Here is a 57,671-nt window from a genome sequence, read left to right on the forward strand (position 1 = left end):
GATGAGATTATGAACTATGTGGAGGAGAATCTGGAGAAGAAGATCACGCTGAAGGAAGTAGCGGCCCATTTCGACTTCACACCGAATTATCTGGGCTTCCTGTTCAAGGAGGAATACGGGCTCCCCTTCAGTGAATACGTCAATGAACGCAAGACGGGCAGAGTCTTCGAGCTGCTCAGCGATCCGACGCTCAAGATCTATGAGATTGCAGAACGCATGGGCTATAAGAACATTATCTATTTCAACCGGCAGTTCAAGCAGATTACCGGCATGACGCCGGGGGAGTACCGGAAGAAGCAGAAAATATAAGTTTTGAAATACCAAACGTTGCCAATCCTGATTTTCATATCAGAGGCAACGTTTTTTGTTTTTTTGGACAGTATATGTTTTAAACGGATCGTTGAATAAGTATTACTTTTAGTTGATAGCCTTAATCCCCACCGGGAGGACGCTTATTTATAATAAAGCTATAGAGAAATGGGATATTGGAAAGGGGATTCAAGATGAAACAGAAACAACATGGATTCTGGGACGATGTCAAGAAGTACAGATCCTTGCTTCTTATGCTGACACCGGCTGTATTGTTCTTCCTGCTCTTTGCTTATATACCAATGTCAGGCATTATTCTGGCGTTTAAGCAATACGACTACACCGGCGGGGTGTTCGGCAGTCCCTGGAACGGATGGGACAACTTCAAATTCTTCTTCGACTCCGGTGACGCCTGGCGCGTAACGCGTAATACGGCACTGTATAACATTGCATTTATCGTTGTGAACAACGTGCTTCAGATCTTTGCAGCGATCCTCCTGTTCGAGGTAGCAGGCAAATGGTTCCGCAAGCTTACGCAAACTGTGTTGTTCCTGCCTTATTTCATCTCCTGGGTTGTGGTTGGAGCGATTGCGTACAACCTGTTCAACTTCGATGTAGGAACCATCAACGTATTGCTCAAAGGCCTCGGCATGCAGCCGGTGGATATCTATAATACAGCAGCCTACTGGCCGTTCATCCTGGTTATTGTCTCCGCCTGGAAGACACTGGGTTACGGAACGATCATGTATCTGGCCGCGATCACCAGCATTGATACCGAGATGTACGAAGCCGCCGAGATTGACGGGGCGAATATTTTCCAGCGGATTATGAAAATTACGGTTCCGAACCTGATGCCGACCGTCATCATTCTGGTCCTGCTGGCTATCGGTAATATCTTCCGCGGGGACTTCGGGATGTTCTACAACATGGTCGGCAACAACGGCCTGCTGTTCTCATCCACAGACGTAATCGACACCTTCGTCTTCCGTTCGCTGACCACATCCAATGAAATCGGAATGTCCGCAGCAGCAGGCTTCTATCAATCACTGCTTGGCTTCGCAACGATTATGCTCGCCAACTATGCGGTACGCAGATATGACAAAGATCGTGCTCTATTCTAGGAAAAGGAGGTAATGCCCAATGAGTTCAACCACTGCTAATCTTAAAACACCGGAAGTACGCAGAAAGTCCGGCAACAGAGACAAGATGATCCTGTCCTTAATCGGATATGTAACCCTTACTGTGCTGGCTATCTTCTGTATCTTCCCGTTCATTCTGGTGATATCCTCCTCTCTGAGTGAGGAGAGCGCGATTATCGAGAAAGGGTTCCAGATCTTCCCGACCGCCTTCTCGACAGAAGCCTACAGCCTGCTGTTCAAATATCCGGCTGAGATGCTCAGAGCTTACGGCGTGACCATCTCCGTGACTGCCATCGGCACACTGGTTGGATTGTTCCTCACCTCGATGACGGCCTATGTGCTGTCCCGGAGAGACTTCAAGTGGCGCAGCCGCTTCTCGTTCTTCTTCTTCTTCACTACATTGTTCAGCGGCGGTCTGGTGCCGTGGTATCTGATGATCGTCAATTATCTGCATCTGAAGGATACCCTGCTGGTGCTGATCCTGCCGATGATGCTGAACGTGTTCTATATTATCGTCATGAAGTCTTTCATGAGCAGCATTCCTGACGCCATTACCGAATCCGCCAAAATCGACGGAGCCGGCGATTTCCGGATCTTCATGCAGCTGATTGTGCCGTTGTCCAAGCCTGCCCTGGCGACCATTGGTCTGTTCATTGCCCTGGCTTACTGGAATGACTGGTACAACGCGCTGCTCTTCATCTCCAAGTCAGAGCTTATGCCGCTTCAGTATTATCTATACAAAATGCTGGGTAACATGGACGGCATGCGTAAGGCAATGATGGCCTCCGGCGCGGTGGTCAACACCGATCTGCCAACCGAAAGTCTGAAGATGGCCATGACGATTGTGGCTACAGGGCCAATCCTGCTGGCGTATCCGTTCATTCAGAAATATTTCGTAACAGGTCTTACGATTGGTGCAGTCAAAGGATGATCACAGGGTAACCTGGTTATCAATATAAAGCCTAAGCAACTATTTTCTTAAGGGGGAAATACAGGTCATGATGAACAAGAAAAAGAAACTTACAGTTACGCTTGCAACGATGCTGACACTGGGGACGGTCCTCAGTGCCTGCGGTGGCGGCAATAATAACGGGAATACAGGTGCGGAAGCTACGAAGGCTCCGGCAGCATCGGAGGGAACTACGGATTCCGGCGCTCCTGACACCTCCAAGGAAGTTAAGCTCAAAATGATTCTGGTCGGCGGACAGCCTGGCGATTACGACAAGGTATTCGGTGAACTGAACACTAAATTGAAAGAAAAAATCAATGCTACAGTGGAAACGGAATTCCTGGACTGGTCTGACTGGACACAGAAATATCCGCTGAAGTTCGCGGCTAATGAAGATTTCGACCTTGTGTACACTGCGAACTGGGCCTTCTATAATGATCAGGCACTCAAAGGCGGATTCCTGGAATTAACCGAGGATATGCTGACCAAGTATATGCCGCAAACCTGGGAAGCCATGCCGAAAGTGAACTGGGATCAAGCGAAAGTGGACGGCAAGCTATATATGGTTCCGAACAACAATGTTGAAGTAACCGACAAGGTAGTCCTGTACCGTGAGGATCTGCGCAAGAAGCACAATCTGCCTGAAATCAACAGTGCGGAATCGTACGCCACCTATCTGAAGGCTATTGCCAAAGATGAAAAAGGCATCACTGCCTTCGGTGCCAAGCCTGCAGACGGCTGGAAGTTCCATGAGCTGGATCAGACGCTGCTGGAGCAGAACAACAACTTTAACCTGGTAGATGCAAGCCTGCTGCCGCTGGCGTACAAGCTGGACGATGCTTCCGGCAAAATCTTCAATATCTACGACACACCGGAATTCACTTCCCTGCTGCAATACTACAAAGATCTGGCCGATAATGGAGCATGGTCCAAAAACGTAGTCAGCAACAAAAATGATGTATGGCAGGATGTCAAAGCAGGCAAGGTGTCCTCTTATGCCCACAACCTGGGAACGGTAGCGGCTAACCTGGCCGAAATGCGCCGTGACAAACCGGATGTGGAGCTGGGGATTGCCGACCTTACACCGGACAAAAAGAAAATTGCCGCGATCTCAACCCAGAACGGAATGTCCATCCATGCAAGCTCGAAGAATCCTGAGCGTGCGCTGATGCTGATTGACCTGCTGCAAAATGACAAGGAAATTCATGACTTGACGATGTATGGTATCGCCGGAAGCAACTATAATCCGGAAGGCGACAAGAAGTTCACAGCAGGTCCTGCTGCCGCGAACTACACAGGCTTCTCCAACTGGGGCTGGAACTCCCCGCTGAACCGTCAGGATGCAGCTTATCCTAAGGAAGCGGATGACATGTTCAATAGCTGGCAGTCCAGCATCTATCACTTCCCGCTGGAGACCTTCGTCTTCGACTCCACACCCGTGAAGAACGAAGTAGCGAATATCGGTAACGTGATGCTGCGTTATGCCATTCCGCTGGAATACGGATTGATTGATGATCTGGCCAAAGGTCAGGCAGACCTGATCAAGCAGCTGAAATCGGCCGGTCTTGATAAGGTGCAGACTGAAATGCAGAAACAAATTGACGCCTTCCTGGCTGCTCAGAAATAATAGCTGAATAAGAGAGAAGCTTATGTAACGGCTTCCGGGCTGCCCCAAAGCATAGCTTTGGGGCAGTTTGTATGAAATTAACTGCGAAGGAGCAACTTCCATGAAATACACGATTCAGGCTAAGGCAGCCCCCAAGAATATCTATCCGTCAACGCTGCGTCTGGGCGGAACCAGTCCCCAGGGGGATGAGATCAGCTTCACCAATTATTATATGGAGCTGAACGGCAAGCCTTATTTCGCCATCTGCGGCGAATTCCATTATTCCCGTTATCCTGAAGCGGATTGGCAGAGCGAGATCCGCAAGATGAAGCTGTCCGGGATTAATGTGATTGCTACTTATATTTTCTGGAACCATCATGAAGAGCTGGAAGGGGAATTTGAATGGGCGGGCAACCGGAATCTGCGGCGGTTTGTGGAGCTATGCCGGGATAACGGCCTCTATGTCATTCTGCGTGTCGGCCCGTTCTGCCACGGCGAGGTCCGCAACGGCGGGCTGCCGGATTGGCTGTTCGGACGGGAATTCGATGTCCGCTCGAATGATGAGGGTTATCTGAGCTATGTGAACCGGCTGTTCCGGGAGATCGGGAAGGAGGCTCGCGGCCTGATGTTCAAGGATGGCGGCCCGGTCATCGGCATTCAGCTGGAGAATGAACTCAATGCTGCAGCCGCATTGTGGGAAGAGACAGCCAAGCAGGGCGACGAGTATCTCAGCGGAGGAGCGAGCGGCGAGGCAGGCTCGGAGCATATGCGCCTGCTTAAGCAGTATGCGGTGGATTCAGGCCTGATTGCCCCGATCTATACCAGCACCGGTTGGGGCGAAGCGCCGTTCCTGGAGGATGAGGTGCTTCCGCTGTATGGCGGGTATGCTTATACTCCATGGAGCATCAGTGATCCGAACCAGGTCCAGAAGCCGACTCCGGAATATGTATTCGTGAACTTCCATGATGATGAGGCGCCGGGCGGCGAATTCAACCCGCCGTATGTGCGGACGAAATATCCGTTCGCCTGCTGTGAGATGGGCGGGGGGATGCAGACCTGGTATCTGTCCCGGTTCCAGGTGGAGCCGGAAAGTGTAATCGCTATGACCTTAATGAAGCTTGCCGGAGGCTGCAACTTCATCGGGTACTATATGTTCCATGGCGGAACGAATCCCGTAGGCAGAACCGGATACCTGAACGAGAGCACCACACCGAAGCTGACGTATGACTTCCAGGCGCCAATCGGAGAGTTCGGCCAGATCCGCGAATCCAATCATCTGCTTCGTCCGCTGCATTATTTCCTCCGCCGGTTCGCAGACCGGCTTGCGCCTATGGTGACTGTACTTCCCGAAGGGGCAGAAGCGATCACACCGGAAGATGCACATACGCTGCGTTATGCGGTCCGTACAGATGGCAAGTCCGGATTCCTGTTCGTCAATAATTATCAGGATCATGTCGATATGGATACCCATGAAGAGGTTGTATTTGCCGTAGAGCTTGGAGAGGAGCGTCTCAGCTTCCCGCAGCGGAGTTCACTGACGATCCAGGCCAAGGCTTCCTTCCTGCTTCCGTTCAACTTCGCGCTGGATGGCTTGAATCTTAAGTATGCTACAGCCCAGCCGGTAACGGCTGTGGAAACGGATGAAGCGGCTACCTATTTCTTCTCCATGCCCGAAGGCGTAGACGGTGAGTTCCATATTGATGCGGAAGCCGGCATTCTGGAGGTGGCTGCCGATGGAGGAGACGTTGCAGAGGTTGGCGGCTACAATGTGCTGATTCCGCACGACAAGTCGTCCATGATTGTCATCCGGCGGGACGGCGCCAGAGAAGTCCGTATCTATGCGATGAGCGCCAAGGAAGCGTCAACCTTATGGGAGCTTGAAGAGGGCGGACAGAACCGGGTGATGTTCTCGCCGGTGCCTCCGGCTCAGACCCCGGACGGGATTGAATTCATCGGCTCAGGGCAGAATGAATTCACGTTCCGTGAATATCCGGGCGGAGCTGATGCAGCGCAGTGGAATACTGTACAGGCGGACGCTACGGTCAGCGGACGGAGCGAAGGCTGGTTCCAGGCTTATGATGTGGAGGTTCCGCTGAAGAGCATCGAGTTTACAACACGGCGGGTCCATGACCATAAGGTGATACTCCAGCTGCCCGAGGATGTATTGGAAGGCGCGGAAGAAGTACTGCTGAGTATTGATTATACAGGGAATGTGGGGTATGCCTTTGCCGCGGGCCAACTGTTCCACGACCATTTCTACAATGGGCTGCCTTGGGAAATCGGGCTGTCCCGGTTCCGTGATGTGCTGCGCCGGGGCGAGATTGTGCTGGAGACCACGCCGCGCCGCACAGGTGCGGTATCTGTCGCCGCTGATGCAGCGATGGCGGTGGAGAAGGTATTCGAGGGGGAAGCTATTGCTGTGTTCCACAGCGTTACTGCTGCGCCAGTCTACCGGATCGGGCTTAGACGGCAGAAATGAAAAAGTGAAGGAATGCTACTGACATACCGTTGTCAGTAGCGGGGTTGTACAATTAAGACATAACCAGCCACATATTCTAAGGAGGACATTATGTCAGTAATTGGACCCGACTTTATTTCACTTCAAGTGAGCAATCTTGAAGGCTCTGCTGAATTCTATCAGAACTATCTTGGGCTTGTCCGCTCACAGGCGGGCCCCCCTCATGCTGTGGTCTTTGAGACCAAGCCTATTGCCTTTGCTCTTCGTGACCTGATTCCGGGAACAGAACTCGGTTCAGGTACTCAGCCTGGACTGGGTGTCGCGCTGTGGCTTCATGCCCCGGATACGCAAGCAATCCATGACAAGCTTGTTGCAGCAGGCGTACAGATTACATCCGCACCCATAGATGGACCCTTCGGGCGAACCTTCACCTTTGCCGACCCGGACGGTTACCAGATTACCCTTCATAGTAAAGGTTGATATCCCAAAAGCCATGAAATGGCTGAGCAGGATCAGCGTGAGCACTTGGATGGACGCTGCGTGAACGGACCGTTGTTCCAATCGCTGTTGTCCCCCGATTTTATTGATTCCCCTTAGCGGTGAAAATCCGGGGACAAAGGCGACCGCTGACGCTTTTACACAATCGTTCCGTCCTCTCCGCTGTTTGAGCGGGAAAAGGTTCTTCAAATCTTTCTAAAATCACAAAAAGAAACCATCCTTTGGTAAATGGAGTTACCACACCACCATTTCAAAGGAGAGGTTTCTTTTGTGCATTCAATAGTCCATGGACCCACTTTGCTTGCCAATGGACCTGGAAGAAGTCATTCCGGAAAATCACCTCGATCGCGCTCGTGAATGCCGCTGTCAATCGGCTAGCCGACGCCATTTTTGACGCTGCTTATCACGGCGGCGGCCGCGATAGCTACCACCCTAAAATGCTCACCAAAGTCATGATCTACGTTTACACTCAGCGAAACTATTCGTCTCGGCAAATCGATAAGGCCGTACGAGAGATCATCCCTTTCATGTGGCTGGCCGGACGACAGCGACCCGACTTCCGCACGCTGAACGCTTCTGTTCCAGCGGATTGGAGAAGGTGACGCATGATGATAACCTTTTATTGTGGATTAGGATTAGCAATCTAAAGGCCTGAATTCAGGGAACGGAGGCTAAATGAACCAATGAGGAGCATTAGTGCACCTGAATTCAGTGGACAGAGGCTAAATGAGCCAATGAAGAGCATTAGTGCACCTGAATTCAGGGGACTGTGGCTAAGTGAGCCAATGAAGAGCATTAATACACCTGAATTTAGTGGACGGGAGCAAAATGAGCGAATGAAGAGCATTAATGCACCTGAATTGAGCGGACGCTACCTAAATGAGCTACTTTTTCCATTTAAACAGCGGAGCGCCCCCCAAGTGCATACATTGATCCTGCTCCAAAAGAAAGGGGCTGTCCCAAGCAGCCATTTCATGGCTTTTGGGACAGCCTCATTCTTGTTTCAACAAGCTCAGAATCAGCCCTTAACCGCCCCGGCGACTACGCCCTTGACGATGTATTTCTGCAGGAAGATGAAGACAACGATGGATGGAAGCACGGCCATTACCATGGCGGTCATGGCATACTGCCAGTCCGAGGTATACTGGCCGACGAAGGTGTAAGCAGCCAGCGTCAGTGTCTTCGTATCCGGCGAGCCGTTCACCATCAGCAGCGGGAGCAGGAAGTCATTCCAGATCCACATTACATCAATGATAACAATGGTGGTGGTGACCGATTTCAGCAGCGGGAAGATGACGCTGAAGAACAAGCGGAAGCCGGAAGCGCCGTCGATTGTCGCGCTTTCATCAATTTCCGTCGGAATTCCCTTCACGAAGCCGTGGTAGATGAATACGGCCAGCGGAGCGCCGAAGCCCCAGTACAAGAGGCCTAGTCCCCAAGTGCTCTCGGACAGATTCAGGTTCTTGGCTGTCTGCAGCACGGTAAGCATGATCGACTGGAACGGGATCAGCATCGGCATAATACACAGGAAGTACAGGACGCCGCTCCATCTGGTTTTGGTCCGTGCCAGCTTATAGGCGGCAATGGAGGAGATGAACACGATACCGAGCAGGCCGACGCCGGTGATAATGAAGTTATTCAGGAACAGCCGCGGATAGTTGATGAACTCCCAGACATAGGAGTAGTTGCTGAAGGTGAGCTGCTTCGGCAGGGCGATGACGTCGGTCATGACCTCGCCGAAGCTTTTTAACGAGTTAATGATCGTCAGGAACAGCGGATACAGGAACAGCAGAGACAAGAGGACCAGGACAACTTCCAGGATGATCTTGCCCGCCTTGTTATGGTTTGTTTTCATTAGGCCTCTACCTCTCTCCGTTTGAAGACTGTCAGCTGGATGATCGTTACGACTAGCACTGCCAGGAACAGGATCAGCGCTTTGGCTGTACCATAGCCGTACAGGTTGTTCTGGAAGGTATCCCGGTAGATATCATAAGCGATACTGTAAGTGGTTCCACCGGGACCGCCGCCGGTCAGCGACAGAATGACATCGAACACCTTGATCGAGTTAGTCAGCGCCATGAAGACGGAGATCGTGATCGACGGAGCAAGCAGCGGCAGCGTAATGCTGAAGAATTTTCTCATCGGTCCGGCCCCGTCTACCGTAGCGGCTTCCTTGAGATCTTCAGGCACCGACTGCAGACCGGCAATGTATATGACCAGATAGAACCCGATGGACTGCCAGATGGATACGCCCAGGATGGAGATGAAGGCCAGTCCCGGTGTCCCAAGCCAACTTAAGTCGAAGATGGCCCAGCCGGTGCTCTCGCCCAGCGAGTTGAAGCCCTGCATGAAGATGAATTTCCAGATGAAGCCGACAATGACAAGACTGAGGATATAAGGGATGAAGAAGGCCGCTCTCAGCCAGGAGGTACTCTTCAGCTTCATGTCCAGCAGGACCGCCAGCAGAATCGCCAGCACGTTGACAATGACAATATAGAGCACCGCATATTTAATCGTGAACCAGGCGGCATCAGAGAAGTTGGTATCGCCTGAGAAGATCTGCTTGAAGTTGTCCAGGCCGACGAATTTGGGATGCTTGGAAATCCCGTTCCACTTGGTCATCGAATAGCGGATGGTCATGGCAAAGGGAATATAGAAGGCTACAGCGATACAGATTAGAACCGGGAGTGTGAAGATTCCGAATTCGAATTTCTCGCGCCATTCTTTTCCGAGTCTTTTTAACATGGATGCACCTCTTCTTGAGTTATAGGGTGGGAGTATTGTGCCTGGCTTGCCACACTTAACCATTCCGGTTAGTCTATATTGTGTATTATAGAGCAGACCCCTATACTCAAAAATGGATTTAAGAGTACAGTTAAGGGTAAAAAGGTGAACGGACTGCGGAGGCAAAAAAGACGCCTGAAACGGGCGCCAGGGAGGACGGAGGACATCATGAAAAAAGGTTGGTATACGCTGATAGAGCCTTTGCTGGAGCGGATTTCCCGTCGTCTGGTCAACAAGCTGATTCTGTTGTTTACGGCTATCATCATCCTGGTGGTCAGTTCACTTACATACATTTCTTATAGAATGCTCCAGCGGGAATCGGTGAATAACAGCATTGCAAGTACGGGGAATAACCTGCTGCTGGTTGGCCGTAATCTGGAGAGTTACCTGAATGGGATCGAGCAGTTGTCCCTGCCCCAGATCTCCTACGATGAGTTCAATTATGCCCTTCTGCATGAATCGGAGGACTACAGCTCCCGGATGTATGTGGAGGATTACCTGAGGAATCTCTACTTCTCCCGCAATGATCTGGAGGCGGTATACCTGTATGTGATCAAGGAGCAGAAGTATTATTATGTCACCAAGGAGAATTATAATATTACCGTCCGGGTGTCCGAACATCCACCGATCGGGAACCTGCCCTGGTACAAGCGGGCGCTGGAGAGTCCGTATAACCGTTCTTATCAGTCTTTTGCAGAGGCAAGTCCCGTTCTGGAGAATAGTGCAGATTATCCCGTTAACAAAGACAAGGTCTTCATGGGCTATCACCGGCTGATACGCTCCATCGTCTCCCGGGAGCCGCAGGCGGTGTTATCGCTGTACCTGAATTCCTCGGTGACGGATGAGATAATGCGGGACATCCCGTTCAGCACCGGAGAGCATCTGATGTATATCAGCCCGGATAATGAACCGTTCATGGTGGATGACAAGGAATTCTACCGGGAGAGCCGGGAAGCGGGGCTGAGTGATCTGTTGACCCCGGCACAGAAGGGGCGTGTAACATGGTCCGACAAGGAGCAGAAGTACCTGGTGATCTACGACATCAGCCAAAAGGAAGGCTGGAAGCTGGTCAAGCCGATTCCCTACTCCAAAATCTATGAAGCAGCGACAACGACGCGTACGTTAAGCGTAGCGATTGGCCTGCTGTTCCTGATCGTATCTGTGGTGCTGGTCAGCTTCACTTCCAACCGGATTACTCATCCGCTGAAGAACCTGTCGCTGCAGATGAAACGGTTCAGTACCGGGAGCTTCGACGCCCAGGCCACCGTTGAGGGCAAGGATGAGATCGCTTACCTGTCGCGCCATTTCAACAAGATGGTCGAGAATACGAATGAACTGATCAATGAACGCTACAAAATGAAAATCACTGAAAAAAATGCCGTCCTCAAAGCACTGGAGGCTGAAATTAATCCCCATTTCCTGTACAATGCGCTGCAGGCGATCTCTACCAAGGCGCTGAAGAACAACAATGATGATATTGTCGAGATGGTGGACAACCTGGCCCTAACCTTACGGTATTGTATTAGCGGCAGGGATGTCGTCCAGGCCAGGGAGGAGCTGCGGCATATCGAGCGGTATCTGGCGCTGCAGAAGGCGCGGTTCGGTAGCCGGATGCAGGTGGTGTATGCCTGGGAGGACAGTCTGATGGAGCTGAGGATACCCAAGCTGTCGATCCAGACGCTGGTCGAGAACTGCATCAAGCACGCGCTGGAGAAGGTATCGAGCACGGTTACGATCCGCATTGAGGCGCATGTCACCGAGACACACAGCATTATTTCGGTGCTGGATGACGGGCCGGGCATCAGCGCAGAGCGGCTGGAGCAGGTCATGAGCTCTCTTCAGATCCAGTGGGAGGACCGCGGTTCGGATACAGAGGAAGAGAGCGGTCATGAGAGTATCGGCCTGAAGAATCTGAATACCCGGCTGAAGCTTTTATATGGAGAAGAGGCGGGCCTGGTGATTCATAGCACGGAACAGGGAACACAAATGGATATGCGGCTGCCGCGGGGAGGAGTGGGACAACATGTATAGAGTGCTGATTATTGACGATGAGGAGCCGCTGCGCGAAGCGATCCATATCCTGGGGGACTGGGAGGGAATAGGTGTCAGCGAGGTTCTGGAGGCGACAGACGGGAAGGCGGGCCTTGCCATGCTGCGCCGGGAGAGATTCGATCTGGTGCTGGTGGATATGAAAATGCCCGAGCTAAGCGGGGCCGAGCTGCTGCAGATAGCCGAGCAGGAATTCCCGGATCTGCTGCTGATTGTGATCAGCGGCTACAATGACTTCGAGTATACGCGCCAGGCGATCCGCTCCAAGGTGGTGGATTACCTGCTCAAGCCGGTGAACCGTACAGACCTCAACCAGGCCTTGCGTAAGGCCGTCGGGGTGCTGGATGCCAAGCGGAAGCGGGAGAGTGAGTTCATCAACCGTAATATAACGCTTAACATGTCGGTGCCCAAGCTGAAGGAGAAAATGTATGTGTCGATTATTGAGCGGAGCTTCAAAACCCAGTCCAATGAGGCCTTTCTGCCGCTGATTGGTGCTGACGGAGCGGCCAGCCACTTCGCTTGCGGCATTCTGCGAATGCTTAATCTGGAGAAGGTACGTAAGGAAAGATTCCATGGAGACCGGGATTTGCTGCATTTTGCCGTGACCAATGTAATGAATGAGAACAGCGACGGGCAGTTCGAGTCGTTCAGCTTCGCCAGTCCCAAAGGAGAGCGGGAGTTCATTGCGATCTTCACGATGAAAGGCGGATACGAAGAGGATGCAGCCTTCCTGTCGCTGCACCATATGAAGAGAGCGGCGTCTACCCTGAAGGAGTTGTTCGGCATCATCTGTGCAGGCGGCATAGGGGAGCCTTGCAGCGATTCGCTTAGCCTTGCCGGGTCTTATGAGCAGGCCAAGGAGGCCCTGGACAGTATGGATCTGCTCAGCTTAAAGGGCAGTCTGATCCGGCAGGGCGGGTCTGCTAAGCCGGTATCCCGGGATAATCCCTCGCTGACCGGACGGATGCCGCAGATCCGCAGCGCACTGGAGAGCGGGAACGTTAACCATGCACGGAGTATTCTGAGCGAATTCATCCGGAAATGCCAGGAGACAGAGGTGTTCACGCTCGGGGAGGCGGACAGAACCCTGCAGGGGTTCGTGCTTGTATTGAATGAGATTGCTACCTCGCTGGATGCGGTGCCGCCGCAGATCCGCAGCGGGAAGGATGGCGGTCTACATTCCTCTGGAATCAGCAGTGACTTTGCCTCCTTTGAGCAGTTCGGGGGCGTGCTTAACGGAATCTTTGACCTTTATTCAGGCCAGATCAGCCGGACGATGTCAGCAGACCGCGGCAGTGTGCTGGAAAATATTAAAGCATACATTGATAACCATTATTTTGAGGATATTAAGATATCGAAGTTCACGGAACAATATTTCCTGAGCAGAGAATACTTGATGAAGCTGTTCAAGGGACAATATGGATACGGCATTCACGAGTATGTGCAGAAGGTAAGAATGGACAAAGCCAAAGCGCTGCTGTCCGATCCGGCCCTCAAAATTCAGGATATCTCCGAAATGCTGGGGTATAAGGACAAGAACTATTTCAGCAAGGCGTTCCGCAATTACTATGATTGCTCACCTTCTGAATTCCGGCTGCAGCGGCCAGGGGTAGAAAAGTGAAACGGTTACATGAACACACTTTTTTACCCTCATCAGTTCACTTATGTACATTCTTATCCTTTTTCTTTTTATTTAGAATGATGAGCAAGACCACAAGATGCATAAGGAAAAAGGGGGCAACATCATGTTAAAACGATTCATGGCACTATCTGCGAGTCTGCTGCTCGTAGGCGGATTGCTGGCCGGTTGCGGCGGAAATAACACCAATAATGCCGCTAACAACACGGGTGGAACAAATGGAGCAGGCAATACGCCTACTGATTCTTCCAAGCCGGTCACCATTAATATGTTCACCGCATCTCCTGAATACACTGAGGCCTTCAATGCTTATATTGCCGAATACAAGAAAGTAAAACCTAATGTAACGATCAATCTGGAAATTATGCAGGCTGACTACAATACGGTGCTGAAATCCAAAATTGCTGCAGGCAGCACACCGGATGTGTTCCAGACCACTGCGGGCGGCGATATCGACACGTTTGCCGAATACAGTGCAGACTTGACCAATGAACCGCTGGCTGCAGCGATGACAGATGCGGTCCGTTCCAACATGAGCTCTACGGATGGCAAGGTACTCGGACTGCCGGTCAAAGGCAATCTGTTCGTCCTGATGTACAACAAGAAGCTGCTGGCAGACGCCGGAATTACTGAGGTTCCCAAGACTACTGCTGAAATGGATGACGTCATCACCAAGCTCGAAGCGAAAGGCATCACGCCCTTCGCCAACGCTTATAAAGAGTGGTGGGTATGGAAGCATATCTTCCAGCACTTCGTTGACGCTGCGGCAACAGATGCAGGCACCGATGCCAAGACGCTTGTAGCTGACTTCATCGCCGGCAAGACGACCTTCAAGGATCATCCGGTATTAAGCGACAACTTCTTCAACTTCATTGATACGACGGTTAAGCACGGTACGGACAAGCCGCTGGAACGCGACAGCAATGCTGAAGTCAGTGACTTTGCCCTTGGCAAAACAGCCTTCATGACCGGTAAGGGCGCATGGGATGAAGAAGCGATCAAGAAAATCACCCCTGACTTCGATCTCGGCATCGCCGGCTATCCGGTCAGCGACAAAGCAGAGCAGTCCCAGATTATCACCGGTGCTGACCAGGCGCTGCGCATTAACAAGGATTCTGCTGTAGCCGCTGAGACGATTGAATTCTTCAACTGGCTGTACACGTCCGAGTATGGCAAGAGCTGGTTCTCCACAGTAGCCAAGGTTATTCCTCCAATCAAGGATGCACCGATGCCTGACCTGCAAATGCCTAAGGAAATGGAAGAAATCCTCAAAACCGAGAAATCCGGCGACCTGTCGGTGAACTACTCGCTGGATACGTTCCACCAGAAATTCGGTGAATTGATGCAGGCTTATATCGGCGGCAGCAAGACCAAAGATCAAGCGATTGACGAAATTCAGAAGGCCTGGATTCAATTCGGGTCCGCACAATAAGAGTTATTAGTCCCGGGACGGCCTCCTTTATTACTGAGGGGGCCTTCTTTTTATGTAACATCGAATTTTGGAGCGAGCGATGTTCAAGTGGCTGGACGTAACTCCGGGAGCTTTGGATTTCCGGCCGCTGTTGTCTCCAGATTTCCTGAATTATACCGCTTACAGCGGTTGAAATCCGGAGACAAAGGCGGGCGCTATCGCTCCTCCAATTCCAAACCTCCCTCCGTTACTTCGCCACTTATGCGGCTGCACAAAAATTCAGGGATTACGAATATAAGAGAAGACCTTATATTCAGGATGGGCAGGAAAACAAGATAACCAAAGAGATCAGAGAGATAAGAGATAAGAGATAAGAGATAAGAGATTAAAGATTAAAGATAACTACCTTTGTAAGGAGGCAAACTAGACATGGACAGCAAGCTTATAGAAATAAGCGAGAACGGGCTTTATCTTACCATAGAAATTACAGAGGGGCAGGATGTACGGCTGCTGCATTTCGGCGCAGCACCGCTGGAACCGGGGAGTATTGATGAGGAACGTAAGGCGGGCTTCCGGCTGCTGGAATTGCAATTATCGGGCGAAGACCGGGCGGAATATCACGGACGTACGCACCGTGCCTCGTATCCGGGATTGCGCATGGTGTATGACGGACATAGGGATACCGTTAATCCGCTGGGACGGAAGCTTGAGGTCACGCTGACTGATCCGCTCACGGGCGTGAAGGCGGTCCAGCACTATCAGTTCTATACAGGTGTGCAGATTGTACGTTCCTGGACCGTACTGCGCAATGACGGGGCTAACGAAGCTGCGGTAGAGTACCTGTCTTCCTTCGCCCTTACCGGAGTAGATAAAGAGGGCAGCAGAGACCGAAATGACAAAATCAAAGTGAGTATTGCTCACAGCGGGTGGCAGAGTGAGCTGCAATGGAAGAGCTACAGCCTGCCTGAGCTGGGCATGTCTCATCTGGCTGACCGCGGCTCTAAGCGCATTGCCGCAAGCAATACCGGCTCCTGGTCGGCGGCTGAGCTGCTGCCGATGGCAGTGCTGGAGAACACGGAGAGCGGGACGAGCCTGTTCTGGCAGATTGAGCATAACGGCTCCTGGCACTGGGAGCTGACGGATCAGGTTGATCAGCTCACGCTGCTGGTCAGCGGACCTACAGAGCATGACAACCATTGGTGGCTGAAGCTGGCCCCGGGCGAAGAATTCACCTCTGTGCCGGTAGCCGCAGGTGCTGTGCAGGGCGGCCTCCAGGGAGCGGCAGAGCAGCTAACAGCGTACCGGCGGATCATCCGCAGACCGAATGAGGATAATGAGCTGCTGCGGATTATTTTTAACGACTACATGAACTGCCTGTGGGGGAGCCCGACGACAGAGAAGCTGCTGCCGCTGATTGATGCCGCTGCCGATGTCGGCTGTGAATACTTCTGCATCGACGCCGGCTGGTATGCTCCCGGTGAGTGGTGGGATGGTGTCGGCGAGTGGGAGCCGTCCATCGAGCGCTTCCCGGAAGGTATCAAGTTCGTGCTGAATTATATCCGCGGCAAAGGGATGATACCGGGTCTGTGGCTGGAGCTGGAGGTTATGGGGATCAACAGTCCGAAGCTTGCGGAAACGGATGACAGCTGGTTCTTCATGCGTCACGGCAAGCGGGTGAAGGACCGCAGCCGCTATCAACTCGATTACCGCAGCCCGGCAGTGATCAGACATGCAGACAGCGTAATTGCCCGGCTGGTAGAGGAATATGGGGTCGGGTATATCAAGATGGACTATAACATCAATGCGGGAATTGGCACAGAGACGGATGCTGACAGCTTCGGGGACGGCCTCTTGCAGCATAACCGCGCCTATCTGGCCTGGCTGGACAGCATCTTCGCCCGTTATCCGCAGCTCGTCATCGAGAACTGCTCCAGCGGCGGAATGCGGATGGACTACGCCATGCTCAGCCGCTACAGTATCCAATCCACCAGTGATCAGGAGGATTATGTGAAGTATGCAGCCATTGCCGCAGGCTCACCGGCGGCGCTGACTCCGGAGCAATCGGCGGTCTGGTCGTATCCGCTGCGCGAAGGGGATGATGAAGAGGTCATCTTCAATATGGTCAATGCGCTGCTGCTCCGCGTCCACCAGAGCGGCCATCTGGCCGAGCTTGCGCCGGGGCGCAGGCTGCTTGTGAAGGAGGCGCTGGATTATTACAAATCCATCCGCGCCCATATCCCGCAGGCCTTTGCCTTCTGGCCGCTGGGCCTGCCGGACAGCGGGGCAGAGTGGGTCAGCTTGGGTCTGCATCATGGCGATATCCGCTATATTGCGGTATGGCGGATTGCCGGAGAGACAGCTGGCATCAAGCTGCCTATTCCTGAGCTGCGGGGACGCAACGCGGAAGCCCGTTGTGCTTATCCTAAGGAACACGGGGCGGAGTGGAGCTGGGACGCTGCGGAGGGCAGCCTGAGCGTCTCTCTGCCGCCGGGCAAGACCGCGAGACTCTTCGAGCTTCGTTCTTAGAACAACAACGATAATCCGGGTACACCAAGATGAGAACACGAGGCAAACTTAGATTGTCCTGAATCACTACAGGGGTATTCCAGAGCGGGTCAAGGCTGCTGGAATACCCCTATTAGATTGAGCTTGAAAATATACAGCCAGGGAAAAGTGGCGGAGGCAGTTCAAGCCTTAAGAAAGCTTATACATTTCCACAGCAAACGCCGGGTGTAATAGAAGGACAAGGCCAGGAGAAGCGCCAGGCATAAGCTGAAGGGCAGACTAAGATAGGTCGGTACGGAATAATAAGGGGTCAGCTGCATTCCTATAGCCGTAACGCCGAAAGTCCGCAGCAACCCTCCTATTGGAGCAATCGCCGCACATACGGCGCTGCCAGCGAGCCAGGCGCTCAGGATGGGCAGCACAAACAGGAGGATCGCCCCTTTTGCCAGAACATTCAGCAGAGAAGACATCACCTTAGAGAATGGCTTCATATCTAATCCCTCCCTTCCGGGTCGTTGATCCGAGTAATTTTGCCTACCTGTGATTTGGGGTGAAGGGTCAGTGTTCCGCTATAACGGATTTCCTGAATGACGCATCCGGAGCCTATGGTAACGTTCACTCCGCTTACGTTATCCGCTGAGGTTCTGTACAGACTTAGATCAGCGCCTTCAATGGTTTCGCATTGTAACCTCCGAAGAGGGTTAAGCGGAATTTGGATCAGCCGGGAAGAAGGAGAGACAATAATTGCGCCCTCAGACATCAGGTGTCTGACCTTGCATAAGGTGCCCAGCTTGATGCTGATGCGTGTCTTGCAGGATAAGCGGTCTATCCGCACACAGCCATCTGCCAGGAACTCCTCTGCGGCAGCGACCTGGGTCACAGACAAATATCCGTCAGAGACTACCTTCACTGCCTGAAGGTCGTGAACGCGCAGACTTCCAAGGCTGGTGATCTCTTGCGCGTTGCAAGTCAAGCCAATGGAGCATTCCCCCTTAAGCTTCAGCTGTGCGGTTGTCAGCTTCCCGCTGACATGCAGATGGCCCAGCACCTCCACCATGGAGGCGTCCAGATTTCCCCGGCAGATCCGGGAACCGTAGATTTTGAGCGGTTCCGTGTTTCCCGCAGGAGGATTCAGTACAGGCATAGTTGAATACACCGCCGTTTCATATATAGTTAAGTAACTATAATATATATTAACTGTAATATATAATCAATATAGTATTATGCTCAAGAAGAAGATGGGTTCGCGCGAAGCCTGTGAATACCTACATCTGCACAAATATCTGAACAAAAAACTGCATTTCCTGAGGAAATGCAGTCTATATAAGAAGCACTAAAGAAAAAACAAAAAGCAAAAGAAGCGGAGGGGAAATTTGGAACTGTAGGAGCGGTAGCGACCGCCTGAAAGCTTTCCGTAGGAAAGCTCGCATCGTAAGCAGCAGCAGTCCCCGGATTTCCACCGCGAAGAGCGGTACTAATCAAGAAATCTGGTGACAACAGCGGCCGGAAGTCCAAATGTTCACCGCAGTGACGATAAAGCTTCAAGTTCAAAACTTAAGGGTGTCTTATATTGGCAGAATGTTAATCCCACGGAATTACTGGACGATCCCGCCCATCAGATCATCAATCATTTGCAAGGTCATTGATATTTTGCCCAGGTCTGCCACCTCAAAGGTCTCGAACAACGAAAGATTATGCTGTTTGCCTTGTTCGGTAAGAACAATATTCACGACTCTGCGGTCTTCCTTGGTGCGTATTCTCTCGATATACTCCAGATCCTCCAGCTTATCGCACATGAAGGAAGCGGCTCCTGGGGTAATCACGAGTCTCTCTGCAATGTCTGTAATATTAAGGGAGCCGGTGAGCTGCAGCTGAAACATCAGCATAATCTGATTCTGGGACAGCGCCCCTCTCTTCGTGATCAGTTCTACGAAAGCCTGTGACTTCTGCTGCACGCTGGCCATATGATCCATGACCTTATAGATGGCTTGTTCTTTCTCTGCTTCTCTGCTCATGGAAACACTCCAATATAGTATGGTAAGTAAAATATATAGATGATATAACTTTTTTGTCAAGTGAAGGCAGGATATAGTTCTAAAGGATCAGCCGTTTGGAAAAATAGTTATAAAAGAATAAAATGGATATAAAAGTGTTTCAGTTATAGTTTTGTCGAAAAAACTCTAAACTTTGTCGAATTATTTGTCGATAAATATCAAAAGATGTAGAAATAAAATTGACAGGAAAGAAATAGCACTTTACAATGCAATTATAGAGTAATCATTTCTACTATTTAGAAGCTTTGATAGCTTTTAACACCGAATGATGATCCAAGTGTTATTTCAAGGGAGGATGCATAATGATGAAAGCAACAGGTATTGTGAGAAAAGTAGATGAACTGGGACGTATTGTGATTCCGATTGAACTGCGTAGAACAATGGGAATTGACATAAAGGATCCGCTCGAAATTTTTGTGGACGGCGAAAAGATCATTCTCAGAAAATATGAACCTACCTGCATTTTCTCCGGAAGTGCCGAGAACCTGATCAACTTCAAAGGTAAAATGGTCAGCAAAGATGTTCTCGATGAACTGATCTCAAGCTTCGACAACATCTAAGTTAATGTTCTGAAGCTGGATGCAGTATGAATAGAAGGGACCGTAGCGCAGGCACTTTAACAGTGTCTGCACTCCGGTCCCTTCTATATATATCTTGCACAACAAATCCGGAAGTTAGACAATACATACTGCTTTCCTTTATCATGTTACATGCAGAACAATTTGGAAGGGATGGGTCACCTCATGAGCAACGAAGAACAGACACAGGCAGGGAACAAACCGCTGCCGCAATTAAACCGGCCGGAAGCTATCGTATTTGATATGGATGGAACGCTGTTCCAGACGGAGAGCCTGCTATTGCCAGCCTATCATAGAATGTTTGATATCCTGCGTGAGGAGGGGCTGCATACCGGGCCGACTCCGCCGGAGGAGCGTATACTAGGCAGCCTTGGCATGCTGCTGGCGGATATCTGGAAGAACGTAATGCCGGAAGCGGATGAAGCCGTTCACCGCCGGGCGGATGAGCTGCTGCTGCAGCTGGAGATCGAAGGACTGGAAGCCGGGGGAACGGTGCTCTACCCTAAGGTAGTCGAAACACTGCGTGCCTTGCACGCGCGTGGAGTGAAGCTGTTCGTAGCGAGCAACGGGCTGGAGGACTATATCCACAGCATCGTGGTCGTGCATGAGCTGAAGGAGCTGTTCGAGGGTCTCTACAGTGCAGGCGGACAAGGGACGGCAACGAAGACTGAGCTGCTCGGTATTTTGCTGGAGAATCATAAGATCAGCAGCGCCTGGATGGTAGGGGACCGTTCCTCGGATGTGCAGGCAGGCAAGGGCAACGGACAGACGGTCATCGGCTGCGCCTATGCCGGATTCGGGCGGCAGGATGAGCTGAAGGGCTCTGACGTTATTATCTCTTCCTTCGATGAGCTGATTGGGCTATACGACAACAGCGCAGCACCTGTCCTGTAATCCGGCAGAACCGAAGTGAATATTCACTATTTGTAAAAAATCTTATATTTTAAGCAAAAACCGGGTGTTCTTTCCGCCGTATCTTGGCGTTAAGGGCATCCGGTTTGATGTCTGAAGGAGAAGGTACGGATACATCTCGAAATTTCATACCTTTTCTCGAATGGGGAGCATTTCTTTGCGGCTGCCCAGATTTTATACTGTTACTGTAAGCGTTTCACAAAGGATAAGCCCTTGGGAGCTTGACGGAGCGGTTGCGGTGGCCGGATGCTGTATTTGGAGGGGATGGGGTTGCACAAGCTGTTTCTGGTGGAAGATGAAGCCCTGATCCGTGCGGGCCTTAAGCATTTGATTGAGAAGGTGATCGGCGGCTATCAGGTGGTGGGGGAAGCAGAGAATGGACGGCTTGCACTGGAGGCGCTCAAGAGTGTGAAGCCCGATGTTCTGATCACGGATATACGGATGAATGAAATGAACGGTCTGGAGCTGATCAAGCGGATTCGTGACCAGTATCCCGACATGTACATCCTGATTTTGAGCGGGTATGCCGACTTCGAGTATGCGAAGCAGGCGATCAAATACGGCATCAGCGATTATCTGCTGAAGCCGGTTGACCGCACAGAGCTGGCCCAGGCACTGGGAGATTTCAAACGCAGGCACGGAACGCAGAGTGATCCGGAGGCACAGCCGGGTGAGGGCGAATCAGACCAGAAGGGCAGGCAACTGATCCGCAAGGTGAAGGAGCTGGTCGCACTGCGGCTGGATCAGGAAATTTCACTGCAATATATGGCAGAACAGGTGCATCTGAATCACCAGTACCTGTCGGTGCTGTTCAAGTCGGAGACTGGACAGAACTTCACGGATTATGTCTCGCAGTGCCGGATGAACCGGGCCAAGCAGCTGCTGAAGGAGAGTAATCTCAAAATCTATGAGGTGGCTAAATTGTCAGGCTATTTAAGCTCCAAGCATTTCATGGCGGTATTCAAGGACTATACCGGCAAGACTCCTTCCCAGTTCAGGGAACAGCCGGATTGTAATCGCTAACATTAAGCAGGAGGGGAACCAGGATGAGGAAATATGAGGTTATTGTAGCGGGAGGCGGAGTATCCGGCTCCATCGCTGCTATCGCGGCAGCAAGAGCAGGTGCCAGAACATTGATCATCGAGGCAGGAGGCTTCCTCGGCGGAACCCTGACGGCTGCGGGGGTCGGGCCGATGATGACTTTTCATGCCGGGAACAAGCAGGCGATTCAAGGGATTACCGATGAGCTGATTCAGCGGTTACAGGCGCTGGGCAAATCGCCGGGACATATCCCGGATGCGACGAACTACACCTATTCGGTGACACCGTTCGATGCCGAAGCGATGAAATACGAGCTGGATCTGATGCTGCAGGAGAGCGGAGGCGAGGTGCTGTACCATACGATGCTTGCCGGGGCGAAGGTATCGGGCAGACGGATTGACTCGCTGACCTTATGCAATAAAGCGGGGCTTAGCGAAATCTCGGCGGATGTGTTCATTGATGCTACCGGAGACGGTGATCTCTCCGCATGGTCCGGGGTTCCCTTCACCAAAGGGCGTGAATCCGATGAACAGTCGCAGCCGATGACCCTGAAGATGAAGATGAGGGGAGTGGACACGGAGAAGATAAAGACGTATATCCGGGAGCATCGTGAGGACTTTCCGCGAATGAACCAGGATATCAGCGTGATGGACTCGGCGGCAAGATTATCGGTCGCAGGCTTCGACCGGCAGTTCCGTGAAGCGAAGGCGCGCGGCGAGATCAGTATCCCGAGAGAGGATGTGCTGTTCTTCGAGACCAGTAATCCCGGTGAGGTTATTATGAACACGACGCGGATTCTGGGCAAGGACAGCACGGACCCGTGGAGTCTCAGCGAGGCCGAGGTTGAAGGACGCAAGCAGTGCCGGGAGCTGGAGATTTTTCTGAAAAAGGTTATTCCCGGCTTTGAAGATTCTGTAGTCATCTCCACCGGTCCGTCCATCGGCGTCCGCGGCTCCCGCCAGATCAAGGGTGTGTATACTTTGACCGCGCAGGATATTCTGTCGGTGAGGCCGTTCGAGGATGTGATCGCCCATTCCGGCTACCCGATTGATATCCACAGCCCGGACGGCGAGGGAACCGCAACGGATCATCTGGAATGGGGAGCGATGTACAGCATCCCTTACCGCTGCCTGATCACCAGCGAGATTGACAACCTGATTGTCGTCGGAAGATGCCTCTCGGCCACCTTTGAAGCCCAGGCGGCTGTGCGGACAACGCCAACGGTAGGGGCTATCGGGCAAGCGGGCGGTACGGCGGCGGCATTGGCGGTGCAAGCAGGAATTCCAGTGCAGCAGGTGGACTATAAGAGACTGCAAGAGACGCTTGTGGCCCACGGCGCTTATCTGGAAGTGTAATTTAATTCTTATAACAACGTATATTACTCATGAAACTTTAGGAGGAATAGGTTTGGAAACCGTGCAAATTATCGGAATTCTACTTGTATTCATTGTGTTTGTGGGCCTGATGATGACCCGCAAGCTGACCACGCTGCTGGCATTGCCGATGATGGCGATTCTGCTGGCCGCCATTGCGGGCATCCCGCTCTTGTCGGATAACCCGGACACCTTCACCATCACGAAGGGTGTGCTTGCAGGCGGAGCCATGAAGCTGTCTACCGCCATCGCCGGACTGATCTTCGGCGCCTGGTTCGGCCAGATCCTCAGCAAGGTCGGCATCACCAAGACCATTATCCGCAAGGCAGCGGAGCTGGCGGGTGATAAGCCGCTGGCGATTGCCATTATCTTTTTCCTCGCCGCCTCTGTAATCTTCTCAGCCGCGAACGGCCTGGGTATGGTTATTCTGGTGGGCACAATCGCTATCCCTATTATGCTGACAGCCGGGCTTAAGCCCTTTGTAAGCGGTCTGGTAGTACTACTGGCCAATGCGGTCGGCGTGGTGTTCAACGTCTCCACCTGGGCGATTTATACCGATGTGCTTAAGGTGCCGACGAACACGATTGCTTCTTATTCGCTGGTCTGCGCTGTTCCGCTGATCGTGATTGCCCTGATTATGATCGTCTATTATACCCGCAAAGACGGCAAGGTCCGCCGCGCCTGGGCGATGCCGCTTAAGCCGGAATTCCAGGCTCAGGACAGCAAGAATGTAAGAGCGATTGCGCTCATCAGTCCGCTTGTTCCGGTGCTGCTCGTATTTTTCCTGAAGGTCGATATTGTCTCTGCGGTCTTCATGGGGGCGCTGGTCACCCTGCTGCTCGCCACCCCTAAGCGTCCATTCCATGTGTTGTCGAGTGCGCTGGTGGAAGGCATTCAGGATGTAGCCGGTGCGCTCGGTCTGATGATCGGAATCGGGATGCTGCTCAGTGCGGTAACTGCGCCCCAGGTGGCCTCATTAATCCAGCCGCTGATCGAGGTCATTATTCCGACCAGTCCGCTGATGTATATCCTCGTCTTCACCCTGCTGTCTCCGCTCGCAATCTACCGTGGACCGCTCAATGTATGGGGGCTCGGCAGCGGAATCGCGGCACTGATCGTGGCTGGTGGTATGGCCCCTGTGGCAGCGATGCTCGCCCTGCGTATTGTGAGCAATCTGCAGGCTGTCAGTGATCCGACCAACTCGCACAATGTCTGGATCGCCGATTACACGAAGACCGATATTATTGAAACGCTGCGCAAGACGCTGCCGTGGATGTTCGTTGCTGTGATGATCTCGATGATTATCGCGGGAATGATTGCCTTTTAGCCTGCGGCAAGTGAACCACAGACTGTAGAGACCTAAGCTTCATGGAGAGGAGAACCTGCTATGAACCATAAACAGATCAGAATCGGCATTGATGTCGGTGGAACCTTCACAGATGCCGTTGCCATAGACAATGAGACCTTTGAGGTGCTGTCCAAAGTCAAAATGCCCACCACGCACCACGACAAACGCGGGGTCGCCAGCGGGATTGTCCAGATCATTCAGCGGATTATGAGCGAGAACGGGATTCTTCCCGGCGATATCAAGTTCATCGCCCACGGGACTACGCAGGCGACTAACGCGCTGCTGGAAGGGGATGTTGCCCGTGTAGGCATCGTGGGGATGGGCACGGGGCTGGATGCCCGCAGTGCCCGCTCCGAGACCAATGTGGCGGATATCGAGCTAGCTGCGGGGAAATTCCTGACCACTTATCACAAATTCATTGACTCCAGGGAGCTTACGGCAGAAGCCATTGATGATGCGATTGATCAGCTGCTGGCCCGGGGTGCGGAGGTCATTGTAGCTTCAGAAGCCTACAGTGTCGATGATCCGGCCAATGAGCTGAGGGTGATGGAAGCGGCGCGCAGCCGTGGGGTGTACGCCACTGGCGGACATGAGATCTCCCAGCTCTACGGGCTGAAGACCCGGACCCGAACAGCGGTAGTCAACGCGAGCCTGATCCCCAAGATGATGGAGACGGCCAATATGACCGAGCAGGCTGTCAAAGAAGCGGGAATTACCTCACAGCTCATGATCATGCGCTGTGACGGCGGGGTCATGAGCATCGACGAGGTGCGCAAGCGTCCGATCCTGACCATGCTGTCGGGGCTGGCGGCCGGAGTGGCCGGCGCCCTGATGTATGAGAAGATCTCGGACGGTATTTTCTTCGAGGTCGGAGGTACGAGTGTAGATATTTCCGTGATCAAGAACGGAAAGGTGATGATTGAGAATGCTCAGGTCGGCGGGCATAAAACCTATCTGCGCTCGCTGGATGTGCGGACGCTGGCCGTGGCCGGGGGGAGCATGATCCAGATCGGCGGGGGGAAGATCACGGATGTCGGACCGCGGAGCGCCCATATCGCAGGTCTGGAATACGAATGCTTCACCGGCAAGGAGAACCTGGAGCAGCCCGTGATCGGTCTTGTCAGCCCGCGTGAAGGAGACCCGGATTATGTCACGGTTCGTAGCAGGGGAGGACATGAATATGCGCTGACCCTGGCAGGAGCGGCGAATCTGCTGAACCATGTGCCGGAGACGGATTATGCCCGCGGGAATATGGAGAGCACGCGGATCGCCTGGCAGACGCTGGGTGCCCATCTGGGGATGTCTGCCGAGGAGGCGGCAAGGGCCGCGATGGATATTGCTATCCGCAAGGTGATGACGGTGGTGAATCAGATGATCAGCGATTATGAGCTGGACACCGGATTCATTACGCTGGTCGGCGGCGGAGGCAGCGGAGCGGTTCTGGTTCCGGCCATGGCTGCCAAGGAAGGCTTCAAGCACCAGATTGCGAACAATGCGCCGTATATCTCCACGATTGGCGTCGGGATGGCGATGGTCCGCGAGCAGATTGAGAAGACTGTCGTTGGCGCGACGGAGCGGGATATCAAGCTGATCCGGGCAGAGATTATGGACAAAATCGTCCAGTCCGGGGCGAACGAATCCACGGTCGATGTCACGATCGAGATTGACTCCCAGCGCAATATTCTGCGGGCGATTGCCACCGGCTCCACCGAGCTGCGCTCGAAGGATCTGGCCAGCCGCGAGGTGCCGGTGAACGAGCTGATGCGGACGGCGGCGGATGCGCTGGGCCAGCCGGCGGAGCAGACGGAGCTGAAGGCAGCCTCCGGCAGATGGTATCTGTTCGAGTCCAGCGAGATTAAGAAGTCCATGTTCGGGCTGGTCAAGAAGAAGCTCAGCCATGTCGGCGTGCTGGACCGTGAGGGGGTGGTGCGCTTCAAGAAGACGAATGCGTATCATCTGGCTTTTTTGAAGAAAAATATGGCCGACCGGTTCGCCTCGTTCCTGGAAGAGAATACGATCTATTCGGACGCCAATGCCACGATCCCGAAGACCTTCATCTTCTATAAGGAAAAAATGCTCGATCTAACCGGGATGCAGACCAAGGAGCAGTTGTTCTCCATTCTCGAAGTGGAAACACAATTGCTTGAGGACAACAGCGAGATGCTCGCTGTCGTCTATCAGTAGGAGGTGCACCTAAGGATGAAGACCGCAGCGAACACCGTGCCGGACGACCGCGTGCTGGGTTATGCCGAGCTGAAGAATGATCTGCTGTTCCACCGGATACCGCAGGGCAAACGGCGTTATTATGTGGAGCGTCCGCTGGCCATCGGGAAGGAGCAGGCTCTGGCGTTCAAAGCCCGCTATGGCACGGATGTCGGAGCCATCTGCAGGGACAGGGGCATCCGGGTGAATCTCAATGAACGGAAGGGCACCATCGGGCAGATCCGCTTCCGCGCCCAGATTGAGCTGTCGGACAAAGAACGGGTCATTACGCTGTACCGGTCCTCCATGGAGGAGCTGCGGCAATGTGCCGGGGTGCTGCTTCCCGGCCGTTCCTTCAGCCTGAAGGAAGTCACCGACATACATCTCGCTCATGAGCTGTTCCACGATCTGGAATTCACGGAGCTGGGATATACCAACAAGCGGCTGGATGATATCAGCAGCCTCTCTCTGGGGCCGCTGCGTATCCGGGCCAGCGTGACCCGGACCTCGGAGATTGCCGCCCATGCGTTCAGCCGTTATCTCCTGGACCTGCCCTGCCTGCCGAATCTGCTGGATTACGCTTATATGATTCACAGCGGCACCCTGACAGCCGCCGAATTCTGGAGGCAGACAGACGTTTGGGCGGAGGAGCTTGAGAACGGCTGAGCCGGATGCTCTGAGCGGCTGCCCCCGCTGGTAAATACACCTGGCGAACGGCTCTGACTTCATCCTCGAATTATGCTATCTTGGTGTAAGGAATCAGAGTCCGGGAGGCTGCCTGACATGCCGTTCAGAAAAGGAACCAATAAAAAAACACTCTATGTGCCGTTGCGTACCAAATTTATCATATTATTCTGCCTGCTGATCACCATTCCGTTTGTGGTCATCGGCACCATCAGCTATAAGAAATATACCGCCGGAGTTGAACGCAGCACGGTGGAGCTGTCCGATCAGGTCGTAAGCCAGATCAGTATTAATCTGGAGCATTATATTAAGGAGCTGGACCGGCTTACCCTTGCGCCGCTCTACGATGAGGATATGATGCAGATTCTAAGAAAGCACAGGGGCGCGGGACCCGCCAGCACCTATCTGACCATGGATGAGACGCTGAAGATGAATCTGTTTATTTCTTCTCTGGCTTTTGACAGGGGGGAGATCGAGAGCATTCTGGTGTTCACCAATGACGGAGGAATCTTCAGCAACCTGGATCAGAGCGTAAGGAAGCGGTGGGACCGCAGCATGGCAGAATGGATGGAGACCATTGAGCAGGAGGACGGCGGCCTGGCCATCCTTCCTCCGCATACTGCCGCTTATTATACAGAGCCGAAGCAGGGGGTGATCTCTGTAGCCAGAGTCATCCGTGAGCCATACACTCATGCTATGCTGGGGATCGTCAAGGTGGATCTGATGCCCCGTGGCTTCGGGTCTATTGTCTCGACGGTCCGCTCCAGCGGGAGTGGTCTGCTACAGATTACAGGCAAGGATCAGGTGGTCCTGTACTCCGGGGCCGGAAGGCTTCCCGACTCACGCGAATCGTATATTACGGCCTCTGCGGAGTCTTCCTACACGGGACTGAAGGTCACCTCCCTGATTCCGCGTGCGCAGCTCCGGGAGGACGCCCGTGAGTTAACCAACTCTACACTGGTGGTGTCCATCGTTGCCTTGATGGCGGCTTATGCGGCAGCCATTCTGCTGTCCAGCCGCCTGATTAAGCCGATTGCCCACCTGCAGTCGAAGATGAGACAGGTGAAGCGGGGGCTGTTCCTGGAACGCGCGACGGTCACTACCAGCGATGAGATCGGGCAGCTGACCGAGGGGTTCAATACGATGATCGGCGAGATCGACCGTCTGGTCAAAGAGGTCTATGAGACCCGGCTGAAGGAGCGGGAGGCAGAGCTGCTGGCATTGCAGAGCCAGATTCATCCGCATTTTCTGTACAACACGCTGGAGATGGTGAACATGCTGGCCTTGCAGGGCAATACCCGCGAGCTCTCCGGTGTAGTGACCAGTCTGGGGAAGCTGCTGCGCTACACAGTAGGCCACCGGGAACAGATGGTGTATGTGCTGGATGAGGTAAGATTTGTGGAAGCCTATCTGCGTATTCAGGGCATGCGCCTCGGTGACAAGCTGCAAGCCGTCATTCACATTGATTCTTCCTTCGACTACTGTGTGGTGCCGAAGCTGATTCTCCAGCCGCTGATCGAGAATGTCATTGAACATGCGATGGGACAAGACAGGCTGCACCTTACCTTGACGGCTTCTGCCAGGGAAGAGGACCTGATTCTGTCGGTGAAGGATGATGGCCTGGGCATCACCGCCGGACGGATGCTGGAGCTTGAAGAGCAGCTATATGGCCGTCAGCCCCGGGCCGCAGCCGATGCGGAGCAGGGGGGCTTCGGCCGGATACTCAAGGGGTTCGCGCTGCGTAATGTCCATCAGCGGCTGCGGCTGCTCTATGGGGAGCCTTACGGTCTGACACTGGATAACACGGCAGGGCGCGGCGTAACGGTCTCGCTGCGGCTGCCGATGAACTGGGAAGCAATGAACAACACCGGCCCCGCCGGGGACAGACAGGAGGAGGCATAAGGATGCGGACAAGGCTGCTAGGTCTGATGGCTGCGGTGCTGTTGGCTGCAGGCTGCTCCTCAGGTGCAGGAAACGGAGCGCCTGAGGGGACAGCAGGGGACGAAGAAGCAGGAACTAAGACGGCTGCGGAGCAGGAGCCTGTGAAGCTGAAGTTCAGCATCTGGGGCAATGATGCGCAGAAAGCAATGGTTGAGGGGCTGGTGGATGAATTCGAGCAGCTTCATTCCGGGATAGAGGTAGAGGTCATGACGATTCCTTTTGCCGACTACCAGCAAAAGCTGTCGATTATGCTGGCCTCCCGTACAGCCCCGGATGCCGGCTGGCTGGCGGAACGGATGATTCCGCAGCTCCTGGAATCAGGCCAGCTGGTGGATATTGCAGCAGAGGTGGAGGAAGACGCCGGGTACAATTACGCTGATATTTATCCGTCTACCCTCGATATCTTCAGGCGTGAGGACCGGCTGTACGGAATACCCTTCTCCACGCCCCCGGTACTGATCTATTACAATAAGGACCTGTTCCTTGCCAAAGGCCTGAAGACGCCAACGGAGCTGTACGAGGAAGGGAAATGGAACTATGAGGAGTTCCTTAAGGCGGCGCGAAGCATCACCGACCCGCAGCGCGGCATCTACGGTGTGAAGCTGGTCCGCGACTGGAACAACTGGTCGGACGCACTGCTGCCGCTGTTCTGGTCGCACGGGGCAGAATTGTTCGACAGCGGCGGAGCATCGTTTGCGCTGAATTCCCCCGCAGGGAAGGAAGCTCTGCAGCTCTACAGCGATATGATGTTCAAGAACAAGGTGCATCCGCTGCCCGGGGATGAGCTGACGTTCGACAGCGGCCGGATCGGTATGTATACAGACCGTTACAGCTATACCTCCAAAGCCCGGGCGGTCACCGATTTTGCCTGGGATATCGCCCCGATGCCGGCGGGCATTAAGGGGACAGGGACCTCCCTCGGTTATGCGGGAGTGTCCGTATTCGAGACGGCGCATCCGGCGGAAGCGGCGGAATTCCTCAAGTTCATCACCAGCGCCGGGTCCATGAGTATCTCCGCGCAGTATTTTGTCCCGTCACGCAAGTCTGTGCTGGAATCCGACGTCTTCCTGCGGGCAGCCGCCGAGCCTTCACCGGAGAGCATTCAGCGGGCGGTTCTCGACCAGATCTCCACTGCCCGCATCGCACCGGGGCATAAGAACTGGCAGCAGATTGATACCAAGATCCAGCTGCTGATGGACGGGCTCTACACACAAACTTCTACTGTAGAGAAGCTGCTCGCACAAATGGAGCAGGAAGTTAACCCGCTTATGAAATAGGCGGGTTGTTCTTCTGTGCGTGCCAACCTAAGGGAGAACGAAGGGGGCCGCGCGAGATGAGGCTTAGAGATCCTGCACAAAATGCAACATTCACCTGAATAAATGCGCCATAAACGGGAAATGTTGCACAAAAGGCAGGATTCTATCCCCATACGAGCGGCCATGTGAGAAGAATCTTGCATTTCCTGCAAGATTTCTTCCATGCACCAAGCCTCTATGAATCCAAGTTGCAAAATTTGCAACAATACTGGTACCCAACCCAACCCAACCCAACCCAACCCAACCCAACCAACTTTGCTACCGGGCGTAGCCCCTGCCTACTTAGTCGCCGGGACCCTGGCCAGTTAGCTATCGAAACAAATCAGGCACCCCCTGCACAGGCTCATAATAACAAATATACGTATTTTGCATGACCGGGCGCAGCAGCCCTTTGTGGACCAGCTCCTGCAGTTGTTTACGCGCCGTACGGAAGCTCACATTGTATTGCAGCATCACATCTCTGGGGCGTATTCCCTTCTTTTGACTCCAGGATAGTCTAACGATCTCCCGTTCCAGCGGTGTAAGAGACGGGCCGGACGGAATGCGCAGCAATGCAGGGGCAATGACCATTTGCAGCAGCATGCGGCAGATTTCCGGGCGGTTCTGCACATCATCGAAGGAGAAATGGATGATTCTCCAACCCATTCCGCTCAAGAAGGTATCCCGGTTAAGCGAGTAATTGAATCTCTCCCGGTCCATATCCTTCACATGGCTCTGATATCCGTCACATTCCAGTCCGAATCTCCCGTAGGCCGGGAGAAATGCACAATCCAGAAACTGCGATTTACGGTTCCAGTCGTAGACCTCATACTCCGGATGCAGGTCATCCAGGTTGCCAAATAGCGGCCACCAGACATTGCGCAGCATTAGCTTCTCCGCATACTGATGCCCCCGTGACAGCCGGCCTCTGCGCTCTCCGGTTCTGACCGACAAATGCCGGTCCATTAGCAGCTGATGTGCTTTTTCAAACTCCATATGTATTTCCTCCCTCGTGTTAACAAAAAAAGAACGCCCCTCTGCCAGCGATGGCTTGGGACGTTCTTCGTCTGAGCTAATTATACGCCGGCACATGGGCGAGCAGCAATAGATGCTTTATAGTCAACCACCAAGAGGATATTTCCTCCCAGATCGTTTATACTGAGTTTACATACATAACGTAATTTAGTACCTGCACACGCAAATGCAGAGATGGAGGTTTGTTCGTTTGGAGTTATTTGAGTATATTTTGTTGATGCTGGCAGCCGTATCGCTGTCTAATCTGGTGAACCGGTTTATCCCCTCGCTCTCCGTGCCGATCATTCAGATTGTGCTGGGTATGGCCTTGACTTGGTTGCCTCTACATTTCGAGCTGGAGCTGAACCCGGAGCTGTTCCTCTTATTATTCATTGCCCCCTTACTGTTCAATGATGGCAGGCTTGCCGATAAAGTGGCCTTATGGAAGCTGAAAAAGCCGATATTGCTGCTGGCGCTGGGACTGGTTTTTCTAACGGTAGGGGTGCTGGGCTATTTCCTGCACTGGCTGCTGCCGGTATTGCCCCTGGCTGCTGCGTTTGCGCTGGCTGCGGCACTGGCCCCTACGGATGCGATCGCTGTAGGCGCATTGGAGCAAAAAGTGAAAATCCCCCATCAGACGATGCAGATTCTCGAAGGAGAATCGTTGATTAACGACGCGTCGGGTCTGGTGTCCTTTCAATTTGCAGTCGCAGCTATGGTTACAGGCGCCTTCTCTTTTAAGACGGCCAGTCTGAGCTTTATTGGCATCTCGCTAGGCGGTGTGGTGCTGGGCCTTGTGCTCACGCTCATTAAATACGGGATCGTGCGGTGGCTGCGCAGGCTCGGGATGGAGAATGTCACGCTACATATGCTGATTGAGATCCTGACGCCGTTTGCTATTTTTATGGCCGCTGAGGAGCTTGGGGTCAATGGAATTCTAGCGGTGGTAAGTGCAGGGATCGCCCATTCCTTCGGATACAAGCAGATGAATCCTGAGGTAGCCAAGCTAAGCGTCGTGTCCAAAAGCACCTGGTCCGTCATTATTTTTGTCCTGAACGGCCTGGTCTTCCTGCTGCTGGGTACCCAGCTGCCGGAGATTATTCAGACCGTCTGGAACAACCCGGATATAGGGAATATCCAGGTTATCCTGTATACCCTGCTATTAACCGCTGCTGTCCTCGGTCTAAGGCTGGTCTGGATGCTGGTCATGGATATTCCCGAAGGGGAGGAGCCGCGGGGGCCCTGGAAGCTGGAGTTCAGGAAGGCGCTCATTCTCACGCTGTCCGGGGTCCGAGGTACGATTACTCTGGCGAGTACGATGTCACTGCCGTTTTTCCTGGATGACGGCTCCTACTTTCCGGCCAGGGACCTGATTATTTTCCTGGCAGCGGGTGTTATTCTGTGGACCCTGCTGGCGTCTAACTTTCTGCTGCCGCTGCTGCTTGGCTCCGATCATGAAGCGGAGCATAATGCCGAAGAGGTGGAGGCCAAAATTGAAATCCTGCGCAGCGTAGTTGCCGGACTAAATGAGCAGGCTACGGATCAGTCCCGCATGGCTTTGAATCATCTGACCGGCACTTATAATGCCCGAATCCGCCTGCTTAAGAAGAATGAAGACGCTGAGGAAATGGAACGGAAGCTTGGGGTGACAGCACTCAAGTGGCAGCGGGAATACACCATGCATGCGCTCAAGCAGCACGAGGTGAATCCGTACACGGCATACCGCTATCTAAACCGCCTGAACCGGCAGCTGTTCATATACACCCGTGATTCGCAGTACAAGAATGACCTGATTCCGTTCAAAAGCTGGGAAGAAATCACAGGTGTCATTCAGCAGGTCCGCTTAAACGCGCAGGAGCGGCGAGAGGAATCGAACCGGCTACAGTCCGGGATTTTCGCTTACGTTCTTGAACAGCTGAGAGTGCTGCAGAATACGGGGGAGATGGAGCCTGAAGTAATTAGCTCCCTGATTCTTCGTTATGAGCGGGGGCGCTTGAGACTGACCCGTCAGGAGTCTATCTCTGCTACGAAGCGGGAGTTCGAAGAGTCGCTGCATGAGCTGTCCCGCGCGGGGATTCAACTAGAACGTGATCATATTCAACTTATGTTCGAGTCCGGACGGATCTCCAGAGCTAGCATGAAGGAAATGAAACGTGATATTCTGTTCATGGAGCATGATCTGCGGGAAGAAATGGGCTGAATTCCATTACAAGGAGATGAATCTATATCATGAATAATAAATTGGTCGCAGGTACCTGTGCGGTGATTGCTGCGCTAGGAATCTATCTGTACGCGGGAAGCGGGGGAGCGAAGACAACGGAAGTTGCCACAACTCCGGGCAGCAGTCAAAACATCAAGCAAATGGTGACTGACTTCAGCTCACGCACCTTGACGGCAGAGTCCGCTTCGATTACCTCTACCCAGCTTATTGTGGATAGCGGCGGTTCTAACGAAGCAGTCTACGGGCTGCCGGAGGATGAGTTCTTCCTGTCGGTTGCCCCCTATGTGCAGAATACACATCCCTGTGCCACGCACAGCCTGACCGGCTGCCAGGGAGAGATGGTCGGCCAATCCTTCGGGGTAACGATCGAAGACGCGGATGGTAAGGAGATCATGAACCAGACCGTCAAGTCACAGCCGAACGGCTTCATCGACCTATGGCTGCCGCGTGATCAGAACTATAAGATGACCATTACGCATGAGGGCAAGAAGGCCCAGTCTGAGATTTCCACCTTTGAGAGTGATGATACCTGTCTTACGAGTATGCAATTGAGCTAAAAGTATAGCAATCCTGATTCTGTCTGTACCATCTCGTTTGTAAGAAGAATAATAAAAATATTGAATAAGTTGGGGCCGTATCTGTATACGGCTCCTTTTTTGCGGTTCTTTGATATACATAAATCAAGAGGAGAATCCGATATTCGGTGTATAAGGGGAATTTTTATAATCGCAGGGGGGATCCCTATCAAGACAATATATCAAGCCGTTCTTTATAATTTGGCAGCAATTGCAATACACCTGATATTAATCTATTTTCTTGAGATAAGAATTGAGGGATGGGGAACAGAAATGATGATATTTCTATGTAAAACATACCTTCTCCCTGTCTGCTTGTGCTTCGTTAACTCTTTATTGTTTATAAGGGCTGATAGGGGAAAACAAATGACCTGGTTTTTATTCACTGTCATTCCAAGCAGTTTACTCCTATTTCTTTTTGTGGAACTACAAGGTGTTGAACCTAGAGGCTATGCTGTAGTCTCTTTTGAGCTTTTCCGAAAATATCAGGCTGAAATGCTCTATTTACTTCCGCTGGGTATTTTAGTAATCCAATCTCTTATAACTTTATATTACCTAATCAATGTGAGAGTATGGAAAAGAAATTAATCGTTTAAAATTATACTGAAGCTGAATGATGATCTGGGGATCAAGAAGATATTCAATGCCCTGTACATAAGACGAAGAACGTCCCAAGCTGCCGCCCGGCAGAGCGGGCGTTCTTTTTTGCGCACTCCTTTTTCCACTGAATCCTGGCAGCAACGAAGTAAGTATGTTAAGTTCTCAGTTTTATAGGCATAATTGTTGTAAGAAACTTTATCCTTCGATCAATGAAAATTCTTGGCTAATGAACCTGCTCTTGAAGCATTTATAGTCTTGTTAACGTTCCATTCACACTACTCTGATAATCTCTATAAGTGTCAGGCGGATGAAGCTTAAAATAGACAGATGATGCGGAGGGTAATAATGTTAATATTCATGAAAAAAAAGCTGATCGCTGGTATGGCAATGCTGGTTGTGCTTGGGTTAGGCGCAGGCCTTATATTTCCCGGGAAACATGCCAAGGCGGAGACGGGGCAAGCCGCTTCACCGGGTTCCCGGATTGAAGCACCTGCCAATCTTGAGGATGCGGCAGGCCTGACTGCCTTTGTGGATGGTATGATGGAAGAGTATATGAACCGGCTGCAAATTCCGGGAGCGGTGATCTCCATCGTCAAGGACGGCAAGATCATTTTGGGTAAAGGGTATGGCAGTTCCAATCTGGAGCAAGCGGCTCCGGTTGACCCTGCCACCAGCATGTTCCGAATCGCTTCAACGACCAAGCTGTTCACCTGGACAGCTGTGATGCAGCTGGTGGAACAGGGGAAGATTGATCTGGATACGGACATTAACACCTACCTGAAATCCGTGAAGATTCCTGCCACTTATCCTGAACCGATCACCATGCGTCATTTGATGACCCATACAGCAGGCTTTGAAGAGGGCGGAGTCGGTTATCAGATCGTCACTAATCCTGCCGGATTGCCCGGTTCCATCTCGGAGACACTCAATAAACATATGCTCGCCCGGATCAGACCGCCCGGTGAGATGAGTGCCTATTCTAACTATGGAGCCACGCTTGCCGGGATGATCGTAGAGGACGTCAGCGGTATTCCTTATAATGATTATATTCAGAAGAATATCTTCGATCCGCTGGACATGAAGCATTCGACGGTCGTGGAGCCATTGCCGGAGTCATTCATCCCTAACCAGGTGGTAGGGTATAACAGCGAGAACGGCAGCTTTATTCCAGGCACACCTACCTTCGAGGGCGGATTTCGTCCTGCCGGCTCGGGTACCGTATCTGCATTAGACATGGCCCATTTCATGATCGCGCATCTGCAGAACGGTAAATATGGCGGCGGGCAGATTCTGAAGCCTGAGACTGCTGCATTCATGCATTCAACGGCATTCCAGCTCGATAAGCGCCTGCCGGGAGTCGCTCTCGGATTCGCAGAGAAGCGGGTGAACGGGGTGAGAATAATCTCTCATGGCGGCTCCGATCCCATGTTCAATACGGAATTGTATCTCGCGCCTGCCAAGCAGCTGGGGATTTTCTTATCCTACAATGGCGGTCAGGGCAGTGAAGCTGCGACCCATCTGGTCCAGGCCTTGTTCAACCGGTATTATCCCGCTTCCGAAGTGAAGCAGCCGGAGTTCTCCGCTTCCGCAGAATCCGTGCAGAAATATGCCGGCTCTTATCAATTTACACGCCGCAACCTAAGTGATATTGACAAGTTCTTTAACTTTTTTGCCCAGCTGAATGTTACGGTTGTGGATAACAAGATATCCTTGGGAAGCGGCAGCGAACAACAGCTGTACAGAGCAATCGCCCCTAACCTGTTCCAGCTGGAGGAAGGGACGGATCAGATCGGCTTCCTTACGGATGAGTCCGGCACAGTGACACATATGCTACTGGACATGGCTCCTGAGATGCCGCTGGAGCGTACACCGCTTTTGGATCAGAGTAAGTTTTGGCTCATCCTGCTTGGAGTCGTGGGATTCATCTTCCTCACGGCATTGCCCGGACCTATATTCTTCAGACGCAGGTTCAAGGCGATGACGCTCCCGGAAAAGCGGGCCATCCGGTTATCGGCGGGAACTTCCGTTTGGGCACTGCTGTCTTTTATTACTCTGTTTATGATTATTATGTCCATGGACATTATGCAGAAGCTCAGCGGTATCAGTCCGTTACTGTCTGTCAGTCTGGTTATGCCAATCATTATGGCGGGCTTGACCTTGGCAATGTTGGTCTCGGCTGTGCTGGTCTGGAGGAATAAGTATTGGACCGCCCTGAAGCGGGTGCACTACACTTTAGTGACGCTTTCGGCTATCGTACTGACGATCTTCTTCTACTATTGGAACCTGCTCGGCTGGCAGTTTGGATAACGCTTAAGAGAGAAGGATGCCCGTGGCTACAATACTTATCGCGGATGATGATGACAATATCCGGAAGCTGATGTCTCTATATCTGCGCAAAGAAGGGTTCCAGCTCGAAGAAGCCGGGGACGGCACCAAGGCCTTGTCCATCATAGAGGACTCACAGATCGATCTTGTCATTCTGGATATTATGATGCCGGGGCTGGACGGCTGGGAGCTGTGCAGGGAAATCAGGCGTTTGGATGCCAATCTCCCTCTCCTCATGGTGACGGCCAAAGCGGAATCCGCCCACAAAATCAAAGGGTTTCAGCTCGGAACGGACGATTACCTGACCAAGCCGTTTGATCCGGTGGAGCTGGTGATGCGGGTAAAAGCGCTGCTCAAACGCTCACTGGTAGTTACTTCCCAGTCTGTGCAGCTCGGCAATGTGGTGCTGAACCGCCGGACCTTTCAGGTTACACGCAGTGGGGCGCCGCTCACGCTGCCTTTGAAGGAATTTGATCTTCTGTTTCTGCTGGTCAGCCACCCCAGGCAGATCTTCACCAGAGAACAACTGATTCAGCAAGTCTGGGGACTCCATTATGAAGGGGACGGGCGGACGGTAGATGTGCATATCAGCCGGCTGAGGGAGAAGTTCAGCGGCAATGGCGAGGGTTTTCAGATCGAAACTGCCCGCGGTCTGGGATACCGGCTGATCCCTGAGCCATGATCAAGACATTGTATGTCCGGATCATTCTCACGTTTCTTGGCATTATTGTCTTTAGTCTGATCTGTTCCTTTTTCATCGGCTTGTATGTATTTCAGAAGCAGATAAGCTATGAGGGACAGAATGAGATGATCACAGTGGGCAGGGAGATTATTCACCGCTATGATGACGCCAAGCCTACAGATATGGACGAGTTCCTGAATAGTATGGTTAAAATATCGGCGCATCCTATCCACATGTACCATCCCTCGGGGGAACATAGCTTTTACGGTCTCTCGGATAGTCCGGCTGTGACCATCACCCCAGAGGCTGTCCGGCAAGTGTTGCAGGGAAAGGTCTATCGTTCCTCCACGGAAGATGATGATACGTTCATCGGAATGCCCTTCTTGCTCAAGGGGGAGTGGCGGGCGATGTTCCTGCAATATTCTGCCGAGAACGAACATCTTGTTAACAGGCTGGTACTCTTTGTGCTGCTACTCGTGCTTGTGCTGGGAAGTGTATGTATTGTTGTCGCTGCCAGATATCTGGTGGAGCCGATCAAGGCTTTGACGAATGCCACCAGAAGATTGGCCAAAGGTGATTTCGAAGTGGATCTCAGAATGAACCGTGTGGACGAGATCGGGGAGCTGACCCAGAGCTATGTGGAGATGGCGGGGGAACTGAAGCAGCTGGAGCAGATGAGGCAGGATTTCGTCTCCAATGTCTCCCATGAAATCCAGACACCGCTTACCTCCATATCCGGTTTTGCCAGGGCGCTGCAGAGTAATGATCTGATTGCCGAAGAGGAACGTAAGGACTATCTGGATATCATCATTGCGGAGAGCGGACGTCTGTCCCGGCTAAGTGATAATCTGCTGAAGCTGGCTTCCCTGGATTCCGAGCATCACCCCTTCACGGCAGTCCCCTTCCGTCTGGACGAGCAGATCAGAACCATCGTGGTGACCTGTGAGCCGCAGTGGTCAGCCCGGAGCCTCATTATTGATCTGGAGCTGCCGGAAGCTGTTCATATCACAGGGGATGAAGATCAGCTGAAGCAGGTATGGATGAATCTGCTCAGCAACAGCATCAAGTTCACGCCGGAAGGCGGGAAGATCAGCATCCGTATAGACCACAGTGCAGCGGAAGTTGCCGTCACTATCAGCGATAATGGCATCGGGATCTCCCCGGAGGAGTGGGGTGCCGTGTTCCAAAGATTCTATACCGTAGACAAGTCGCGGAATGGAAGTAATAGCGGGAACGGTCTGGGACTGGCTATTGTTTCAAAAATCGTCTCCCTGCATCAGGGCAGTATTGACGTAGACGGTGCGGCAGGAGTAGGCACGACGATTATTGTCAGGTTGCCCGTACGCCAGACATAATGAAATCCTTGAATTGCCGGTCTGTTGCCCGGTCTTCTTCCGTAACTGAACCGCCCCGCTGGCGGGTAAGAATAACCGCTTTTTGTAAATACATGAAATACAGGTGGGTGGACTTCTGTAGAAGGTCCAGCCACTTTTTTTGATGCTCCGGAGCCACCGAGGCGCTCTCCAGGCTGATATACCGGGAATACCAGACTTCCATGGCCTTCTTGAAGTCAGGGAGTTCAGCCGGATTCTTGGAGAGAGTACTATAGTAGACTCCAAAAAGGGCATCATAATAGATCAGTGACTCCTGATGCTCTCTCAGCGCCAGGTATTGATCCAGAATCTTCTCCAGAGACTGTACCGGCTGTGCAAAATCAAAATCAAACAGCAGCTGTCCAAACATCTGCTCCAGATTATCCACATAGAGCTCGGCGGCTAAATCTTCCTTGTCCTTATAATGAAGGTACAACGTGCGGCGGGAGACACCGGCTTGTCCGGCGATCTGTGTCATATCCGTGCGTTCGATCCCCTGGGCACAGAACAGCTCCAGCGCAGTATCCTTAATAAGGCCCCTCGTTAATTGTTGCTGCTTCTCACGCAAATTCAATGATTTCCTCTCCTGTCTTATGCTGTTATTCCGCTGCTTCCCGGACTATTCCTTAGCTGGCTCCGGCTTCCCGAGGAACTTGCTGCCCACCGAATAGGGGTTGTGATGATTGACCGCATCCCCCAGCCACTTCAGCAGCTTCACCCCATCCTGCTCCGCCTGATAGAAGGTCTCCCGGGTGGCAAAAGTATGCGGGGTCGTCCCCTTCGCTGCCTTCAGCCCATAGTTGGTCAGATAGTAATAGTAATTCGGTACAGCAGCAGCCACAGAGGATACAGACTGCCGCATTTCCTGTGACCATTCATTAATAACCCTCTGATCTCTTGGCCCCTTGTAATCGTTAATATTGTTCTGGAAGTGGATCAGTATCTCGTCGTATACCGAGTAGGATTGCAGGAGCACCGTACCCGCAGGCAGCAGATGACCGTTCGCCCGAAAAGCAGCCCCGATGATATCCGCTTCCGGGGCGTATCCGAAATTCTTAACAAAGTCTGCGTGCCATTCCTGGTCTATCACATTAGGCCATTTGTCTGATTTCAGAAAGGAGCTGTCCGAATATTGGAAGATCTCCGAGTGTTTGTAGTGTTCCGCGATCTCAGGCGCCCAGAAGGCAGCTCCGAACCCGCCCGCACTTTCCCCTGCAATCAGTAGCTTCTCCGGCTTATCGACATTCGCATAGATCCAATCGAGGCTGCTGCGCACATTATTACTCCCGTTATAACGCATCGTGAAGGGGGTGCCATCCTCTTTTCGGTATTCAGCTGTGCGGTTGCCGATATGGAAATCACCGGTCGAGTAGGGGAGATAGACCACATTCCAGCCATGAAAAGGATTCACCGGATTATCCGTATCCATCATTCCCCTTAGCAAGGTCAGCATATAGAAGGGGATGTCCGGGAAATAGTTGCCGGTATCCCCGCCTTTGATGAAGTTCATAAGCTTAATGGGGTGTGCGGCACTTTGCGCATCCCAACTGGCCCCGCCCCCGGAGAAGAAAACGATCCAGTTATCCGATTCCCCGGTTTTATTCCATATGAAATACTCTGATCCATCACTGGAAAGGGTATTCCCGCCTAGCTTGACCTTGTTCCACTCGTAAGGCTTCACTTCTGCGATTACGGGGGTAGTGGTCACCGGCCGCCGGATTACGAAGGCGTAGACCGCAACAATGGCAATGACAACAACGCTCAACAATCCAACACCCGTAAATATCGTGATTTTCTTCATTCTGCTCATCTCATCGCCCCCTATTAGAAGTATACGCCCGGATAACTCGTTGCACAAGGTGTATACTTTTTCCCCTGGCACAATTCAACTTACTCATTAATTTTTGGTTTCGCATAAATTACGATATAATCATCCCTAAGATTACCAGTGAAATGATAAGAACTTGGAGGGATTGTATGACACTATCCAAATGCTTCAAGCTTTCAATGATATTGCTATTTGTCTTGATCTTATGCACAGCCTGCCAAAGTAATAAGGAGCAAGGAACGAGCGGCTATATCTCGTTAAATGAATTAGAGAGCTTAGCGGACAAGGGAGCCGCACTGAATTGGAGCCGCACTGAATTGGAGCGATTTTGACAAGTATCCGTATGAGGATATCGGTTCAGGAGTGTATATAAGAAGGTACCCTATCGAAGGGGAACAACAGCTGTTAGTTAGAGGGAAGAGCCTGGAAAAACCACCTGAGCAAATTTCTATTGTGGATCAAAAGGGTGAGGAGCAGGACATTCTGCTATGTGTTAATCTAACGTGCAAGGTAAGTGAAACGACAACGTCAATCAAACGTATGATCCTTATTCAACTTTATCCGATATGGCTCATACGGAGGTGAACCTGGCTGGAGCATTTTTATGACTTGGTTCAATTGGCGTTCTCGATCGCTCTTATCTATTCCTTAGTTTCATTTCCATTCGCCCATTTTTCTGTACGAGAGATTCACTGGGATTATGACATTGCTGCAGCGGGTTCCACTTGGTATGTGGCTGTCAGACTGTCGCAATCGAGCAGCATACAGCGTTGGATCGTACGTACTGCCAGACGAAGAGAAGCACCGGATGAAGCGGACAATGGTCCTTCCCCACATTGATATTCATACTTTCAATTAGGGAGGACAACGATGAAAAAGATCATGCGGTTTCAACCATGGGCCAAGCCCATTCTCGTATTGGTGATGGCAGTTATTCCAGTTATTGTGCTTAGTGGATGTTCGACAGCAGCCCAAACAGACTCGATTACTGCCGATACAACAGGGGTATTCAACCACTTTTTTATATATCCATTATCGTTCCTGATCAAATTCTTCGCCGATGCATTTCACGGAAACTACGGATTATCTATCATGCTGATGACGTTCATCATTAGACTTGCGATCATGCCGCTCATGATGAATCAAACCAAGAAACAAATGGACATGAAAGAGAAGATGACCGTCATTCAGCCGGAGTTAACTGCACTTCAGGAGAAGTACAAGAACGACGTTAGTACGGATGCCAAAAAGCAACAGCAAGCCGAGATGATGCAGCTCTACCAAAAGCATCAATTCAACCCCTTAAGTATGGGCTGTTTACCGATGCTTCTCCAATGGCCGATCACTCTTGCCTTTTACTATGCCATTCGTCGTACCCCGGAGATTGCCGCTCACGATTTTCTGTGGTTTAGCTTGGGGCAGACTGATATGATTTTGCCGTTTATTGCTGCTGCGGTGTATTTCGTTCAGTTCCGCTTGTCGCAATCCGCTTCCACACAGAATCAGCCAAACCCAAATAACCAAATGGCTTTCATCGGATTGTTGTCACCGGTTATGATGGGTGTATTTTCTTTTGGGATGCCTGCTGCGCTACCCTTATATTGGGTGGTGGGCGGTATATTCATTATCGTGCAGACGATCCTACTGAATAAAATGTACACGAAGCCACATGCAACAGTTAAAAACCTGCCTACAGGTGTAGAAGAATAATAAAATTTGATAAATCAACGGCAGTCTGGGGCTTTTAGTTCAAGACTGCTGTTGGTTTTTATAAAGAATTGGCTGGTGTGTGTATGTCGAATGTGATTTTTGATTGCTCCCAGTTTTTAAGTTTTAGCTTTACTGACGGGATTTATAAGCATGAAGTAGAACGATTCGAAAGACTTGGAATGAAAGTATTATTGAAAGAAGAAATATCTAAGAAGAAACTGAATTATTTGAGGTCTGTCCTTCAAGAAGAAGTACTTGAACTGTTCAACCAAGAATTTATAGGTTTATTTGAGGATTGGAAAGAGGAAGGGAATCCGCCCATTGAGCTTTATAATTTAAAAGAAGAACTCAGCGAATTTCAAAGAAGCAGCCGATAATTTAGTCCTTACAATTAATCTTTAGCATGTATTTATAGATAGGCTTTGTGCCCTTTTCTAGGTACGGTCCCTATCCATTCAAAATGAGATATGAAACAGAGTATGATCTATGAATGGATGGTGAAATATAAATGGAATTTATAAAAAACATTAAATTAGTCACAGAACTATTGCCTAGCTTTAACGTCAGACAATTAACTTTTTTCACCTCATTAAATTATTATATCGACCAAAATATTGACTACGAAAGTATCTCGTATTTAGAGATTATATTCATCATTGAACAGAAAAAAATGAGACAAAGGTTAAAAGTATTAATGAAATTCAATAATGTTTCATCCTTATATGTGAAAAATCTTGGAGGAAGTTACAATCAAATTCTTGGATTTGAAATTGAGGATAAAACTAGTAGTCAATGGGAGAAAAGTGGGAGTTATCATGTAAAGGATTATGAGGATGGGATTTTAGATTTTTATTGTGAAACAATTGAGATTTTAACTGTGAACAATGAAACTGATTTCTAATTAAGCTACACCCGGGCCAGTAAATTTTTGGATGAGGAGAATAAGCCATGTCCATCCAACATTCCGTAAGTCATCTAAGTGAGGTTTCAGGCAAAGAAATGAGCTCAGTGGTATTCATAAGCGATTATATCCAGCTAATCTTTGAAGAAGATTATAAAGAGACAATGATATTTACAGCGTTTACACTTCCAACAATAAGGGCAGGCTCATCATTCTACATCAGATCGGATATAAGTTATTGCAACATTCTTTGTTCCCTTATTAACCAGACTGTTACGGAAATAGATATTGAGGAAGGTATAGCTATAACCTTGCTATTCCAAAGCAATATTGCGCTTGAGATTTCATTAAAGAGAGAAGCAAACGGAGGGCAGGAGGCGGCTATGTTTAGTAGTGAAAATGGACTAACTATCTGGCAACTCCCATAAAGAAACAGCTAGGAGGGAACCTATGAAAAGAGAAAGTCCAGTAGACGAGTTTCAAACGGTATATTTTATTACTGATTGGTGGGACGGGCCAAAAACCGGATTTGCTGATTTTAACGGTACTGTTCATTGTTTTGAGCGATTTTTTGATAAAGTGAACGATGATTGGTCAAATTTGTATTTGCTAAGACCTGTTTCAACGGAGGAATATTCACTACAAATTGAGTCCCATAAATTATTTTTAAATTGGATAAATGATAATTCATCAAGAACACATCCTTCTTCAGACATGGAGAACAAAAGGTATCATGAAATAGAGCACCTTTTAGCTGAATTTAAACATCAATTTTATAGTGAAAAGTACATCGGAGAATTCATATCCATAGCTAAAGATGAAGCGGGAAATGCCAGCATGATATATGACTTCAATTATAAGGTAAAGTGGAATGAATCGCCTGAACAGCCAGCCTCAACGCTTTAATCCTCCGCTCCAAAAGTGTTCTTTGTGGACTGCCCGCCTTTGACTTGGCATAACTGTTCTCCACTGAAGGGGTTAAACCAGTGAGAACCTTGCCGGCCTCTGCTAAATCTTCAGGTGTATATGGATGAGGCTTTTGATTCCAGACATTTTCCAGAACCGCTAAGCCGATGGATACAGCATGGAGCCGTTTGGTTACCAGGGTAGTATTGGCGCCACTTTGAGTCATTTGGGACAAAGCGCTCTCAAGTTTTTTGACTGTGGATTGCATAGAGGTTATGGATTCCAATTGATCTGCATTTGATACATTTTCCATATTCACTGTCCTTTCTTTGCTTCTGAATTTATACTTCATGCCAGTTTTATTTCATAAGCTCTACAGAATACTCCGGATCAGGAGTATTTTTAAACTGTGTTTCTGTTCCGACAAAAAACTCCTGCACCGTAGGTCCCTCTATTTTACCGGAACTATTAACAGACTCGCCGTTGCCTATGTGGTGACCGTGGATCATTTGATCGACATCTATTTTTTGTTGCCTATTTTGTTCATCATAGTAGTAAAATTCATCGAAAGATACTCTATATTCAACTGGAGTGGAAGTTTTTAAAATACCTGATTCAGGAATGGTATAAATGTTTTTCCCGTTAACCTGCTTGATAGGGTCAAATCCCTCTTGATTATAAATAATCTGCACCCAGCCGACATAATTTTCTGGAATAAGATAAGTGTTTAGATTGCTTTTATTAGAGCTGCAGGCGACGAGGATCAGCAACCAGGGAATGAATACTGAAAGTACTTTTCTCAAGGCTTAACCTCCGTGAGATCATTGTATATGTAGTTAATTATAGCGGAAGGAGCAGTTTCTTGCAGTAGATACGTTGTCGCCGCCGGTGTGAATAGCTTTGCCTGAATCTAATCGTGAATCGAAAGAAAGGCTCTGCTCTTCATTATCATCTCAAATTCCGATAATTACATAAAAAGGGGGCCGAAGATGAAATCATTGAAGGCAGCACTCCAAGCCATTCTTTATGTACTTGTGGTACTTGGACTACATCTGATCCTGATTTATTTACTAAAAATAAAAATTGAGGGATGGGGAACAGAAGTATCAATAACCTCATTAAAGGTGTATTTTATACCGCTTTTATTCTGTTTGATTAATTCTTTTTTGTTAATAAGGACACAACGGATAAAGTACCATATCACCTGGTTTTTAGTAACTATACTATCAAGCTTCTTATTTCTTTTATTTTTCAAAGCAATACAAACGAGTGGAGATTATGAGCAGGCATTCGTTACTATTAATTTCTTTCCGAAATATCAAGCTGAAATGCTCTTTCTGCTTCCTTGGGGTATTTCTATTACTCAATTTATTTTGAGCGTATATTACGTAATCAAATTAAGAAAAGATGTTAAGCTTTTGAAAGTGTAAAGAGGATAAGGGCAATTTCACAAGTTTTTTTCATAGTAGTTTTACATATAGGTGTAATTTATTTTCTGAAATTGAGAGGAGGGAATTGGGACAAAGAGGCTATACAACAAGCCGTTATCATTTATTCAGTTCTAATAGTTTTATTGTACTTAACTTGTGTGATGTGTTTAGTGACACAAAAAATAAGATATAACTTATTGTGGTTTTTGATAAGCACTATTCCTAGTATTAGCTTCTTGTTTCTTCTAAATAAAAATAAGGGAAATGAGGCTTCTGAATATGGTTTTGTAGATTTAAAATTCGACAGTGATTTTTTTGGATTGGCTCTTATATTTCCTTTAGTTTACTTTGTAATTCAATTAACTCTAATTGTTGCGCTATGGATATTAAAATTTCCGAAAGAATGATTATATACCTATGAATTCTTGCGAGGTGTGAAGATTTGCTTGGGAAATTGGATATCAAGTTGAAAGTTTTAATCCAAGTTGGATTAGTTATATTGTTTCATATGATAATTATTTATTACTCAAATATCAGAATAGAAGGGTCAATAGAAGCTGGAAAAATATTGATTTATTATTGTAGCCCCCTTATTTTATTATGTACAACTTGTATGATGTCGTTAAAAGCAAGAACGTACAAGTATAAGCTTATATGGATCATATGTAGTACTTTTCCGAGTATTGGTATATTGAGTTATTTTAAAAAATTGGATGGAAATAACACTGTCGCAGGTGTGGTTGATATCACTTATCTAAACTTAGATAATAACCGGATTCTAGTTTTATTCTATTTCCCTTTAGTATTTTCGATCATACAAATAATATTAATGTTTGGTTTATGGATAATACAAATTGCCAAAGAAAACGGGAAGAGGTGAATGATTTATAAGTGAGGATAAAATATGGATGTCTAACATGCGATTTGAAGTTTGGTAACAAGCGCCTCTCCAATATAACGGAGAGGCGCTTCTCGTTTACAGAGCACTACTACCCTACTCCTCAACCACCTTCGACGAGCTAGGCGTATTCTTGTTCTTATACACCCACATGGCATATTCCAGCGGGCGGACCAGCGCCTTGCGGTAGGTGCCGCTGTCGCCGGAGCGGGCGAAGACTTCGCGGGCGGGTTTGGGGTTGACCTCCAGCACGTAGATCTTGCCCTCGCGGTCGATGGCAAGATCCAGGGCCAGCTCGCAGAGGGCGCCGAAGCTGTCTTCGAGGTAAGCGGCAGCATCGAGGCCCAGCTTCTCGGCTGCGCGCATGGCTTTGTCTGCCCGTTCTTCGCTCCCGAGCCACTGCTTCAGCAGCGTCTCTGCCTTCATTGCATGTCCGCCGCCATGGAGGTTCGAGGTGACGCTGCGGGCAGCGCCTACCCGGCCGGCCATGCCGGTGAACTCCCAGTCCCCTTTGCCGTTCTTCTGCACAAGCATCCGGTAATCGTGGAACCGGCCGCTGGGCAGCCGCAGGGGAATGCCCTGCTGGACCAGGAACTTGCCGCTGATGCACCACTGGCGGACTATGGTCTCCAGGCGGTTCAGCGATACCTTCCGGGGCGCGATAATCTGGCGGGTCTGGCGGCGTCCCTGGATATCGAACAGGGACTTGCCTTCCCGCTGCCGCTCAATCCGCAGGATGCCGCGTCCGCCAGTGCCGTTGATCGGCTTCACGTAGACAACCGGGCTGGATTTCAGCATCCGGTGCAGGTCGGCGGAGGACTGATAGAGGAGCGTCTCCGGCATATGGGGCCGGAAGCGGCTCCGCTGGGAGAAGGTCTGGTGCACCGTCCATTTATTGCGCAGCGGACGGTTAAGGAAGGTCAGATGGTCATACCGCGCGCGGAAGCGCAGCAGCTGCTGGAAGCGCTGGCTGCGCTGAATCCGGCAGCGGTCATAGATCATGTTCGGGAAGGAGCGCCATCTGCGCGACCATATTCCGCTTTTGACATCATAGACCATCGCATGGATCTGGTCCTTGCTGACATGTACATCTGCTGGGGTAAATACAAAGACATCCAGGCCAATCCGGTTGCCTTCAATAATCATCCTCCGGTATACGCTCTTCTCTTCAAGCTGTTTGGCGTCGTTCAGATACAGCGTGAGGATGCCTAAGACGGGCTCTGGCACAGGAGTTCACCTTCTTGTGGAAGAATTGGGGGAGCTGCTGAAGCCGCGCGGGACCGCAGCAGCAGGGTGGGCTTGCCGGTAGGACCGGTGAGCAGGTCGACGGCGGCAAGCCCGCTGTTGAAGCACATTTTCAGGCTGGCTGTATTGTCGCAGGCGACCTGGCATTCCAGATGCCCCAGCTGCTCCAGCTGCGCGGTAAGCAGGACTGTGCCGGTATGCCTGTTCCGGTACAAGGGATGGACGGCGACGATACACGCCTCCTTCCCGAAGCCGGATACGAAGCTGACACCTGCAAGCTGGCGGCCGTTCTCACCCCGAACGGTGGCAACGAGCAGGGAGGCTCCCGGCAGTGCGAGCTGATCCGGTGTCAACCGGGCCAGCTGTCTGCATCCGCGAAGAGTGATCCGCTGTTCCCCATAGTCCCTCAGGAACTCAAGCAGTCCGGCGAGCCTCGATTTCCACTGTACGGGATCGCTGTCATAGAGCGAGGATATCTGCATGGTGTCACTTCCTTTGACGGGTTTGTGGATCATTTGGTCAGCCGGGACAGGTGAGTGCCATATTGGAATATCCGTTCCAGGGACAGCTTGCGGATCGCCGGCTCATCGAATTTCATCGGGCGGGAATTGGCTTCAAAAAACCACAGTCCGCCTTCTTCATCGACGCCGAGGTCCATGGACATCTCGCCCAGCATCATGCCGGAAGCCCGTTCAATCTGCCGGGCGATCAGCAGCGCGGTAGTGGGCACATTCTTCAGGATGAGCGCGCCCTGCTCTGCACCGAAGGTTCCCTCCAGCATGCTGGAGGGGTCTTCAATGCTGCCGCCGCGCGGCACATGGGTCGTAATACTGCGGGCTCCGGCCAGGCGGGCGCCAATGCCGGTTACTGCCCAGGCTCCCCGGCCGTTCTTCTGTAGCAGGACACGGAGGTCGAAGGGCCGCCCACGGTGTGTGGCAAGTACGATCGCCTGCTGCACGATATAACGGGAGGTTCCTTTTTCCCGGCCGATTCTGGCCCACAGACGATCAACAGACGCGGCTTTATATGTGGTGTTTTTCTTGCCGCCCTGGATCTGCAGCCGGTAGGGGAGCAGGGTGTCCGGCCGGTATCTCAGCCGCATAATACCTTTACCTGCTTTGCCTTTCTCCGGTTTGAGATAGAGGCTGTCATGATTCTTCAGCATAGCTGTAAGGGTGGCTGCACTGCGCAGGCGCCGGGTTTTGGGCACATGCCTGGAGGTGGCCTTGGATTCCTTGAGCCATTCAAACAGATTCCATTTATTGAAGAAACTCGGGTTGTACAGCTGAATTTCCGGGTGCGCCAGACACTCCGCAATTTTGCGGATGACTGGCGCTTTTTCCTCCTCCTCACGGTTGGGAATCCGGTTGTAAATGACCTGCGGCAGCGGAACGGGAATGGCATACCAGAGCTTGCCGCTGGCTGAAGGCACGTAGCCGGTCACGACTCGTTCCTCGAGCTTCAAGTCGCGGACCGTGACGACATATACGAGATAACCCAATTCTTTGCCGGTACGGATAATGTCACGGAAGTTCGTGCGGTTGCCGCGGAACTGCTGCAGCCGGTCACTGGTCGTCAGGATAGCGATAACTGGCTTGCTGGGGTCTGGAATCCGGCTGTTCACAAGTCATCCCTCCTGCGGAATTTGCTGAGATACAGACAATGCTCCAGGATGTGCTCAATGGAAGCTTTGCCCTCAGCGCGCAGGGAGGGGTGGCGGAAGATAGAGCGTCCCGGTTTGGCATTGGCCTCGAACATCCAGATATCCTCATCCTGGTCAATGCCAAGATCGAATCCGATCTCACCAAGCAGATGGCGGTGCTGGATCTCCAGGGATTCCGCAAGCTTGACGGCTGTAGTCTTGGCGCGCTGCAGCACTTCATCCGATCTTGCGCCAAAGACGCGGCCGAGCGCCTGCTGTGGAGTCAGCAAGGCACCGCCGTTCTTCAGGTGGGTGGTCACGCTGCCCCGTCCGGCTTTTTTGGCTCCGATGCCGACGACAATCCATTGGTTGCTGCCGTTCTTATGCATATGGAAGCGGAAGTCGATCGGGCAGCCGTCGATCTCAATGAGCCGGATGCCCTGCTGCACCACATAGTTCTGCATGCTCTGCCCATGACGGCCCCGCAGCATGCGCATCAGGCTGTCGAAGCTGGTGAAGCGCAGCAGCACGTTTTTACCATTCCTCCGGTAACGGGCGAAGTATCCTTTCTTCGGCAGATAGGTCAGACGGTAGATTCCATGTCCGAGGCTGCCGGCGGAGGGTTTGTAATAGACGAAGTGGTGACGGTCCAGCATTTCCCGCATTTGTTCGGAGCTGGGGTTGCTGTGCGTTTCGGGCACGAAGCGGTTCGCCGCACCGTCGTTCTCCAGCAGCCGGTAAATATCCGATTTATTGAAGAAACTCCAGTTGAAATAAGGGATCTTCTTGCGTCCGAAGCGTTCGCGCAGCTGGTTGATATAAGGTGAGGTCTCAGCTCTGCGGCTGGGCAGACGATTGTAGACTACATCCGGCAAGGGCACCAGCTTGCGCTCAAACCTGCCGGTTGCCGTCAGGAAATAGCCGTTAATCTGCTCCTGCTGCCAGTCGATATCGCGCGGCATGAAGGCGAAGATGTAGCATTTGTTGCTGCCTTCGCGCAGCAGCTGCTTGATGAAGCCGGTACGGGCGCCGAAGGGCTGGGCCACAGAAGCGGGGCCGTCTGATAATACACCGACCAGCGGGCCTAGCTGGACTTCATCATTCTGCAGATTACGCAGGTAGATGCCGCCTGTCTTCGGAACCTTGATGGCACTCTTGACTCCCGAAGCCAGGAATAGATGTTTGCCGGCACGGTTAATCGGCTTGATCGTGGCCGGGATAGCATCTCTTCCGAGGCGCAGGCGGATGTTTTTCTTACCGGATAATTTCAGGCTTTTCATCAGTTCACCCGAGACATATACGACTCGATCAGGCTGCTTGGTGAAATGTACATTGCAAAAAGTGAGACCCATTTATGAATCCTCCTTTGGAACCATAGATATCGTTCTCCCGTGTGAACGGAGCTGCCCTCGAGGCAGCTTGTGATGGCCGCTTGATGTAAGCAGCAGATGGCGCGCATAGCGCAGCGGGTTCTCGGCAGCGAGTGTAGCAGCCCGGCGGTCGCCCGTCAGCCGGAACACCGTGCGCCCTGGTTTGGAATTGGCTTCCAGCAGATAGATTCTTCCTCCGGCATCAATACCGTAATCAAGGCCGAGTTCGCCGAGTCTGCCGCAGGATTCTTCCAGGAGCGGGGGCAGGAGAGCCGACGCAGAGGTCAGCTCCTCCAGCAGCTCCTGCCCTGCCCCGCCGTATTCGTGCAGCAGGAAGGGCAGGGCAGGAACCGCGGTTCCCCCGCCGTGCAGATTGGAGGTCAGTGATCCCCGGTTGCCCAGACGGACGGCCATGCCGGTCAGGGTCCAGGCGCCGGTGCCGTTCTTCTGCATCAGCACACGTACATCGAACGGCTGTCCTCCGCTGCCGGTGAGATGCAGATAAGGCTGTATGATATAGCGGTGCTGGCCGATGAAGCGGTCAATCCAGTCAAGACTTTCGTCCAGCGTACCGAAAACATAATGAAAAGGTTCGTTCTTCCGGTCTCTTCCCCGCACCTTCACGCCGCCGCCTTCACGTTGGCCCAGCAGAACAGCGTGCAGGGTGCGTTTGCCGTGGGAGCCGGTTCTGGGCTTCAAAAAAACGCCGAATTCCCTCCCGGCAAGCATATTGCCGAGCGCTTCACGGCCGCTGTACAACACGGTTTCCGGCAGCAGTCCAGCCGCAGTACGGCTGCGCCGCAGAATCTCGTAGACCCCCCACTTATCTGGAAGTCCGCGTGACCAGGGAAGACAGCGGGTTAATACAGAGAGGGCCGATGCCGCTGCTCTTTTCTCTTCCGGTGTCCGGTAGAAGCAGCGGTTGTAGAGAATGTCGGGCGGGGGAGCCTGGATAGGCTCCCATTGTCCGTTCTGCCATTGGTAGCCCTTGACATAGGAGCCGTCTGCCGCCACACCTTCCGGATGAAACACAAGGACCTTCAGATCATACAGCGGGGCCGCCCGGCATAGCTGACTGCAGAACTCCGGTTCTGCGATGGGAGGAATCCCGTGGCGACGGCCTGTCATAATGCCAAGGAACCCCATTGCTGTTGTGGTCATGATGTCCTCCTTATAACCCGGCCAGATAACGGCAGTATAGAATCATTTGTTTGACTGAGGGTCTGATTTTCTGGTCATTCAGTGGTGTATTGTCATTCTTGGACGGCTTGGAGTTAACCTCCAGCAGCCAGATTCTGCCGGACTGGTCAAGCGCGAGGTCGATGCCCAGTTCCCCGAAATGGGCAGGAATGTAGGTCTCAACCCCTCTTGCGATAGCCAGCGCCGCCCTGGGAAGCTGAATCTGGGTGCTTTCCTTGACGCCGGCCGGGAGACTGCTCTTGGCGATGGCTTCACGGACGGTACTGAGAGTGCCGCCGCGGGCGAGATTGGAGACGAAATGATTGCTTCCGGCGGTCCGGGCCACTATGGAGGTGACGCCCCATTTGCCGGTGCCGTTCTTCTGCACAAGGGCCCGGAAATCGACCGGCCGCCGGCCCAGCTCCATCAGGGACAGACCCTGCTGAATCTGGAAGCGTGTAGTCTTCATCTTGGGACCAATGGAGCTAAAAAGCTTTGCCAGAGTGGGATAGCTTTGCTTGCGTGTACCCATCGGAGTCGTGGACAGCAGCCGGTAGCTGCCGCCCTCTTCCCTGGAGATGCGCAGAATACCTTTGCCGAGGCTTCCGCGTACCGGCTTCAGGAACACGCTGGGGTAACTGCTGCACATCCTTTTCAATATGGCAAAGCCATTCAGGGCATGGGATTCAGGCAAATACCGCTGCAGGGCGGGGTCCTGGGCCAGTGCTTCGAATACCTCTGTCTTGTCTAGGAACTTTTCGTTGAAGAAGTGGGTTCCGTAGCGGGATTTTACATCCGCCAAAAAATGCTGTACGCTAGGTTTATTCTCTACCTTTCGCGTGGTCAGCCGATTGTTGATCACATCGGCAACAGGAAGGCTCAGCTTCCGCCAGCCCTCATCATATACCCAGCCCTGGATCGTAGTGCTGCGTGTTTCCAGCGCTTCCGGGGTGAAGAAATAGACATAGGCGCCTTGTGCGTGGCAGGCATTGGTCAGCTCCCGGCAGAACATTGTGATCTGGCCGAAGACCCGCTCCGGCTGCTCGGGATGGTCCCGGCTGACCAGGACGCCGATGATCGGCCCCAGCCGCAGGATGCGGCTGCCGGAGCTATAGGAGACGTTAAGCATCAGGCGTTGCCTTAAGCCAAGCCGCCGTCCCAGTGCCTCACTTACGCGCAGGCTGTCGGATTTGGGGACCGGAATAACGGTAACCTCCTGCCGGAAAGAACCGAAGGTTAGCTGAATTGTTCCGTTCGCCGGTATTTTGAGCCTCTTCATGGATTTGTCGCCTAGCATTACAGCATTTTCCTGCAGGATGCCCGAGTGAACCGTTTGGACTGGGATCTTAAGCTTAGACATCGTGGATCTCCTTCCGGTAGGCAAGCATGATGCCGGCAATATGAATCTTGAGGGTTACATATCATTCATCATATGGAGACATCTGACCCTTGGTGATTGACCTATTCCTGAAAAAGCCGTGCCGGGCGGATTAAATATCGCTCGCGGCAGCGAAGCAGGCGGGTGTCCCCAGTCCCAGGGCGTGAGCACAGAAGGAAGCAGGCGTGCCTGAGAGGAATTGCGCGGCTCCGAAATTTGGGCGCGGATTGCCCCGGAGACGGCCGGGTGGCCGGGCATAGGCCCGGCTGAAGGGGTTGGAGCTTCCGGAATGGAACAGAGACGAACATAACTTGGAGGAGGAAATAGAATGAACGTTATTGATAAAGCGCATGAATTGGCGAGGGCCATTAAGGACAGCAGTGAGGTATCGGATATTACCAGCGCGATGAAGGTTATCGAAGCAGACCCGGAGAGCAAGGCTATGCTCGACAACTTCCGTCAGAGCCAGATAGAGCTGCAGCAGCGGATGATGAGCGGAGATATGCCTCCGCAGGACGAAATGGAGAAGATGGAGAAGCTATTTGAGGTGCTTAACCTCAATCTGGGCATTCGCCGTCTGTTCGACGCCGAGCGCCGGCTCAGTGTTGTCATTGAAGATGTGAACAAAATCATCACGGACAGCCTGTCCCAAATGTACGGCGGACAATAGGAAGCGGGAGACGGGATGCTCTCGGACACGGCAAAAGGGTGATTTCAAGGCCAATTGGCTCTGAAATCACCCTTTTCTGTGCGCTTTTGTGAATGATACCTATGAAGTGTGCTAATCCTGCTTCCCTTCAATCACACAGAGCAGAACGGCAGCGGCAATTCCCATGCGCCGGTCCAGCACACCCTGGCGGTCCTCGGAGAAGTCGGCGATGATCTTGGTGACGAACGGGTTGAAGTTCTGGCGGTAGGCCGGAATCACGAGGTTGCCGATCTCCACATTATATTGCTGCGGGATCAGCGTGATAAAGCGCCGCAGCAGGGCCGAGAATAAGCTGCCCTCCTTAATGAAGCCGAGCTCGTTATCCCGCGTGTCGAGAATGGCCCATTCATCCTTGACGATGGATTTCAGGCCCTTGCGGCGGAGTGCGCCCAGAGATTCCCCGGTCTCTGAATCGTATACATCATAGGTAGCGCTGAAGTCGATCATATTGCGGGCTTTGATGCGCAGCAGCTCCTTGTCCATCGTCTCATCGGTATAGAGCGCGATGTCCTCTTTCAGCTTGAAGGCCTTCATTTGCGAGAACAGCAGCAGCTCCTCCGAGTTGTTATAGATGTGTACTTTGGCTCCCACCACAGAGAATACTTTTTTACGGATTATGTATTCGGATTGGTTCCAAATGCTATTCAAGGTAAATCCCTCCTCTTTCTGCCTCTATCATCTCACACCCTTGGCCTACAGGCTAGACCATAAACGGACTTGGACGAAGGCGAAATAAGTCTGCCGGAAAAATTACTGTGCTTGTCTCATAATTCAGGCCGCAGGTTCATAGAGTAGAGATATAGATTCAATCCCATCATCTTTTAGAGCGAAGGAGCGGTCCTGCAATGAGAAAAAAAAGTAAATTCAAACACTCCGTGTATCTGCTGGTAGCCCTGGCCATGCTGTTATACGCGCTGCCGAAGCTGTCTTTTCAGAATGGCCCCGGCTGGGTACTGGGCTTCGGCATTGTCTGGTGTATCTTCGCGTTCATGGTGATTGCCTCTCATCTGCATTTCATTATCGGAGTGGATGAAGAGAAGCAGAAGCGCCTGGATGCCGTCCGCAAGGCTAAGCTTGCGCAGTGGCAGGGCAAATGGAATGAAGAGGGCCGGGTGTCGCAGAGATCCTAGAATTTGTATACTGTCATCCATTCTACAAGCACCCTCTGTCTGGCCATTGAGCCGGACAGGGGGTTAGCTGCGTGGGCCGCTGTAAGTCAGGAATAAGCTGATGTGTGTTATATATATTCCCGGCTGTATTCATTGATGCATTTCCCGGGCAGGTTCATTCGGATGGCGTTCATCCGGGGTGGATAATGGCTTGTCATAGAGCTGTCATATCTTTGAAAAGATACAGATGAACCTGCTGTACTCCGGTGTTGCCAGCATGTATAATGGGTACAGAATAGTACAGATCGGGGTATGGGGGTGTAACAGTTGGAAGGTCAGGGCGATAACATCACAAAGCACGAACAACTGCTGCAGCACATTGAAAGCCTGAAGGTTGGAACCAAGATATCCGTCCGCAAGCTGGCCAAGGAAATGGGCGTCAGCGAAGGTACGGCTTACCGAGCAGTGAAGGAAGCGGAGAACCTCGGGATCGTCATCACCAAGGAGCGGATCGGCACAGTCCGCGTGGAGAAGAAGCCGCGCAATATTTCCGATCAGCTTACCTTCGGGGATGTCGTGGATATCGTTGAGGGGCATGTGCTCGGCGGAGCCGAAGGCCTGAACAAGCATCTTCATAAATATGTAATCGGCGCGATGAAGGTCGATGCCATGATCCGTTATATCGACGCGGACAGCCTGCTGATCGTGGGTAACCGCGATGATGTGCACTCACTTGCGCTGGAGCAGGGGGCAGGGGTGCTTGTGACGGGGGGCTTCGGCACAAGCCGGGAGGTTAAGGCGCTGGCGGACGAGCTGGACCTGCCGGTTATCTCCTCCAGGCATGATACGTTTACTGTGGCTTCGATGATTAACCGGGCGATATTTGACCGGCTGATTAAGAAGAAGATTATGCTGGTCGAGGATATCGTTGAGGGCAAGCCGCGGCTCAATACACTCAAGATCTCCAGCACGGCCGGAGAACTGCGTGAATTATCACTGGCAAGCGGCGAGCAGCGGTTCCCGGTAACAGATGAGTGGAACCGGGTCATCGGAATCGTGGGCCGGCGCGATGTGGAGGAGCTTAGCGAAGGCCAGAGCATCGAGAAAGCGATGGTCCGCAGTCCGGTCACCGCGGCACTCCAGACCTCGCTGGCTTCGGCGGCGCAGATTATGATGTGGGAAGGGATTGACTTTCTGCCGATTGTGGACCGCAACCGCAAGCTGGTGGGGTCGGTAACCCGGAGAGAGGTGCTGCAGAGCCTGCGCGATGCCAGCAATCAGCCGCAGCTTGGAGAGACCTTTGATCATCTGATCTGGAACGGCTTCGCGGATGAGCGGGATGAGGAGGGCAGGCTGTTCTTCCACGGCTTCATTACCCCGCAGATGGCCACCGACCTTGGGACGATCTCGGAAGGGATCTTGTCCACGCTGATGACCCTGGCCGCTTTCAAAGCTGCGAAGGATATTACCGGGAACGACTATGTGCTGGACAACATGTCCACCTATTTCATCCGTCCGGTGCAGATTGAGCATTCCATCATCGTCATGCCGAAGCTGCTGGAGATCAGCCGCCGTACCTGTAAGCTGGAGATTGAGATCAGCTATATGGACACCATTGTGGCGAAGGCCGTGCTGATGCTCCAGTCTATTGACCACGGGTAGCTGGGGAGTCTGCGCACAGTAAGTGGCAAGTGCAACTCCTATCTCCTATCTATAACTGATTATCGTTGAACAGAAATTGAAGAGTTTCAGCCAAAAATAGACCAGACTCTCCTGGAGACCGGGAGGAGTAACTGGTCTA

Annotated in this window: 50 protein-coding genes and 1 pseudogene (1 of these 51 running past the window's edge); 34 read left to right on the plus strand and 17 right to left on the minus strand. The window is 51.7% G+C overall.

What is annotated here, in order from left to right; translation table 11 throughout:
• From KDC22_RS09685 to KDC22_RS34000, 7 genes and pseudogenes are all read left to right on the plus strand, one after another.
• Window positions 1-309: the 3' portion of a response regulator gene (locus KDC22_RS09685; protein WP_211722871.1), read on the plus strand. 1,251 nt of this gene lie to the left of the window's left edge; 309 of the gene's 1,560 nt are visible here — the last part of the coding sequence; its start codon lies beyond the left edge, outside the window; the stop codon is at window positions 307-309.
• Between the two features lie 194 nt (window positions 310-503).
• Window positions 504-1,430, plus strand: coding sequence for an ABC transporter permease (locus KDC22_RS09690; RefSeq protein WP_173138533.1), 927 nt, complete (start codon window positions 504-506; stop codon window positions 1,428-1,430).
• A 19-nt stretch (window positions 1,431-1,449) separates the two neighbouring features.
• Window positions 1,450-2,379, plus strand: coding sequence for a carbohydrate ABC transporter permease (locus tag KDC22_RS09695; RefSeq protein WP_173138531.1), 930 nt, complete (start codon window positions 1,450-1,452; stop codon window positions 2,377-2,379).
• Between the two features lie 70 nt (window positions 2,380-2,449).
• On the plus strand, window positions 2,450-4,024 hold the full coding sequence (locus tag KDC22_RS09700) for an extracellular solute-binding protein (protein ID WP_425517053.1): 1,575 nt from the start codon (window positions 2,450-2,452) through the stop codon (window positions 4,022-4,024).
• A 100-nt stretch (window positions 4,025-4,124) separates the two neighbouring features.
• Entirely contained in the window at window positions 4,125-6,482 is a 2,358-nt protein-coding gene (locus KDC22_RS09705) for a beta-galactosidase (protein ID WP_211722873.1), read from the plus strand.
• A gap of 90 nt (window positions 6,483-6,572) precedes the next feature.
• Window positions 6,573-6,941 (plus strand): VOC family protein, encoded by a 369-nt coding sequence (locus tag KDC22_RS09710; protein WP_173138518.1) that lies wholly within the window; start codon window positions 6,573-6,575, stop codon window positions 6,939-6,941.
• A 304-nt stretch (window positions 6,942-7,245) separates the two neighbouring features.
• A pseudogene (locus tag KDC22_RS34000) lies at window positions 7,246-7,531 on the plus strand (transposase); the annotation flags it as partial.
• Window positions 7,532-7,977: 446 nt separating this feature from the next.
• On the opposite strand, the gene KDC22_RS09720 reads toward KDC22_RS34000, so the two are convergent.
• Both KDC22_RS09720 and KDC22_RS09725 read right to left on the minus strand, forming a co-directional pair.
• Complete coding sequence (locus tag KDC22_RS09720; RefSeq protein WP_173138516.1) at window positions 7,978-8,814, minus strand: carbohydrate ABC transporter permease; 837 nt, start codon at window positions 8,812-8,814, stop codon at window positions 7,978-7,980.
• Window positions 8,814-9,704: a carbohydrate ABC transporter permease gene (locus KDC22_RS09725; RefSeq protein WP_211722874.1), complete on the minus strand. Its 891-nt coding sequence runs from the start codon at window positions 9,702-9,704 to the stop codon at window positions 8,814-8,816. Before KDC22_RS09725 ends, KDC22_RS09720 begins: the two co-directional genes overlap by 1 nt.
• Window positions 9,705-9,911: 207 nt before the next feature.
• Here KDC22_RS09725 and KDC22_RS09730 point away from each other — a divergent pair, with 207 nt between their 5' ends.
• The 4 genes from KDC22_RS09730 (at window position 9,912) to KDC22_RS09745 (ending at window position 17,368) form a co-directional block, all read left to right on the plus strand.
• Window positions 9,912-11,774, plus strand: coding sequence for a sensor histidine kinase (locus KDC22_RS09730; RefSeq protein ID WP_211722875.1), 1,863 nt, complete (start codon window positions 9,912-9,914; stop codon window positions 11,772-11,774).
• Window positions 11,767-13,413 (plus strand): response regulator transcription factor, encoded by a 1,647-nt coding sequence (locus tag KDC22_RS09735; protein ID WP_211722876.1) that lies wholly within the window; start codon window positions 11,767-11,769, stop codon window positions 13,411-13,413. Before KDC22_RS09730 ends, KDC22_RS09735 begins: the two co-directional genes overlap by 8 nt.
• Window positions 13,414-13,537: 124 nt before the next feature.
• A complete protein-coding gene (locus KDC22_RS09740) occupies window positions 13,538-14,863 on the plus strand; it encodes an ABC transporter substrate-binding protein (protein ID WP_211722877.1) in 1,326 nt (441 codons plus the stop codon).
• A 408-nt stretch (window positions 14,864-15,271) separates the two neighbouring features.
• Window positions 15,272-17,368, plus strand: coding sequence for a glycoside hydrolase family 36 protein (locus tag KDC22_RS09745; protein WP_211722878.1), 2,097 nt, complete (start codon window positions 15,272-15,274; stop codon window positions 17,366-17,368).
• Between the two features lie 161 nt (window positions 17,369-17,529).
• On the opposite strand, the gene KDC22_RS09750 is transcribed toward KDC22_RS09745, so the two are convergent.
• From KDC22_RS09750 to KDC22_RS09760, 3 genes are all read right to left on the minus strand, one after another.
• The gene (locus KDC22_RS09750; protein ID WP_173138505.1) at window positions 17,530-17,838 is read right to left on the minus strand and encodes a hypothetical protein; all 309 of its coding nucleotides are present in this window, start codon (window positions 17,836-17,838) and stop codon (window positions 17,530-17,532) included.
• A gap of 2 nt (window positions 17,839-17,840) precedes the next feature.
• Window positions 17,841-18,491 (minus strand): hypothetical protein, encoded by a 651-nt coding sequence (locus KDC22_RS09755; RefSeq protein WP_211722879.1) that lies wholly within the window; start codon window positions 18,489-18,491, stop codon window positions 17,841-17,843.
• A 451-nt stretch (window positions 18,492-18,942) separates the two neighbouring features.
• Complete coding sequence (locus KDC22_RS09760) at window positions 18,943-19,362, minus strand: MarR family winged helix-turn-helix transcriptional regulator (RefSeq protein WP_211722880.1); 420 nt, start codon at window positions 19,360-19,362, stop codon at window positions 18,943-18,945.
• Between the two features lie 341 nt (window positions 19,363-19,703).
• Between KDC22_RS09760 and KDC22_RS09765 the strand changes: the two genes are divergently transcribed.
• From KDC22_RS09765 to KDC22_RS09805, 9 genes are all read left to right on the plus strand, one after another.
• Entirely contained in the window at window positions 19,704-19,961 is a 258-nt protein-coding gene (locus tag KDC22_RS09765; RefSeq protein WP_173138500.1) for an AbrB/MazE/SpoVT family DNA-binding domain-containing protein, read from the plus strand.
• Window positions 19,962-20,144: 183 nt separating this feature from the next.
• Window positions 20,145-20,873 (plus strand): HAD family hydrolase, encoded by a 729-nt coding sequence (locus tag KDC22_RS09770; RefSeq protein ID WP_211723975.1) that lies wholly within the window; start codon window positions 20,145-20,147, stop codon window positions 20,871-20,873.
• A 288-nt stretch (window positions 20,874-21,161) separates the two neighbouring features.
• On the plus strand, window positions 21,162-21,914 hold the full coding sequence (locus KDC22_RS09775; protein WP_173138496.1) for a response regulator transcription factor: 753 nt from the start codon (window positions 21,162-21,164) through the stop codon (window positions 21,912-21,914).
• Window positions 21,915-21,937: 23 nt separating this feature from the next.
• Window positions 21,938-23,287: an FAD-dependent oxidoreductase gene (locus tag KDC22_RS09780; protein WP_211722881.1), complete on the plus strand. Its 1,350-nt coding sequence runs from the start codon at window positions 21,938-21,940 to the stop codon at window positions 23,285-23,287.
• A 61-nt stretch (window positions 23,288-23,348) separates the two neighbouring features.
• Window positions 23,349-24,632, plus strand: coding sequence for a citrate transporter (locus KDC22_RS09785; protein ID WP_246553698.1), 1,284 nt, complete (start codon window positions 23,349-23,351; stop codon window positions 24,630-24,632).
• Window positions 24,633-24,692: 60 nt separating this feature from the next.
• Window positions 24,693-26,837, plus strand: a complete 2,145-nt coding sequence (locus KDC22_RS09790) for a hydantoinase/oxoprolinase family protein (protein WP_211722882.1) — start codon at window positions 24,693-24,695, stop codon at window positions 26,835-26,837.
• A 15-nt stretch (window positions 26,838-26,852) separates the two neighbouring features.
• A complete protein-coding gene (locus KDC22_RS09795) occupies window positions 26,853-27,521 on the plus strand; it encodes a hypothetical protein (protein WP_211722883.1) in 669 nt (222 codons plus the stop codon).
• A 117-nt stretch (window positions 27,522-27,638) separates the two neighbouring features.
• Entirely contained in the window at window positions 27,639-29,441 is a 1,803-nt protein-coding gene (locus KDC22_RS09800) for a sensor histidine kinase (protein ID WP_211722884.1), read from the plus strand.
• Window positions 29,442-29,443: 2 nt separating this feature from the next.
• The gene (locus tag KDC22_RS09805) at window positions 29,444-30,757 is read left to right on the plus strand and encodes an ABC transporter substrate-binding protein (RefSeq protein ID WP_211722885.1); all 1,314 of its coding nucleotides are present in this window, start codon (window positions 29,444-29,446) and stop codon (window positions 30,755-30,757) included.
• A 348-nt stretch (window positions 30,758-31,105) separates the two neighbouring features.
• Here KDC22_RS09805 and KDC22_RS09810 read toward each other — a convergent pair whose 3' ends face one another.
• Window positions 31,106-31,771: a PDDEXK family nuclease gene (locus KDC22_RS09810; protein ID WP_211722886.1), complete on the minus strand. Its 666-nt coding sequence runs from the start codon at window positions 31,769-31,771 to the stop codon at window positions 31,106-31,108.
• Window positions 31,772-32,000: 229 nt separating this feature from the next.
• Here KDC22_RS09810 and KDC22_RS09815 point away from each other — a divergent pair, with 229 nt between their 5' ends.
• From KDC22_RS09815 to KDC22_RS09835, 5 genes are all read left to right on the plus strand, one after another.
• On the plus strand, window positions 32,001-33,989 hold the full coding sequence (locus KDC22_RS09815; RefSeq protein ID WP_211722887.1) for a Na+/H+ antiporter: 1,989 nt from the start codon (window positions 32,001-32,003) through the stop codon (window positions 33,987-33,989).
• Between the two features lie 29 nt (window positions 33,990-34,018).
• Window positions 34,019-34,567 carry a CueP family metal-binding protein gene (locus tag KDC22_RS09820; RefSeq protein ID WP_211722888.1) on the plus strand — a complete coding sequence of 183 codons (549 nt, stop codon included), beginning with the start codon at window positions 34,019-34,021 and terminating at the stop codon, window positions 34,565-34,567.
• A gap of 975 nt (window positions 34,568-35,542) precedes the next feature.
• Window positions 35,543-37,492, plus strand: a complete 1,950-nt coding sequence (locus KDC22_RS09825; protein WP_246553430.1) for a serine hydrolase domain-containing protein — start codon at window positions 35,543-35,545, stop codon at window positions 37,490-37,492.
• Between the two features lie 22 nt (window positions 37,493-37,514).
• Window positions 37,515-38,192, plus strand: coding sequence for a response regulator transcription factor (locus KDC22_RS09830; protein ID WP_211722890.1), 678 nt, complete (start codon window positions 37,515-37,517; stop codon window positions 38,190-38,192).
• Complete coding sequence (locus KDC22_RS09835) at window positions 38,189-39,547, plus strand: sensor histidine kinase (protein WP_211722891.1); 1,359 nt, start codon at window positions 38,189-38,191, stop codon at window positions 39,545-39,547. The genes KDC22_RS09830 and KDC22_RS09835 overlap by 4 nt, the downstream gene beginning before the upstream one ends.
• On the opposite strand, the gene KDC22_RS09840 is transcribed toward KDC22_RS09835, so the two are convergent.
• Window positions 39,522-40,139 carry a TetR/AcrR family transcriptional regulator gene (locus KDC22_RS09840; RefSeq protein ID WP_211722892.1) on the minus strand — a complete coding sequence of 206 codons (618 nt, stop codon included), beginning with the start codon at window positions 40,137-40,139 and terminating at the stop codon, window positions 39,522-39,524. The genes KDC22_RS09835 and KDC22_RS09840 overlap by 26 nt on opposite strands.
• A 45-nt stretch (window positions 40,140-40,184) precedes the next feature.
• Window positions 40,185-41,375, minus strand: coding sequence for a pectin acetylesterase-family hydrolase (locus KDC22_RS09845; RefSeq protein ID WP_211722893.1), 1,191 nt, complete (start codon window positions 41,373-41,375; stop codon window positions 40,185-40,187).
• An 888-nt stretch (window positions 41,376-42,263) separates the two neighbouring features.
• On the opposite strand from KDC22_RS09845, the gene yidC reads away from it, so the two are divergent.
• The 5 genes from yidC to KDC22_RS09870 all read left to right on the plus strand — a co-directional run bounded on the left by yidC (window position 42,264) and on the right by KDC22_RS09870 (window position 44,910).
• Entirely contained in the window at window positions 42,264-43,103 is an 840-nt protein-coding gene (gene yidC, locus KDC22_RS09850) for a membrane protein insertase YidC (RefSeq protein WP_246553432.1), read from the plus strand.
• Window positions 43,104-43,186: 83 nt separating this feature from the next.
• Window positions 43,187-43,480: a hypothetical protein gene (locus tag KDC22_RS09855; protein ID WP_211722894.1), complete on the plus strand. Its 294-nt coding sequence runs from the start codon at window positions 43,187-43,189 to the stop codon at window positions 43,478-43,480.
• Window positions 43,481-43,611: 131 nt separating this feature from the next.
• Complete coding sequence (locus KDC22_RS09860; RefSeq protein WP_211722895.1) at window positions 43,612-44,004, plus strand: hypothetical protein; 393 nt, start codon at window positions 43,612-43,614, stop codon at window positions 44,002-44,004.
• Window positions 44,005-44,051: 47 nt separating this feature from the next.
• Window positions 44,052-44,432 (plus strand): hypothetical protein, encoded by a 381-nt coding sequence (locus tag KDC22_RS09865; RefSeq protein WP_211722896.1) that lies wholly within the window; start codon window positions 44,052-44,054, stop codon window positions 44,430-44,432.
• Window positions 44,433-44,454: 22 nt separating this feature from the next.
• Window positions 44,455-44,910 carry a hypothetical protein gene (locus tag KDC22_RS09870; RefSeq protein ID WP_211722897.1) on the plus strand — a complete coding sequence of 152 codons (456 nt, stop codon included), beginning with the start codon at window positions 44,455-44,457 and terminating at the stop codon, window positions 44,908-44,910.
• Here KDC22_RS09870 and KDC22_RS09875 read toward each other — a convergent pair.
• Both KDC22_RS09875 and KDC22_RS09880 read right to left on the minus strand, forming a co-directional pair.
• A complete protein-coding gene (locus tag KDC22_RS09875; protein WP_209993425.1) occupies window positions 44,855-45,223 on the minus strand; it encodes a hypothetical protein in 369 nt (122 codons plus the stop codon). The genes KDC22_RS09870 and KDC22_RS09875 overlap by 56 nt on opposite strands.
• A gap of 46 nt (window positions 45,224-45,269) precedes the next feature.
• The gene (locus tag KDC22_RS09880) at window positions 45,270-45,713 is read right to left on the minus strand and encodes a DUF6843 domain-containing protein (RefSeq protein WP_211722898.1); all 444 of its coding nucleotides are present in this window, start codon (window positions 45,711-45,713) and stop codon (window positions 45,270-45,272) included.
• Window positions 45,714-45,899: 186 nt separating this feature from the next.
• Here KDC22_RS09880 and KDC22_RS09885 point away from each other — a divergent pair, with 186 nt between their 5' ends.
• Window positions 45,900-46,340, plus strand: coding sequence for a hypothetical protein (locus tag KDC22_RS09885; protein ID WP_211722899.1), 441 nt, complete (start codon window positions 45,900-45,902; stop codon window positions 46,338-46,340).
• Between the two features lie 994 nt (window positions 46,341-47,334).
• Here KDC22_RS09885 and KDC22_RS09890 read toward each other — a convergent pair.
• The 6 genes from KDC22_RS09890 to KDC22_RS09915 are packed head-to-tail and all read right to left on the minus strand — an operon-like array spanning window position 47,335 to window position 54,034.
• Window positions 47,335-48,465 (minus strand): YheC/YheD family endospore coat-associated protein, encoded by a 1,131-nt coding sequence (locus tag KDC22_RS09890; protein WP_173141188.1) that lies wholly within the window; start codon window positions 48,463-48,465, stop codon window positions 47,335-47,337.
• Window positions 48,447-48,998 carry an N-acetyltransferase gene (locus KDC22_RS09895; RefSeq protein WP_211722900.1) on the minus strand — a complete coding sequence of 184 codons (552 nt, stop codon included), beginning with the start codon at window positions 48,996-48,998 and terminating at the stop codon, window positions 48,447-48,449. Before KDC22_RS09895 ends, KDC22_RS09890 begins: the two co-directional genes overlap by 19 nt.
• Entirely contained in the window at window positions 48,995-50,107 is a 1,113-nt protein-coding gene (locus KDC22_RS09900; protein WP_211722901.1) for a YheC/YheD family endospore coat-associated protein, read from the minus strand. Before KDC22_RS09900 ends, KDC22_RS09895 begins: the two co-directional genes overlap by 4 nt.
• The gene (locus KDC22_RS09905) at window positions 50,104-51,477 is read right to left on the minus strand and encodes a YheC/YheD family endospore coat-associated protein (RefSeq protein WP_173141194.1); all 1,374 of its coding nucleotides are present in this window, start codon (window positions 51,475-51,477) and stop codon (window positions 50,104-50,106) included. Before KDC22_RS09905 ends, KDC22_RS09900 begins: the two co-directional genes overlap by 4 nt.
• Window positions 51,478-52,656 (minus strand): YheC/YheD family endospore coat-associated protein, encoded by a 1,179-nt coding sequence (locus tag KDC22_RS09910; RefSeq protein WP_211722902.1) that lies wholly within the window; start codon window positions 52,654-52,656, stop codon window positions 51,478-51,480.
• Between the two features lie 10 nt (window positions 52,657-52,666).
• Window positions 52,667-54,034 (minus strand): YheC/YheD family endospore coat-associated protein, encoded by a 1,368-nt coding sequence (locus KDC22_RS09915; RefSeq protein ID WP_211722903.1) that lies wholly within the window; start codon window positions 54,032-54,034, stop codon window positions 52,667-52,669.
• 346 nt (window positions 54,035-54,380) lie between these two features.
• Here KDC22_RS09915 and KDC22_RS09920 point away from each other — a divergent pair, with 346 nt between their 5' ends.
• Entirely contained in the window at window positions 54,381-54,722 is a 342-nt protein-coding gene (locus KDC22_RS09920; protein WP_173141200.1) for a YlbF/YmcA family competence regulator, read from the plus strand.
• A 111-nt stretch (window positions 54,723-54,833) separates the two neighbouring features.
• Here KDC22_RS09920 and KDC22_RS09925 read toward each other — a convergent pair whose 3' ends face one another.
• On the minus strand, window positions 54,834-55,409 hold the full coding sequence (locus KDC22_RS09925; protein WP_211722904.1) for an LURP-one-related family protein: 576 nt from the start codon (window positions 55,407-55,409) through the stop codon (window positions 54,834-54,836).
• A 197-nt stretch (window positions 55,410-55,606) separates the two neighbouring features.
• On the opposite strand from KDC22_RS09925, the gene KDC22_RS09930 reads away from it, so the two are divergent.
• Window positions 55,607-55,891 carry a hypothetical protein gene (locus KDC22_RS09930; RefSeq protein WP_211722905.1) on the plus strand — a complete coding sequence of 95 codons (285 nt, stop codon included), beginning with the start codon at window positions 55,607-55,609 and terminating at the stop codon, window positions 55,889-55,891.
• 306 nt (window positions 55,892-56,197) lie between these two features.
• Window positions 56,198-57,532: a DRTGG domain-containing protein gene (locus tag KDC22_RS09935; RefSeq protein ID WP_173141206.1), complete on the plus strand. Its 1,335-nt coding sequence runs from the start codon at window positions 56,198-56,200 to the stop codon at window positions 57,530-57,532.
• The last annotated feature ends 139 nt before the right edge of the window (window positions 57,533-57,671 follow it).

The organism is Paenibacillus tritici, from assembly GCF_018207515.1.
Lineage (GTDB): Bacteria > Bacillota > Bacilli > Paenibacillales > Paenibacillaceae > Paenibacillus_AQ > Paenibacillus_AQ tritici.

Excerpts from the sequence above, each read along its gene's own strand:
- KDC22_RS09690 (WP_173138533.1), top strand. The coding sequence starts at position 504 with ATGAAACAGAAACAACATGGATTCTGGGACGATGTCAAGAAGTACAGA.
- KDC22_RS09695 (WP_173138531.1), top strand. The coding sequence starts at position 1,450 with ATGAGTTCAACCACTGCTAATCTTAAAACACCGGAAGTACGCAGAAAG.
- KDC22_RS09700 (WP_425517053.1), top strand. The coding sequence starts at position 2,450 with ATGAACAAGAAAAAGAAACTTACAGTTACGCTTGCAACGATGCTGACA.
- KDC22_RS09705 (WP_211722873.1), top strand. The coding sequence starts at position 4,125 with ATGAAATACACGATTCAGGCTAAGGCAGCCCCCAAGAATATCTATCCG.
- KDC22_RS09710 (WP_173138518.1), top strand. The coding sequence starts at position 6,573 with ATGTCAGTAATTGGACCCGACTTTATTTCACTTCAAGTGAGCAATCTT.
- KDC22_RS09720 (WP_173138516.1), bottom strand. The coding sequence starts at position 8,814 with ATGAAAACAAACCATAACAAGGCGGGCAAGATCATCCTGGAAGTTGTC.
- KDC22_RS09725 (WP_211722874.1), bottom strand. The coding sequence starts at position 9,704 with ATGTTAAAAAGACTCGGAAAAGAATGGCGCGAGAAATTCGAATTCGGA.
- KDC22_RS09730 (WP_211722875.1), top strand. The coding sequence starts at position 9,912 with ATGAAAAAAGGTTGGTATACGCTGATAGAGCCTTTGCTGGAGCGGATT.
- KDC22_RS09735 (WP_211722876.1), top strand. The coding sequence starts at position 11,767 with ATGTATAGAGTGCTGATTATTGACGATGAGGAGCCGCTGCGCGAAGCG.
- KDC22_RS09740 (WP_211722877.1), top strand. The coding sequence starts at position 13,538 with ATGTTAAAACGATTCATGGCACTATCTGCGAGTCTGCTGCTCGTAGGC.
- KDC22_RS09745 (WP_211722878.1), top strand. The coding sequence starts at position 15,272 with ATGGACAGCAAGCTTATAGAAATAAGCGAGAACGGGCTTTATCTTACC.
- KDC22_RS09750 (WP_173138505.1), bottom strand. The coding sequence starts at position 17,838 with ATGAAGCCATTCTCTAAGGTGATGTCTTCTCTGCTGAATGTTCTGGCA.
- KDC22_RS09755 (WP_211722879.1), bottom strand. The coding sequence starts at position 18,491 with ATGCCTGTACTGAATCCTCCTGCGGGAAACACGGAACCGCTCAAAATC.
- KDC22_RS09760 (WP_211722880.1), bottom strand. The coding sequence starts at position 19,362 with ATGAGCAGAGAAGCAGAGAAAGAACAAGCCATCTATAAGGTCATGGAT.
- KDC22_RS09765 (WP_173138500.1), top strand. The coding sequence starts at position 19,704 with ATGATGAAAGCAACAGGTATTGTGAGAAAAGTAGATGAACTGGGACGT.
- KDC22_RS09770 (WP_211723975.1), top strand. The coding sequence starts at position 20,145 with ATGAGCAACGAAGAACAGACACAGGCAGGGAACAAACCGCTGCCGCAA.
- KDC22_RS09780 (WP_211722881.1), top strand. The coding sequence starts at position 21,938 with ATGAGGAAATATGAGGTTATTGTAGCGGGAGGCGGAGTATCCGGCTCC.
- KDC22_RS09790 (WP_211722882.1), top strand. The coding sequence starts at position 24,693 with ATGAACCATAAACAGATCAGAATCGGCATTGATGTCGGTGGAACCTTC.
- KDC22_RS09795 (WP_211722883.1), top strand. The coding sequence starts at position 26,853 with ATGAAGACCGCAGCGAACACCGTGCCGGACGACCGCGTGCTGGGTTAT.
- KDC22_RS09800 (WP_211722884.1), top strand. The coding sequence starts at position 27,639 with ATGCCGTTCAGAAAAGGAACCAATAAAAAAACACTCTATGTGCCGTTG.
- KDC22_RS09805 (WP_211722885.1), top strand. The coding sequence starts at position 29,444 with ATGCGGACAAGGCTGCTAGGTCTGATGGCTGCGGTGCTGTTGGCTGCA.
- KDC22_RS09810 (WP_211722886.1), bottom strand. The coding sequence starts at position 31,771 with ATGGAGTTTGAAAAAGCACATCAGCTGCTAATGGACCGGCATTTGTCG.
- KDC22_RS09820 (WP_211722888.1), top strand. The coding sequence starts at position 34,019 with ATGAATAATAAATTGGTCGCAGGTACCTGTGCGGTGATTGCTGCGCTA.
- KDC22_RS09825 (WP_246553430.1), top strand. The coding sequence starts at position 35,543 with ATGAAAAAAAAGCTGATCGCTGGTATGGCAATGCTGGTTGTGCTTGGG.
- KDC22_RS09835 (WP_211722891.1), top strand. The coding sequence starts at position 38,189 with ATGATCAAGACATTGTATGTCCGGATCATTCTCACGTTTCTTGGCATT.
- KDC22_RS09845 (WP_211722893.1), bottom strand. The coding sequence starts at position 41,375 with ATGAGCAGAATGAAGAAAATCACGATATTTACGGGTGTTGGATTGTTG.
- yidC (WP_246553432.1), top strand. The coding sequence starts at position 42,264 with ATGAAAAAGATCATGCGGTTTCAACCATGGGCCAAGCCCATTCTCGTA.
- KDC22_RS09855 (WP_211722894.1), top strand. The coding sequence starts at position 43,187 with ATGTCGAATGTGATTTTTGATTGCTCCCAGTTTTTAAGTTTTAGCTTT.
- KDC22_RS09860 (WP_211722895.1), top strand. The coding sequence starts at position 43,612 with ATGGAATTTATAAAAAACATTAAATTAGTCACAGAACTATTGCCTAGC.
- KDC22_RS09865 (WP_211722896.1), top strand. The coding sequence starts at position 44,052 with ATGTCCATCCAACATTCCGTAAGTCATCTAAGTGAGGTTTCAGGCAAA.
- KDC22_RS09870 (WP_211722897.1), top strand. The coding sequence starts at position 44,455 with ATGAAAAGAGAAAGTCCAGTAGACGAGTTTCAAACGGTATATTTTATT.
- KDC22_RS09875 (WP_209993425.1), bottom strand. The coding sequence starts at position 45,223 with ATGGAAAATGTATCAAATGCAGATCAATTGGAATCCATAACCTCTATG.
- KDC22_RS09885 (WP_211722899.1), top strand. The coding sequence starts at position 45,900 with ATGAAATCATTGAAGGCAGCACTCCAAGCCATTCTTTATGTACTTGTG.
- KDC22_RS09895 (WP_211722900.1), bottom strand. The coding sequence starts at position 48,998 with ATGATCCACAAACCCGTCAAAGGAAGTGACACCATGCAGATATCCTCG.
- KDC22_RS09905 (WP_173141194.1), bottom strand. The coding sequence starts at position 51,477 with ATGGGTCTCACTTTTTGCAATGTACATTTCACCAAGCAGCCTGATCGA.
- KDC22_RS09910 (WP_211722902.1), bottom strand. The coding sequence starts at position 52,656 with ATGACCACAACAGCAATGGGGTTCCTTGGCATTATGACAGGCCGTCGC.
- KDC22_RS09915 (WP_211722903.1), bottom strand. The coding sequence starts at position 54,034 with ATGTCTAAGCTTAAGATCCCAGTCCAAACGGTTCACTCGGGCATCCTG.
- KDC22_RS09920 (WP_173141200.1), top strand. The coding sequence starts at position 54,381 with ATGAACGTTATTGATAAAGCGCATGAATTGGCGAGGGCCATTAAGGAC.
- KDC22_RS09930 (WP_211722905.1), top strand. The coding sequence starts at position 55,607 with ATGAGAAAAAAAAGTAAATTCAAACACTCCGTGTATCTGCTGGTAGCC.